Genomic DNA, 53,494 nt, shown 5'->3' with positions numbered 1-53,494 from the left:
CCCAGGTGGTGCTCCATCGCGATCTCGGCGGCGTTCTCGATCTGCCGGTTGGTGCCCCCCATGACGGCCGTCAGACCCCCGGCGGCCATTGCGCACGCCGAGCCCACCTCGGCCTGGCAGCCGCCCTCCGCCCCCGAGATCGACGCATTGGCCTTGAACAGCGACCCCAGCGCGGCGGCGGTGAGCAGATAGCGACGGATGCCGCGCCGCCGGTTCGCGTCGGCCACCTGCTCGTCGTCCCACGAGCCGGACTCCTCGGGCTCGGCGACGTGCCCGTCGTAGCCGAGCAGGGCGCTGCCGACCAGCTCGCCGTAGGGCGTCACGGCATTGCCCGCACCGAGGCCGGAATCGGCGAGGAACCGCCACCAGTACATCGCCACCGCGGGCACGATGCCGGCGGCGCCGTTGGTCGGGGCGGTGACGACGCGACCGCCGGCCGCGTTCTCCTCGTTGACCGCGAGCGCGAACGCCCCCAGCCACTCCCCTGGCAGCTCGCGCCGCCCGTCGGCCTCGGCGGCTTCGAGCTGGGCGCGGATCGACGACGCGCGCCGTTTGACCCCCAGCATCCCGGGCAGCACCCCGTCGGCGTGCAGGCCCGCTTCGACGCAGGCCGCCATGGCGTCCCAGATCGCGTCGAGCCCTGCCGCGACCTCCTCCTCGCCGCGCATCGCGGACTCGTTGAGCCGGGCCGCCTCGGCGATCGTGAGGCCCTGCTCGTCGCACAGGTGCAGCAGCTGCTCGGCGGACGCGAAGTCGAGCGGATACGCGTGCGCCCGCACCTGCGGCGCCTCGCCGTCACGGCGGATGAAGCCGCCGCCCACGGAGTAGTACGTCTCGCGGGCGATCAGTCCGGCGTCCGGCATCGGCTGCGCGTCGGCGACGACCGCGTGCCCGGTCTCGCGGATGCCGCCGGCCGTCGCGAGGGTTCGCAGCGGGCCGTCGTCGGGTGCCGCCCACGCTTCGAGCGTCATGGCGTTGGGGTGGGCCGGCAGGCGGGTGCGCGGGGCGAACACGACGTCCCCGCGGTCGAACAGCACGGGATGGCTGCCCGCCAGGTCGAGGTGCCGGCCGGCGGGCCATCCGGTCCACGCCGCGCGGACGGCATCCGGATCCACCGTCTCGGGCTCGTATCCCTGCAGCCCGGCGACGACTGCGTCGGGGGTGCCGTGGCCGATGCCGGTGGCGCCGAGCGAACCGTAGAGGGTGCAGGTGACACGGCCGACCTGCGCCAGCTCACCGGACTCCCTCAGGCGGACGGCGAAGTCGTGGGCGGCCCGCATGGGTCCGACCGTGTGGGAGCTCGAGGGTCCTACGCCGATGGAGAACAGCTCGAACGCCGAGACGTAGGCGCTCATCTCCACCAGGCTAGCCGCCCCGTGCACGCACTCTGCCCGATGTTATGGATTCGAGAGGGGCAGGATGCCTCGGCCTGCCGAGCCCGGCAGAGCACTGTGCCGCATCCCGCGTGCGTCAGGGGCTGGGGGCGAACGAGATCAGCCCGACCGTGTTGCCCTCGGAGTCCTTCACGAACCCCTGCCACTCGTCGTTTCCGGCCGGACCGAGCGTGTCGTCGTAGTGGGTGAAGATCACATGCGGCTCCGAGATCACCTCGGCTGCGGAGCCGAGCCGTGCGATCGCTGCGGCGACATCGTCCACCCGCAAGTACAGCAGGGCGGAGGGCGCGTTGCGGTCGAGGAGCAGCCGCACGCCGTCGAGGTCGAAGAACAGCAGCCCGGGCGGATCGAATCGCGCTGTCGCGGGTGCGCCGAGGAGGGTCTCGTAGAACGTCGCCGCGCGGTCGAGGTCGTCGGCGCGCTGGGCGACCTGCAGGAGTCTCATGGCCACATTCTGGTGCGCGCGTGCCTCTGGCGCACCTGCCCATCCGTGCGGTAGGCAGAGAGGGCAACGCTTACGAGTCAGGGGGCCGTCGATGCTGTTCGTTCTCTATCTGATCCTGCTGGTCGGGGGAATGGTGCTGCTGGGGATCTCGTTCGCCTCTCCGCTTCCCGCGCTCGTCTTCGTCGCGGGCCTGCTGTGCGTCGTGCTGGCGGTCGCGCTGCCCATCTCGGCCGGGGCCTTCGAGCAGCGCAAATAGGCGGGTCGCCCCTCGGCGCGGCAAACCGGCTAGGCTCGGGAACTTCATCTGTCCCGGCCGAGGAGGTCTGCCGTGTCTGTTGTGGAAGAGCCGATCTGGCTCACGCAGGACGCCCTGCGTCACCTGGAGGAGGAGCTCGACGCGATCGTGCGCGAGGGCGCCGACGACGACCAGGCGCAAGCGCGCGCGATCGAGCTGCGCGGCATCATCCGCCGTGCCCAGGTGGGAGCCCGCCCCGACGACGGCATCGTCGAGCCCGGCATGCGGGTGACCGTCGAGTTCGCGGCCGACGGCTCGCACGACACTTTCCTGCTCGGCTCCCGCGCCCTGCTCGGTGCGGACGGCGACGTCGCGGTGTACTCGCCCGAGTCGCCGCTCGGCCAGGCGATCGCCGGCCTGCTCCCGGGCGACCGCTTCGAGTACCGCGCGCCGAACGGCACCGCCGTCGCCGGCGCGATCGTCGCTGCCGTCCCGCACGCCTGACGCGTGTCGCACGGGCGGCGGACTGATCAGATCGCGGTCGCGAGTTCGCCGTACCCCGCCGCGACGAGGAACGAGAGCACGGCGAGCACGATCGACACCGGCACCATCGTGTAGCGCTCGGGCTTGCTGCGCGAGACCGCGTTCAGGACGATGCCGAGCACGAAGTAGCCGAAGATCACCCACATCGCGATCTCGGAGAACACCCCGCCGAACACGTCGACGGCGCCCACCCGATCCCAGGCGATGAGCACGATCAGCGCGTAGACGAGGATCGACACGGCACTGCCGATGCGCAGCCGCGCCGGCAGCACGCGATGCTGCCCTCCCCATGCGAACCGACCCCACGGCGCACCGCAGACGAGGGCGAGCTGGAAGAGGGCGAGCAGCGCGAGGACGACGGTCAGGGCGAGCGCGAAGGGCACGGCACTCACCGTAGCGGGGTCGGCGCGACTCCGAGCTGGTTCATGAGCTCGAAGCCGGTGTCGGCTCCCGCGTACTCCACGAACCGCCCCTTCGCGACCCGGTACATCGAGAACTCGGCGACGTTGACGTGCCGCCGCGTCGGCGCGATGCCGCGGAACTCCCCGAGGTGCGTGCCGCTCCCCCGCACATGCGCTGCGATGCGGTCGTCCTCGACGATCAGCTGGATGCGGCGCCAGCGCCAGTCCGGGAACCCGCGGAACAGGTCGTCGAGCTCGTCGATCCACGCGTCGACACCGCCCGGCAGGTGCGAGCGGCGCACCGCCGCATCGACGAACGACCGGATCGCGGCGAGGTCGTGACGGTTGCACGCGTCGAGGTAGTCGGCGTACCACGCATGCATCTCCCACGGCTCCACCCCCTCATTATCCGGGCCGGTCCGCAGGACGCCTGCGCAGACGGTGCAGCACGCGGTGAACCGATCATCGACTCTTCGTCGCTGTGACCCGCCACAGTGTCGCAGCTTCATGCGAGAATCTCGCCCGACAGACGGCGGGAGGCAGGGCATGCGGGGCGAGGCGACCGTGCTGCACGCCGACCTCGACGCGTTCTACGCGTCGGTCGAGCAGCGGGATGCCCCGGAGCTGCGCGGCCGGCCCGTCATCGTCGGCGGCGGCGGCGTGGTGCTCGCCGCGAGCTATGAGGCCAAGGCTCGCGGCGTGCGTACGGCGATGGGCGGCCGGCAGGCGCGTGAGCTGTGCCCGGATGCCGTCGTCGTGCCGCCGCGCATGGAGGCGTACTCGTCGGCCAGCAAGGCGGTCTTCGCGATCTTCCGGGACACCACGCCCCTGGTCGAAGGGCTCTCGATCGACGAGGCGTTCCTCGAGGTCGGGGGCCTCAGGCGACTCGTCGGCACCCCGGAGCAGATCGCGGTGCAGCTGCGTCAGCGGGTGCGCGCCGAGGTCGGGCTGGCGATCTCGGTCGGCGTCGCCCGCACCAAGTTCCTCGCCAAGGTCGCCAGCGCGGTGAGCAAGCCCGACGGCCTGCTGGTCGTCGAGCCCGAGCGCGAACAGGAGTTCCTGCTGCCCCTGCCGGTCGAGCGGCTGTGGGGCGTGGGCGCCGTGACCGCCGAGAAGCTCCACCGTCTCGGCATCCACACCGTCGGACAGCTCGCCGAGCTCGAAGCCGCCACCGCCGAGCGACTGCTGGGCAGGGCGGCGGGCGCCCACCTGCACGCCCTCGCGCGCCTGCGCGATCCCCGCCCGGTCGACACCACGCGCCGGCGCGGCTCGATCGGCTCGCAGCGCGCGCTGGGCAATCGTCCGCGCACGCCCGACGAGCTGGAGGTCATCCTCACCCAGATCGTCGACCGGCTCGCCCGTCGCCTGCGCGACGGGGACCGCGTGTGCCGGACGGTGGTGCTGCGCCTGCGGTTCGGCGACTACGCCAAGGCCACCCGTTCCCGTTCGTTCCGCTCGCCGACCGATCGCACCGCGTTGATCCTCGCCGTCGCACAGGGGCTGCTCGCCGCCGCGCAGCCCGAGATCGGCGAGCGCGGCATCACGCTGATCGGCGTCTCGCTGTCGCAGCTCGGTCGGGTCGACAGCGTGCCCCCGGAGCTGCCGATCGACTGGGACGACGGGGTCCGCCTCGACACCGTGCTCGATGCCGTGCGCGACCGCTTCGGCTCGGCGTCCGTCTCGCGTGCCGCACAGCTCGGGCGGGACCCCGGCTGGTCGACGCCGCTGCTGCCCGAGCACGAGTGACGCCGGCGCGGCGATGTCGTGGGCCCCGCCTACCCTGCTCTCATGGCGGAGCGCGTCGAACTCTGGTGGGCCCGGCGCCAGTTCTCCAAGGGCGCCGAGGTGCCGTATCCGGTGGGGAGCTACCGCGAGGCCTGGTCGCCGTTCCCCGCCCTCATCCGCCAGTACCACCCCGAGCTCAACGCCGGCATCGCCCTCACCCAGATCCCGCCGGCGGCGGACGTGCTGCTGCTGTGGCAGTGCGAGGCCGGCCACAAGTTCGCCGCCACGCCCGACGAGCAGCGCCACCGGCCGGGCCGCGAGCGTCGGCGCTCCGCGTGGTGCCCGGAGTGCACCGAGAGCGCCCGGCCCGTGCGCGCACTGCCGATGCGCGATGTCGTGACCCTGCCTGGCTCCCCCGTCCCGGCTGGGCCCACGCGCCCCGAGGCTCCGCTCGACGCGGCAGCGGCGAGTGGAGCGGGCGTGGGAACGATCGCGAACCCGGTCGGGCGAGTGGTGCTGCGGCCTCGCCGCCCTCCGCGCACGGTGCAGCTCTGCCCGAAGACACCGGACGTGCCGGTCGGCGAGGCGTTCCTATCCGCGTGCGCGCCGAAGCCGGCATCCGCCGTCGAGGCGCAGCTGCGTGCGGACCTGTTCGCGCGGATGCCGCTGACGCCGGGACTCAACGCGGTCCGCGTCGCGCGCCCGTTCTTCGATCACCTCGAGGTCTGGCCCGACATCCTGCTCCCCGAGCTGCGGGTGGCGGTCGAGTACGACAGCACCGGCCGGCACGGACTGGAGCACGTCGGCAAGCGGGAGGACGCCGACCGCCGCAAGGATCGCGCGCTGCGTGCCGCGAAGTGGGAGGTCGTCCGGATCCGCACCGGCAGGCTCGCACCGCTCGGACCCCATGACCTGCAGATCTCCGGGTGGAACCGGAAGGCGCTGGAGCGGCTGATCGACACGCTGAGAGAAATCCGGGGTCCGCTGCTCGTCGATCCCTACCTCGCCTGACCGGCCACGCGCGATCGGGGTGGCGACGGCCCCCTTCTGCTCCGTTTCCCCGATCATCGCGAACGCCTCCGGGGATAGTGTCGTATTCGAGCGTCGCCGTTCGTGGATGAGGTGTGGGACCTTCTGGCCACCACACCCCGGGAGTCCACGCCACGGCTCTCGTCCGATGAGAGGAGACGACAATGCCGAAGTATCTGATCGCATTCAACGACGAGTGGGTGCCCGCGCACACCGCCGACGAGCTGCATCGCAAGAGCGAGGCCTCGAAAGCCGTGCTGGAGGAGATGACGGCCGCCGGCGTCTTCCTCTTCGCGGAGGGAGGCATCGACGCCTCGACCGCCGTCTGCAGCGTCGTCAGCAAGGACGGCGAGCCCGTGTTCACCGATGGGCCGTTCGTCGAGACGAAGGAGCACCTCGGCGGATTCACCGCCATCGAAGTACCGGACGACGAAGCCGCCCGGTACTGGGCCGGGCGACTGGCCGTGTCGCTGGACTGGCCTCAGGAGGTCCACCGCTTTCCGTCCGACATGGCGGAGATCGTCGACCGGCACGCGTCCGCGAGTGCGTGAGGTGACCCGGACTCCGCGGGAGTCGTGACGTCGTCGCCCGCCGAGGAGGCCATCGCCCGCGCCCACCGCGAGGAGTGGGCGCGGCTGGTGGCGGGCCTCGCCCGTCGCTTCGGTGACCTCGGCCTCGCCGAGGACGCCGCCGCCGAGGCGTTCGTCGCCGCGGTCGAGCGCTGGCCGCGCGACGGCGTACCGCCCAACCCCGGCGCCTGGCTCACCACGACCGCGACGCGCAAGGCGATCGACCGGCTGCGCCGGGAGTCCCTCCGCGACGTCAAGCACCAAGCGGCCCAGATGCTGTCCGACGACACCCCACCCGAGCCCAGCGGACCGGTCGAGGACGACCGCCTCCGGCTGGTCTTCACCTGCTGCCACCCGGCCCTCGCGATGGAGGCCAGAGTGGCGCTGACTCTGCGTCTGCTCGGCGGGCTCACCGTCGCCGAGATCGCGCGCGCCTTCCTGGTGCCCGAGACCACGATGGCGCAGCGGATCACGCGCGCGAAGGCCAAGATCAAGGCCGCGCACGTGCCCTACCGGGTGCCGGCGGCCGACGACCTCCGGGAACGGCTGGCGGGGGTGCTCGCCGTGATCTACCTGGTCTTCAACGAGGGTTACCTGTCCAGCGCGGGCGCCGGCCTGCTGCGCGCCGACCTCACCGAGGAGGCGATCCGGCTGGGCCGCCTGCTGCACACGCTGCTGCCGGATGAGGGCGAGGCGACCGGCCTGCTCGCCCTGATGCTCCTCATCGACGCCCGGCGCGCCGCGCGGGTGTCCCGCGCCGGCGAGCTGGTGACCCTCGACGAGCAGGATCGCAGCGCTTGGAACCGCGCTCTGATCGCGGAGGGGCATGCCCTGGTGCGCGAGCGGATCGCGGCGGTCGCTGCCGGCGACGGGCAGGCGGGACGCTACCAGCTCCTCGCGGCGATCAACGCGGTGCACACGGATGCGCCGTCGGCGCACGACACCGATTGGTCCCAGATCGTCGCCCTCTATGACCGCCTCGTCAGACTCGACGCATCGCCGATCGTGCGGCTCAACCGGGCGATCGCGGTCGCCGAGGTGGATGGCCCCGACGTGGCGCTCGCCGAGGTCGACCGGCTCGGCAAGGCCCTCGACGGCTACCACGCCTTCCACGCCGCGCGCGCCGATCTGCTGCGGCGAGTGGGACGAAGCAGCGAGGCACGGACCGCGTACGACCGAGCGCTCCAGCTCGCCGGCAACCCTGCGGAGCGGGCGTACCTCACTCGTCGACGCGATCAGCTCGTGTCGTGACCGTCGGAGGCCGGCTGGCCGTGAGCCGCTCTGACACCGGTCTCTGAGCCTGTCGACGGGCGCTTCGACGGGCTCAGCGACCGTCGGCGAGACGCCGCACCCCACGGCGCCGCGCCCGCCGAGTACCGTGGTGCCCGCACGCCACGGACCGAGGGGGTTCCTCATTGGATGAGTCGACGGGCGGACCGGCGGGGATCACGCCGGCCGCGTTCCACCGCGCCCTCGGCGTCTCCGACTGGCGGGTCACCGCGACCGGCCCGCAGGCGGTCTTCACGGCGGGGTCGCTCACGGAGGCTGCGGCGCTCGTGGCCCCGACCGTCGCCGCCGCAGCGCGGTGCGGCATCCATCCCGACATCGATGTGCGCCCCGAGGGCGTGATCGTGCGCGTTCCGTATCGTGACGACGAGGGGATCCCTTCGGCGGCGGCGGAGTTCGCCGCGGCCGTCTCTCGGGCCGCGTCCGAACTGCGGCTGGCCGCCGACCCGTCGCGCATCCAGTCGATCGGCATCTACGTCGCCCAGCATTCACAGGCCGACGTCCGGCCCTTCTTCACCGCGGCGCTGGGCTACGACGACTTCGGCGACACCGACGCCGTGGATCCGCTGCGCAGCGGCCCGCAGCTCGCCTTCAATCCGATCAGCGGCGACTCCGCGGCGCGCGGCCGGACGCACTTCGACGTCTTCGTTCCCGCCGACCAGGCGAAGGCGCGAGTGGATGCCGCACTCGCGGCCGGTGGCCGGCTCGCGGACGATTCGCACGCGCCCGCCTGGTGGTCGCTCGCTTCGCCCGACAACCACGGCGTCGACATCGCGTCGTGGACCGACACCTTCGATTCCTGAGACGGCAGCAGAGCGCTACACCTCCGGGGTGATGTTCTGGTTGATGTGGAACACGTTGCCCGGATCGTAGGCGTGCTTGACGGCGCGCAGCCGCGCATAGTTCGCGCCGAAGTTCGCCGCTGCCTGCGGCTGGTCGTCCTGGGAGAGGAAGTTGATGTAGCCGCCTCCCTGTCCGAACGCCTCGACCGCCCCGAAGTAGTCCCTCACCCACGCGGTGTTCGCTGCGTTCTCGGCAGGGTCGGGCCACATCCCCGCGATCACGATCGCGAAGTTCGCGTCACGGTGCCCGAACGCCGTCGCGTCGGGGGCGACGTCATGGCAGGCGCCGTTGATCGGGTAGAAGTGCACCGTCGAGTTGACCGTGGGGACGAGCGGTCCGTGGGCCATGTGCGCGGCGATCGCCTCCGGCGTGAGCTCGTCCACGAAGGACGCCTTCCAGTAGTGCTGGAGCCCGGGAGGCACAAGAGCGTCGAAGGCACCGTTCAGCGCCGGGTAGGGCATGGGCCCGACCGCTTCCGCCACGGGCGTGGCCACGTCACGGAACCCCTCCACGATCTTCTCGCCCTCCGCGGCGGGGCCGTTGTAGCAGAAGATGACGGCCATGAACGGCTCGCCGGCGCGGTCCTCGGGGACGAACGGCAGCGGCGGCGCGATCTGGAAGGCGGGGAACCCTCCGAACTCGCGGGGAGCCGTCCGTGCGACCTCCTGGAAGTGCGCCAGGATGGCGGGCGCGTCGGCGAGCTCGAAGAAGGTCGGCCCGCCGTAGATCTCAGACACGGGATGCAGCTGGAATCGGAATCTCGTGACGACGCCGAAGTTGCCGCCGCCGCCGCGCAGGGCCCAGAACAGGTCCGGCTCCTCGTCCGCACTCGCCGTGACCACCCTGCCGTCGGCGAGGACGACCTCCGCGGCGAGCAGGTTGTCGCACGAGAGGCCGTAGCCGCGCGCAAGGTAGCCGATCCCGCCGCCGAGCGTGAGCCCGCCGACCCCGGTCGTCGAGATGATCCCTCCCGTCGTCGCGAGTCCGTGCGCCCCCGCCGCCTCGTTGAACATCCCCCAGGTCGCTCCCCCGCCGACCTCTGCGGTGGCCGTGGCCGGATCCACCTGCACCGACGTGAGACCACTGAGGTCGGCGACGACGGCGCCGTCTGCTGTTCCGAATCCGGGCACGCTGTGCCCTCCGCCTCTGATCGCGAGGTCGGTGCCGGATTCCGCGGCGGCGCGCACGACGGCTGCGACGTCCGCGGCGCTCGCGCACCGGACGACCGCTGCCGGCCGTCTGTCGATCATCGCGTTGTAGACGATCCGCGCCTCGTCGTAGCCCGCGTCGCCTTCGGCGACGACAGCATCGGCCAGCGTGCTTCGCAGAGACTCCACGACAGTGGACATGACAGCACTCTCCCTCGGTCGCAACGGGCATGGTGCAACCGCACGGTGCGCACGGAGCGCCAGTGCCGGGTTCCTGACCACGATCCTCGGCTCCACGGGCACCGTCAAGGCGTTCGCCGTTCGGGCGGGAAGAGCACCCCGTCTCGGCAGTTCACGGCGGCTTGCAGGGCCGGTAGACCCGTGCGCCACGGACCAGCTGTCGGCACCCAGAAGGCGGGGGCCACGGGGCATCGTCGCGCGCGGGTTCTTCGCGCGATTCCGGATCACGCCGCCGTCAACGGACCGGTGTTCGGGCGTTCCCAGGTGTGGGGCGTTCCGGTCTGTTCCCATCCCGCGGAGCGCCACTAGTCTGCGGTCATGCCGCTGCTTCGAGCCGTCGTCCTGCCGGCGCTCGGCGCGATCGCCGTGCTCGCCGTGGCCGGGCGCGCGATACGGCTCCTCGGCGGCGACGACCCACCAGAAGACCGGGCGGTGCGTGCGCTCCAGGACGCGTGCGGCCATCGGCCCGCCGACGGCGATATCACCATGCCCACCGGGCTCCGCGAGCCGATGGACCGGATCACCCAGGCGCTCTCGTGGTACTCCGGCGTCCCGCAGACCATCGCGAACGGGGTGATCTGGTGCGGCGTCACCTGGTTCTTGACGCGCGACCGGCGCTCAGCTGTCGCCCCGGCGGCGGCACTCGCCCTCGAGACCGCGTGCTTCGTCGCATCCGCGGCTCTGGTGGGACGGCCACGGCCCGAGGGGGTGTGGCGCCCGGAGCAGCCGCACGCGACGTCGTCGTTCCCCTCGGGGCACACGGCGGCAGCTTTCGCGCTCCACGGCACGCTCGCCGACCTGCTCGATCACCACGGCGCCCGCGGCGCGCGGATCCTCGGCCCTCTCCTGCGGTACGGCATTACCGGAGCGATCGCGTTCTCACGGGTCTACCGCGGCCAACACCACATCTCGGACACCGTCGCAGGTGCCGTGCTGGGACGGTGGAGCACCACAGTAGTGCGGCGGGAGCTGATCCGGTCGTAGGCGGCCGGGAGGCCCCGTCGGATCCCCTCGCGGGTCGTGGAGGTCGCCCGTTCACCGCCAGCCTGCGACCAGTGCTCCTGGACTCGATAGGTTCGGTGCATGGTGCACGCAGTCCTCCAGTACAGCTATGGCGACGACTACTTGGAATCTCGTGAGTTGTACCGAGCTGCGCATCTCGCGCTCGCGTGGGCAGCGGTCGAGCGCGGTGATCTGGTGCTTGGGGGTGCGGTGGGCACGGGCCCGTACGAGGGCCTGATCGTCTTCACGGGCGAGAACGCACTGGAACTGGCTTCCGAATTCGCGTCCGCCGATCCGTATGTCACGTCGGGGCTGGTCACGTCGTGGACAGTCCGCCCGTGGACAACGGTCGTCGGCGTCGACGCAGCAACGCCCGTCCGCCCCTGAGGCCGACGCCCTCGCGGCGGCAGGACGATTCTCGTCCGTCGACCTGGATCCCACGCATCCCCGCACGATAGGGCGGCACAGACCGGTGTTCGCACGCGCTCTGGAACGTGGTCTACGGAGCAGCGATCGGGAGGCGGACGCTCGGAAGACCTGAGGGGCATGTGACGGAATAGTGCGGTGCGCCAAGGATGTTCAGTCAGCATCGGATGACTCACGAGTCGATTGGATCCCAGATGACCAACGTTTCTGACCTGCTTGCGGCCAACCTGCACGAGGTGTTCGGCAACCGGGACGCGGCCGCGAGGAGGGCGGCGATCCAGCGGGTGTACTCCGAGGACGTGACCTTCACCGACCCCGAGGGCACCGTGCGCGGAAGGGCAGCCATCGAGAAGAAGGCGTCTGACCTTCTCGAGGGCGCTCCGGACGACTTCGTCTTCGTGGAAGACGGTGAGCGCTATGTCGGAACCGACATCGGCGCGCTCGCGTGGGCATTCGGTCCCGTCGGCGCGCCGGTGGTCCGCGGAATAGATGTGGTCACCGTCAACGGAGCCACGATCACCAGCGTCCGCACCTTCTTCGCCGAGGCCGCCGATTAGCCGGCCGGGCGAGTCGGGCGTCGGCACGCTGAGCCCACTTGCTTGCGCGCAGCCCCCTCAAGCGCGAGTCGTGTTCCTTGCGACGACCCAGAGGACGCCCGCGACTACGAGAGCCGGGATCAGCAGCACTGCGCAGATGACCGCCAGGTGGAAGCTTCCGATCAACGCGGCGACACCCCCGACCACCACGATTGCTGCGGCAATGATCAAGGCGACAGACCACATCGTCCGTCGCTCATTCGATGAGCGCGTCATGAGCGACACCATAGCGGCAGCAAAGTCGGCACGCTGACCGACCGGCCCACGGGCGGGTTCGGGCCAGGACTCAACCGATCTGAAGCAGCACGGTCAGCACCTGATCAACGATCGCAGTATCGTCCGCGAGGTCGTCTTTGCCGACCACGACGGAGGTGTAGATGCCGTCGACACACTGCTGCCCGGTGACTGCGATCGCGGTCTCCATGTCGGGGTAGTAGGAAACCGATCGTGTGGTGCCGGGCTCCTGCCCCTGAAGTTCGAGGAGGCTGCTGAAGTAGCCGCAAGCTTCCCCGGCCGGGGTGACGGCGCCTGCGGCGATCGCCTCGGAGGAGTCCTCAAGCTGTTTCATGACGGCGGGATCCAGAGTGCCTTCCGGGAGCGCCCTCAGTCCGTCAACGATAGCGGGCAATGAGCCGGCCCATTCCCCTGCGGGCACGCGTGCAACCTGTACACCGAGCTCGGTGATGTCGCCGAACTGGCATGCCGGCAGGTCACTACCCGGCACGGTGACCTCGCTCCCGCTCGGCGCGCTGTCGATCAGCGACTCAAGGGTCGCGCTATCTAGAAGTGTGCACGGCGAGTCGTTGGGCTCGGACGGTGCGACCGAGGGAGTTGCGGTCGCCGTGGTCGAGGTGGATGACTGCGCGGTTGCTCCCAGCTGGGTACAACCGACGAGCAGGACGCTGGTGAGGATGCTCCCTGTGACGAAGGCGGCGAGGCCAGCCCGGATGCGTCGCGGTCGGCGAGGGGACGAGGTCATTGTTGGATCGTAGGAGATCCGCACCGACGGCCCTGACCGCCGACCGTCGCCTGTGGATAGAACCGGTCCGCGACGCACCGCTCGATAGCGGGCCCGCATCCGAACAGCCCCGCCCTTGACAGCCAAAGGCCCCCTAGGACGTTGGGAGAAGATCGATCCTCAGCTGGTCGGGAGAAAGGTCGGCGGGAGAGAGCTTAGTGGCCACGGTGATCACCAGCTCGTTCCAGCCTCGATGTGCTGGATGGATGACCTCGCCGTCCGCATCTCCGATGGAGAGTCGGCCGCTCGGCACATGCAGCCTGCCACGAAACACTTCGCGCCTATCGGCAGTCGGAGCCTCGGCAGCCTGCAGGACCCGCACGACGACTTCGGCCTCCGCCCAATCGACGGTGTCGCCAAACGAATCGATGTCCTGCGCATGGCGCACAAGGGCGACGACGCCATGCTGGTTCGACCAAACGAGCAAGCCCGGCACCGCATCAGGAACCAACGCCCCGGAGTCAGCATCGGCCACGATTACAATCCCCCCGTGAAAGGGTCGCCGGATTGCGGTGGTGACGAGAGGCTGCACATCTGGACGATAGTCGCGAGCGCGACCAGATGCATGCCGCAGAGCGTCAGAGGTGAGGTAACCGTGCCGTCAGCCCAATGAACCACCGGCCATCGAACGCGTGCCACGGATGACGCCAGCTTCGAGGCTCGCGAGTCGACGCTAGGGCTTGGGCCATGAGCACGAGTGCGGCGCAGGCCGCCGCCTTCTTCACGGAACTCGGTGCCGACGGCTCGGTCTGGACAATCGAGGATGACGCCGGCATTCCTGCCCCAGTTGGAGCGACTGGCGACCGCGCCATGCCGTTCTGGTCTCGGGAGAGCAGAGCCCTTGGAGTCATCGCGGCTGCTCCGGCGTATGCAGGTTTTCGCCCCCGACAGATTTCACGCGCTGATTTCGAATCCAGGTGGGTGCCAGGTCTCGCCCAAGACGGACTGCTGATCGGGGTCAACTGGGCCGGAGAGCGGGCTACCGGCTACGAGCTTTCCGTCGACGACTTCCTCGCACGGCTGCACGCCTGAGGGGGCGGTACCGGGCGCAGGCCGCCCAGCAGTTTCGTCCTAAGGAAACGCTCGATCACGAACCGGCTAGCGTTCTGCGCGGATCATCTGGTGACAAGCAATGCGTCGGAGAGCGTTACTCTTCGCCCGACCTGAATCAGTAGCTCGCCGTCAAGGTCAGCGGATCGCATCCACACTCGAAATTCGATCGTTCCGTCGTCTTGCTTTCGCACGGACACTTTCGTTGCTGTTTCTCGCTCAAGCCTCGCACGATCGCCCGCGTCGTCGAACCACCGCACCGCCACAGAGCGGGCACTCTCGTCCCAGGTGAGCGCGACACCACTGCCGTCGGCAGCCCAGGCCGTCGCTGTGACGACCCACGGTTCTTCGTGTCTGTCGACTTCCAGACCAAGCTCGATGAGGTCTTCGACGACGGGGATCTCGAGTGCCTCACTTGCCATGGACCAATCCTTCTCGAACAACCAGCCAAGTTGTCGAGTAGATCACGCCATCGCCGCCCACTCAACCGCGACGGGCGACTCCCCTGGCATCAACCCTGCCAGCCCGCGCGCACTCGTCTCATCTGATGCGACGCCCGGGTCGCTGCCGAGCTCGCCAGAGCTTCGCAACCGGGCGACGCCCGCGAGGGATCTGTGACCGGATGGCAAGCGCGCCGAGCTATATTAGACATATGTCAAATAGCTCGGCGGGTGTGCGACGTTCTCCGGATCAGCGTCGCGCGCAGATCGTCGACGTCGCGGCCGCGCACTTCTCCCGTGATGGGGTTGCCGGAGCGTCGATGACCGCGATTGCCGCGGAAGCCGGGATCACGAGAGCGCTGGTGTATCACTACTTCCCCGGCCGCGAGCGCCTGCTGGAAGCGGTGCTGGAACGTGAGGCGAACCGGGTGCTGGTGGCGACGGCTCCGGATCCGGCGCTCTCGCAGCGCGCGAACGTCGAGCGGGCGCTGGCGGCCTTCTTCGAGCACTTCGCCGCAAGTTCCGGGGCGGTGCGGGAGCTATACACGCCGACCACGCCGGAGCGCACCTCGACCGCGGCGCGGCTCGCGGCGAGCAACCATCAGGTTCAGGTGCAGCGTCTCCTCGCCGCGACCGGCACGGCCGACACCGAGCAATCGCGCCTCGCGATGGGCGCGTGGCTCGCGTTCGTGGAGTACACGGGCCGGCACGCCGCCGATGCCCCCACAACGCCCGTGCAAGCCCACCTCGACTTGTGCGTGAACGCGCTGGAGAGCACACTCGGCCGCCCGCTGCTGACCTGACCGGCGAACCGCCCGCTCGCGGTCGAGCCATCCACCAAGAAGGAGAAGTCTGTGAAGATCGTCGTCCTGGGAGCCACCGGCAATGTCGGCTCCCGCTTCACCACCCAGGCCGTCAAGGCCGGTCACCAGGTCGTGGCATTTGCGCGCACTCCGGAAGCCGTCCAGTCGCAGCCGGGCGTCACGACCGCACAAGGTGCGGCGGAGGATACTGCGGCGCTCACCGCTGCAGCGCGGGGCGCGGACGCGCTGCTGGTGTCGATCACCGGCCCGATGAAAGACGGGGACTTCATGCAGCGCAACCTGCCGAAGATCATCGAGGCCGCGAAGGCTGCCGGTGTCGACCGCGTCGTGCTCGTCTCAGCGTTCGGCGCTGGTGACACCGCGCAGAAGGCATCCGGTTTCGCTCGGTTGATCTACCGCACCGCGCTGCGCAGGTTCTTCGCCGACAAGGCCGCCGCCGACCAGCTCCTGCAAGCCTCGGGTCTGGACTGGACGATCGTCTACCCGATCAACCTCAAGGACGCCCCAGCCCTCCCCGAGACCGCGGTAGAGCCACTGGCCGGTGTCGGCCGCGTCCCTGGCCTGCCGACTCTCCCGTTCGACAACGTCGCCGCCGCGCTGGTCGGTATCATCACAGACCCGACGACCACCCGACAGCGACTGCTCATCACCACACCCAGGGGCTGGAGACCCTCGCGCTGAAATGCCGCCACACGCAAGGCCCGCCTTCGCGCACACCGCGCGGCGGGGCCATTGCGCGCCTCACCCGGAAGGGCATGGCACCGTACGTGCCGGGAGGCGTGTGCCTCGTACCTCCACCGGGCACTGCCCGGATACGGATCTGCTCTGAGGGGTCGGTCAGAGGTCGGCGGTCCCGGAGACGATGACGTCTGCGCGGCCGCCGACCCAGATGCGACCGTCTTCGCTGTTGATATGCACGCGTCCGCGTCGGCCGATGGCGCCACCCTGAGCCGCGAGGTATGGCGCTCCTACTCGTCCGGTGGCGATGAGCCACTCCGCGGCGGCGGCGTTGAGGCTGCCCGTGACGGGGTCCTCGCGGAGCGGCCCGTCGCCGTCCGTGAAGAACGCCCGCACCTCGACAGCCGGGAGCGAGTCGGCTGCGTGCAGTCCGAGAACGCCGATGTCCCAGCGGCCGGGGTGCCCGGAGGCATCCGGACGCAGGCTCAGAACAGTCGCCGCGTCTGCGAGCAGCACACCCACCCAGCCGGGGCCGTTGTCGAGCCACTCGGCATCCACGATCTGCCCCTCGTCGATGCCGAGGATCTCGGTGATCGCCGCGAGCAGGTCGGCATCGACGGCGCCGGAGCGCAGTCGGGGCGGGGCCGCGAAGGCGAGGATGTCACCGTCGAGGCGCACGGGAACGACACCCGCACCGCATTCCTGCATCACCACACCTGGTGTGGCTGGGGTACCACCGGCATCGAGCCACGCGCGCGCCGTTCCCAACGTCGGGTGACCGGCGAAGGGGAGCTCGGTGTTCAGGCTGAAGATCCGCACCCGGTAGTCCGCATCGGGCACGGTCGAAGGAAGCACAAAGGTGCATTCCGACAGATTCGTCCACACCGAGAACCGTCGCATTGCCTCGTCCGTCAGGCCATCCGCGTCGAGCACCACAGCCACGGGATTGCCGTCGTTGGAGCCCAGTCCGAAGACATCGACCTGACGGAAAGCGCGTCGCACAACAGCATCCATCCCCCGATCGTGCCTTCTGCACGTCGACCTGTCGACAGACCACTTGGCAAGCCATGGACCGGCTCCCCGGGCCACCCGCACGCCCGACGACATACGTACGACCGGCCACGCCGACCCTCTGCGCACAGACGGGGTTCGAAAGCGATCCGGGCCGCCCGCAGGCACCACGCGCATGTCCCGCCCGGAGCGGGATCCCCTCGATCACCAGTGCGCGTCCGAGAGCATCTGAATGCCCGAGACACGTCAAGGCCCTCGGCGAGACACCGATCTCCTTGCCAAGGCACCATATGCGCGTCGCCTAGCCACGCCGGGCTGGGGCCCCTACGCTGAGCGCGTGGATTTCGAGTCGGTGTTCACCGCTGTCGCCATCGGGTTCGAGGTGATCGGCGCCGTCGTCATGGTCGCCGGATTCGTCTTCGCGGTCGTGCTCGGCATCCGTTCCCTCCTGCGCGGCGAGGGCGGCCACGCCGCCTACACCGCCCTCCGCACGACCCTCGGCGCGGCGATCCTGCTCGGACTCGAGGTACTCGTTGCCGCGGATCTCGTGCGCACGATCACCTCCAAGCCCTCGCTCGAGGACGCCCTCATCCTCGGGATCATCGTGATCATCCGGACGATCCTCTCGATCTCCATCCAGATCGAGATCGACGGGGTCGCTCCGTGGCGTCGTGCGCTGCTCACGAGCGGCGGTCAGCTGCTCGGTCAGGCAGCGGCGAAGGATCGCGCCGCCTCGGCCCGTGCAGCGGCTTCCCCCGCAGAAGGCGCTGAATAGCCCCGCCCCCTCACCCGGCGTCCCCCGCCCATCGGGCCTCAGCCCGATGTCGTGCCGATGAGAAATCTGATCGGTCCGTCATTCGGGCACCGGCCCGCACGTGGATCGTGCTGCAACTCAGGGCTGCAAGAAGGTCTCCGCCGGCACCTTCGCGGGCAGCGGCGGCCAGACCACGAGGAGGAAGGCGGCGATCGGCCCAAGGAAGAAGGTCAGGAGGAACCAGTACCACGGCGAGCGATTTCGAGTGCGTGCGAACCCACCGGCCAGAATCGCCACCGTCAGCCACATGGCCGACACCATCGTCGAGAGCGCCGCTACTTCCTGCATGGCTGCGACACTAGCGATCGAGCGCGGCCGACGCGCGATCTCACCGGTGAACTCCTGCTGGAAGAGTCCCGGATCGGGCGGCTGCCGCAAATGGATCGGATCAGGCTTCTTCGGTTCGATCCGTCGCGCGCGGTCATCTGCCGATCGTCGAGACGAGAACGCCGTTCTCGGCCGGCCACACACGCCAGACGCTGCCCGTCCCCTCGACCCGCAGCCCGCCGTCACCGACGATCAGGGCCGTGCGCTCGTCGATGCCGAGACCGCCGGTGATGAGTCCTGACTCGACGGCGGCGACCAGCCGTGACAGCATCCCCCGCTGGGCCACGTGGACCTCGATGGTCACGTCGACGAGCCCGATGCCGACCTCGATCTCCACCTCGTCGCCCGGCTCGTCGGGGTCCTCCGGCGAGACGACCACGCCGCCGATGCGTGAGCCGCTTCCGAGCGATCCCTCGGCCGCGATCATCGCTCCCGCCGAGACGCCGAGATAAGGCACTCCGTCGGCGACCAGCCGACGCATCTCGTCGAACACCGGCTCGAGCCCCGCACGCACGGTCTCGACGTTGCCGCCACCCACCGCGATGCCGTCGACATCGGCGATCGCGTCGAGCCCGATCGACTGGCCGTGCTTGCCGGCGGTCAGATGCAGTTCGATGGCGGCTCCCCCGGCGGCCTCGATCAGGAGCTCACCGAGCGCCGCCGCCTTCTCCTCGGCCTCGGGATGCAGCGAGATCACGGCGATCCGCGGCCGCGCACGACCCGCGTCACTCGCACGCCGAATCGCTTCGGCGACGAACGGTGCATGGAGCGGGGCATCCGCGATCGTCGTCGCGCCACCGCCAATGAGATGCACGCTCATGCGGCATCATCCGCCGCTGCGAGGCGGAGCGGTAACCCCGTTTCGCCGACTCGGCGCCCTGGCGGCATCCCGTCGATGTCCGCAGCCTCGTGGTTCGCGTCGCGTGTCATCCCACGAGGTTAACGGCCGCGGATCCGCGGGGCGCACGGGCGGGGCCTGCTCACGCACAGAGCCGCGAGCGATCGAACCCCCGTGCGCGCCCTCACGCGCCACGCACCCCGCCAGAAAACACGAAAACCCGCGGTAATCCGCGGGTTTTCCATGCTTACTGTCTCAACACAGTGTGCGCCCGAAGAGACTCGAACTCCCAACCTTCTGATCCGTAGTCAGATGCTCTATCCATTGAGCTACGGGCGCATGTTGTTTGCTCTCGCGCACAACGTCGTCAAGAATACCTCACGCCCCGGCTCGGCGCGAATCGAGGGCGGATGCCGGCATCCCGGGCGTGTCCGGCGGCCGGTGCGACGCTCACCGACGGTCGAGCTCGCGCAGCTGGCGCTGCAGTGCGACCCGCCGATACGAGGTGTCGATGAGCTCGGCGAGGAGCGTCCAGTCGCCGGCATCCACGTCCACGCGCAGCGCCAGCCAGCCGTAGGCGCCCTCGTACGGCGGGACGAAGGTGTCGCCGCGTTCGAGCAGCACCGGACGCTCCAGCTCGTCGGGGAGGAACAGCACGGCGGGGGCGGGCCCGACCCCGACGATCGCGAACTGCCGTTTGCCGGCCCGGAAGGTGCAGCGGCCGTGCGAGATCGCCTCGACGGCCTCGGGGTACGGCATGCACAGGGCGCGCACCCGCACCGCGAGCGGGTGCTCCGGCGGGAACCACATCGGCTGCGCCGCGGCGTCGTCCACGGGGCGAGCGTACGCCCGCCCTCGGACGCGCGTCAGCCTTCGAGCTCGCTGACGTCGATACCCGACACCCGCGGCGACGGGGTGACGACGCCGGCCGGCGCGTCCGGGTCGACGTCGTCGGCGCGCCGTTTGTGGGCGGCCAGGCGCGGCAGGTCGACGAGGCGGATGGACTGCATACGGGCGGCGCGCATGCGCTCGTAGTCCGGGTCGAGGTCGGCGCGCATGCCCTCGACCTGCAGGCGGCGCTGCAGGTTGGCCTCGACGTCGCCCCACGCCGCGTCGCGCGACTGCTCGATGAGGGTGCGCACGACGTGCGGGTCGTCGGCCATGCGGCGCAGGGCCTGGGCGACGCCGGCGTACTGCCGGCCGCGCTTGCGCAGGTTGCGGGTGTCGCGGTCGCGGTAGTCGTGCGTGCCGTCGGGGTCGGTGAACTTGCCCCACGCCTTCTTGCGCTGGCGCCGGACGAGGTCGGCCGCGGCATCCTGCTCGTCGGCGAGCGCGATCAGCGTCTCGTGCGCGAACGGCGCGAACCGCGTCACCTCGAACGGCTCGTCGTTCGCGATCGTGTCGACGAGGATGCGGTTGCGGATCGAGAGTCGCGCGGCGGCGGACGCGATGGACACCCCTTCGGCGATCGCCTCTGCGGTCTTGCCCATCACACCTCCCGTAAAGAGGCTAGCGTCCGCGGAGGCCTCCGGAGTCAGCGAGAATCGAAGGCGCGATCGTCGACGTGGACGATCCGGAGCGAGAGGCTGCACATGGCGAGACAGCGACCCCTGGAAGTGCGCGGGCGCACGACCGTCATCACGGGAGCCGCGGCAGGCATGGGCGCCGACGTCGCCCGGCAGCTCGCCGCGAAGGGCGCCCACGTGGCGCTCGTCGACCGCAACGCCGAGGGCCTCGCCGCGGTGGTGGCAACGCTCGAGGGGACGGGGCATACGACGCACGCCGTCGACCTCACCGACGACGCGGCGGTGGCCGACGCGGTGGCCGAGGTGGAGGCATCCCATCCGCGCATCCAGGCGCTCATCACATGCGCCGGATCGTCGATGCTCGGCGACATCGGCCAGCTCACGATGGCCGAGATGCGGTGGCTGATGGACGTGAATCTGTGGGGCACGGTGAACATCACCCAGGCGCTGCTGCCGTCGCTGCACCGCGAGCCGGCGGCGCACATCACGCACCTCGTCTCGATCTACGGGCTCGCCGCCCCGGCCGGACGCATCCCGTATGCCATGAGCAAGTTCGCGGTGCGCGGGTTCACCGAGTCGCTCCGGCACGAGCTGGAGCGCACCACCGTCAGCGTCGGAGCGGTGTACCCGGCGGGCGTCAAGACCGGCATCATCCTGCGCGGCCGGTTCGCCGCCGCGATCGACCCCGACGTCGCCCAGCGCGCGGCCGAGGCGCAGGCGGCGATGTACCACACCGAGCCCGAGCACGCCGCGGCGCGCATCGTGGACGCGACGGTCCGGCGCCGCCCCCGCATCATGATCGGGCGAGAGGCGCGGCTCGTCGACGTACTCACGCGCGTGACCCCGACCCACTACTGGGGGCCGATGCGGCGTCCGCTGCGCGACGCGATCGACACTCGCACGCCCGTGCGTTAGCAAACCCGAGCCCTCGGAGCAACCCCCGTGACCCGCGTTCCGACGCTCCGTATCGTCGCCTCCACACCCCACGAGAGGAGCGACCGATGGGATTCATGGACGACGCGAAAGAGACCGCGGAGGCCGTCGGCGAGAAGCTGAAGGACACGTGGGACGACACGACCGACCGTATCGGCGACAAAGTCGACGAGATGAAGGCGGACGCGGACGTCAAGAAGGCCGAGGCGGAACGGGACTCGGTCAAGACGCGCAACGACATCAAGGAGCAGTTGCGCGACGACTGACCCGCTGACGCCGAAGGCGGAGCCGACCGGGGGGCCGGCTCCGCCTTCGTTCGGAGTCGCTGCGGTGCGGCGCGTCAGCCGATCGCGGCGATCCGCCATGAGGCCGTGGTGGATGCCTCCGGCTCCAGCACGATCAGACCGGCGTCGTAGTCGTACGAGGCCGCGTTGAAGGCATCGGGCGCGCATGTCATCGGCTCGACGGCGAGGCCCAGGCGGCTCAGTTCGGGTTCGGGCTTGTCGGCGGTGTGGACCTGGACCCACGGGCACGCGGCATCCCACGCCATCTCGACGCCGGAGCCGGCGGCGTCGGTGAGCCGCACGGTGGCGAAGCCGTCGGCGTCACGGATCAGCCCGGTGTAGGCGTGGTCGATCTCGGCCGCGCCGACGGGCCGTGCGGCGCGGAAGTCGAAGCGCTGCGGGTCGGCGCCGTCGACGGATTCGAGCGCGACGGGGCTCAGGCGGTCGGGGGTGACCGAGAGCACCTCGGCCGCCGGCAGCTCGAGCGTCCAGCCGTCGACGCGACCGTCGCCCGCCACGAGGTACGGGTGCGGACCGGTGCCCCACGGCGCGGGCGCGTCGCTCTCGTTGAGCGCCGTCACCGACTGCGTGAGGCCGTCGGGGCCGAGCGAGAACGTCGTCGTGACGACCACGCGCCACGGGTAGAACGTCGCCGGCTGGATGACGGCGGCCAGGGTCACGTGGTCGGGACCCTTGTCGATCGCCTCGAAGTCGAGCCACGTCGCGAGTCCGTGGAGCGCGTGCGAGCGGGCGGGCTCCGTGAGCGGGAGTTGGAAGTCCTGGCCGCCGAACGCGTACCGGCCGTCGACGACGCGGTTGGGCCACGGCGCGAGGGTCGCGCCACGGTGCGCCGGGCGCACCTCGTCGGCCTCGAACGGCACGACGAGGTCGCGGCCGCGGTACGTGAGCGAGCGGAGCGTCGCACCGACGCTCGCCACGACGGCTTCGTAGTCGCCGGCGCGGAGCGCGTGCTGGGTTCCGGATGCGGGGGGACGTGCCATGAGGGCTCCTTGGGAGGACGAGTGGATGCCGCAGACCAGAGTAGCGGCGAGGTTCGCGCGGCCTCGAACCCGGGCATCCCCGAGGCGGGCGACACCGCCGGGTTCGCGCGGAATCCCCGGCCTCGACGAGACCTGGGAGTCCGCGGAGGCTCAGAGGCCCTGGGCGAGGCGGTAGTACGCCTGGTTCCAGCGCAGTTCGCGCTGGAAGCCGCGCACCGTGGTGTCGTCGTCGATGACGACGAGCTCGGTGGCGGCGATCTCGGCGAAGTCGCGGAACACCTCGATGCCCACCGCGGTCGTCATGACGGTGTGGTGCGCGGCGCCGGCGGCGAGCCAGCAGGCCGCGCTGGTGGCGAAGTCAGGCGCCGGCTTCCACACGGCGCGCCCCACCGGGAGGTTCGGCAGGTCGGGGGCGTCGACGTTCTCGACGACGTTGGCGACCAGGCGGAACCGGTCGCGCATGTCGCTCATCGCGACGACCAGCGCCGGGCCGGGGTCGGCGGTGAAGACGAGACGCACCGGGTCGTCCTTGCCGCCGATGCCCAGTGCGTGCACCTCCAGGCGCGGCTTGGCCGAGGTCAGCGACGGCGAGACCTCGAGCATGTGCGCGCCGAGGATCTTCTCGTCGCCGGCGACGAGGTCGTAGGTGTAGTCCTCCATGAGGCTCGCGCCGCCCGGGAGTCCCTCGCCCATGACGTTCGCGATGCGCACCAGGATCGCGGTCTTCCAGTCGCCCTCGGCGCCGAAGCCATAGCCCTCCGCCATGAGGCGCTGCACGGCGAGACCCGGCAGCTGCTTCAGCGCACCGAGGTCCTCGAACGAGGTCGTGAAGGCGCCGAAGCCGCCCTCCTCCAGGAACGAGCGCAGGCCCAGCTCGATCGCCGCACCGTCGCGCAGCGACTGGTGACGCTCGCCGCCCGGGCGCAGCTCTTCGGCCACGTCGTACTCGGCCAGGTACACCTCGACCAGCGCGTCGACGTCGGCGTCGGTCGCGGCATCCACCGCCTCGACGAGCTCGTTGACGCCCCACGTGTTCACCTGCACGCCGAACCGCAGCTCGGCCTCGGTCTTGTCACCCTCGGTGACCGCGACGTAGCGCATGTTGTCGCCGAAGCGGGCGAGCTTGAGCGAACGGGATGCCGCCCACCCGGCCGCCGCGCGCTGCCAGTCCTCGACCTGCTGCCGCACCGCCGGGTTCGACACGTGGCCGACGACCGTCTTGCGGGCGACGCCGAGGCGGGTCTGGATGTACCCGAACTCGCGGTCGCCGTGCGCGGCCTGGTTGAGGTTCATGAAGTCGAAGTCGATGTCGGCCCACGGCAGCTCGACGTTGGCCTGCGTGTGCAGGTGCAGCAGCGGCTTGCGCAGCGCATCGAGACCCGCGATCCACATCTTCGCGGGGCTGAAGGTGTGCATCCACGCGATGACGCCGATCACCTCGTCGCGGGCGTTGACGTCGAGGGCGAGCCGGCGGATCGCGTCGGAGTCCTTGAGCACCGGCTTCCACACGATCTTGACGGGCAGGCCGTCGAGACCGGCGGCGACCGCCTGGGACTGCTCGGCCACCTGGCGCAGGGTCTCTTCGCCGTACAGCGTCTGGCTGCCGGTGACGAACCAGATCTCGTACGCGTCGAGCGAGGTGGACAGGGGTGTGCGGGTCATTTCGGTTCCTTCTTTAGGGCCGGTCGTTGAGCGAGCGAGGAACGAGCGAGACGAAACGCGGCGAGGCGACCTCGGAGCGTTTCGTCTCGCTTCGCCCGCTCAACGACCGGTGAGAGCGGTGACGGCGGCGGCTTCGACGGCGAGGCCGGCGCGATAGCGGTCGAGGTAGGCGGCGAAGCCGGCGACGTCCGCCGGCTCCGGGTCGGCGACGTCGACAGCGGCGCCGGCGAACACCGTCTGGTCGAGATACTCGGAAAGACGGGATGCCGCACCGCCGGCATCCCCCACCGCCCGCGCGTACGCGGCCAGCACGGCGATCCCCCACGCGCCGCCCTCGCTCGCGGTGTCGCCGACGGCGACGGGCGCGTCCAGCGCCGCGGCGAGGAAGCGCTGCGCGACGCCCGCGGTGCGGAACAGGCCGCCGTGGGCGAACATGCGGTCCAGTCCCACGCCTTCGGCGTCGAGCACACGCATGCCGAGCGCCAGCGTGCCGAAGACGCCGTACAGCTGGGCGCGCGCGAAGCTGCCGAGCGTGAATGCACTGTCGGGCGTGCGGACGAACAGCGGACGCCCCTCGTCGAGGCCCGCGATCGGCTCGCCCGCGAGGTGGTTGTACGCGAGCAGCCCGCCGGCGTCGGCCTCGGCGTCGAGCGCCTCGCGGAACAGCACGTCGAACACGGCGTCGTTGTCGACGGGCACCCCCGCCGCCGCAGCGAACCGGCCGAACAGCCCCGCCCACGCGCCGAGCTCGCTGGCGCCGTTGTTGCAGTGCACCATCGCCACCGCGTCGCCGGACGGCGTCGTGACGAGGTCGAGCTCGTGATGCACGCTCTGCAGCGGGCGCTCGAGCACGACCATCGCGAAGATGCTCGTGCCGGCGCTCACGTTGCCCGTGCGCGGCGCGACGGCGTTCGTGGCGACCATGCCGGTTCCGGCATCCCCCTCAGGAGGGCAGAACGGGATGCCGGCGGCCACATTCCCGCTCGGGTCGAGGAGCGCAGCGCCCTCGGCCGTCAGGGAGCCGGCGGCCTCGCCCGCGACAAGCACGCGCGGCAGCAGTTCGACGAGCGCGGGGACACGGCCGGCGACCGGTCCCTGAGCCTGTCGAAGGGCGTCGTACCGGGCGACGAGATCGGCGTCGTAGTCGCGGTTCGCGGAGTCGATGGGGAACATGCCGGACGCGTCGCCGACGCCCAGCACCTTCTCGCCCGTCAGCCGCCAGTGCACGTACCCGGCGAGGGTCGTGACGAAGCGCACGTCGGGCACATGCGCCTCGGCGTCGACGACGGCCTGGTGCAGGTGGGCGATCGACCAGCGCAGCGGGATGTTGACGCCGAACAGCTCGGTGAGCTCGGTGGCCGCCGGACCGGTGTTGGTGTTGCGCCACGTGCGGAACGGCACGAGCAGCTCGCCGGCCTCGTCGAACGCCAGGTAGCCGTGCATCATCGCCGAGACGCCGATCGCGCCGAACGTCGTCGGGCGCACACCGTGGCGGCGCTCGGCGTCGGCGACCAGGTCGGCGAACGCGGCCTGCAGGCCGGTCCACACATCGTCGAGGGCATACGTCCAGAGCCTCTCGCGGTACTGGTTCTCCCACTCGTGGCCGCCGACCGCGAGCACCGTCGACGGATCGTCGGCGTCGACGAGGCACGCCTTGATGCGCGTCGAGCCGAACTCGATGCCGAGCGCGGTGCGACCGTCGAGGATCGCCCGCCCGGCGGCACGTGCGCTGAGCGAGGAACGAGACGAAGCGTCCACGGTCACTTCTCGCCCTCGCGGCGCTCGTCGGACGATTGCCCGTACACGTTCTGGTACCGGTTGTAGAGGCTGTCGATCGCTTCCTGCGGAATCGCGACGAGCGGGCCGGCCTCGCGCGCATAGTGGACGGTGCGGGCGACGTCCTCGACCATGACGGCGGCCTTGACGGCATCCTTCGCCGAGACGCCGATCGTGAACGGGCCGTGGTTCTGCATCAGCACGGCCCGGCTGCGGTGCCCCGTCAGCGTCTGCACGATGCCGCGGCCGATCGAGTCGTCGCCGATGATCGCGAACGGGCCGACCGGGATCGGCCCGCCGAACTCGTCGGCCATCGCGGTGATGACGCACGGGATCTCCTCGCCCCGTGCCGCCCAGGCCACCGCGAAGGTCGAGTGCGTGTGCACGACTCCCCCGACCTCGGGCATGTGGCGGTACACGTAGGCGTGCGCGGCGGTGTCGCTCGACGGGCTGCGGTCGCTGCCCTCGGAGCCCGGCACGACGTTGCCGTCGAGGTCGCACAGGATCATGTTCCCGGGGGCGAGGTCGTCGTAGCTCACCCCCGACGGCTTGATGACGAACAGGTCGGCGCCGGGCACGCGTCCCGACACGTTGCCGCCGGTCCACACCACGAGGCCGTAGCGCACGAGCTCGCCGTGGAGCTTCGCGACCTCGGCGCGGACCTCGGCGATGGATGCCGCCACCTCGGGGGGGAACGTCGGCGCAGGCGGCGCCGGTTCGGGGCTGGTCACGGGGTCCTCCGTCGGGTCTCGTGGCGCGGCGATCCTTGCCGCAACCTCGCCAATGTTACCGGTAACACTGGCGTGCCGCCACCCTTCGCGCCCGCGCAGAATTCAGGAGATCTGCCACGCGCGCGCTCCGCAGCACCGGATTCCCGGGGTGAATGCGCACGGCTCGACCGGTTCTTCCTGAATCCGGTGCAGCCCGGCCGGACGGGAACGGATGCCGCGGCTCAGCGCGGTGCGGCCGTCGAAGCGCGTGCGACGAGCCGCGGGGCCGCAGCCTCACGAGCGGCGACACCCAGCACCGCGGCCACCGCGCGGTGCGCCTCGCCGGTCAGGTCGAGGCCGACCGTGGTGAGCGAGGGACGGTAGTACGCCGCATCCGGGTTGTCGTCGAAGCCGGTCACACTCACATCACCCGGAACGTCGAGCCCGGCCTCGCGCAGCCCCGCCATGAGCCCGAGCGCCATCTGGTCGTTCGCGACGGCGATCGCGGTCGGCCCGTCCGCCGCGCGCACGGCCGCCGCGACGCGGGGCGCGAGGGCCGCACCGGCCGCCGCCGTCCAGTCGCCCGACCACCGCGGACCGGGCTCGAGTCCCGCGCCGGCGAGAGCCCGCCGGGCGCCGACCTCGCGCGAGCGGGCCTCCAGCCACTCCTGCGGACCGGACACCCGGCCGATCCGCCGGTGCCCGAGGTCCACGAGGTGCGCGACGGCGAGCGCCGCGCCGTCGGCCTGATGGTCCGCGCCCGCGCCGGTGTGCAGCGCCGAGATCGCGATCCCGGGGTGCGCGTCGGTGAGGGACGACAGGGTCGCCGCATGGGGTGCGAGCACGATGAGCCCGTCGACGCCCTGCCCGAGGAGCCGCTCCGCCGCGTCGCGGACGGATGCCTCGTGCGACGCGTCGGCGTACGCCGTGGCGATCCACCGGCCGGCGTCGCGCGCCGCGGCCTCCAGCGCGGCGATGCCGACGGCGGGGCCGTACAGCGTCGCATCCGACGCGATCACCCCGAGGGTCCGCGTCGTACGCGTGCCGAGGGCGCGGGCGGCGTTGTTGACTCGGTAGTCGAGCCGGTCGATCGCGGCCAGCACGCGGTCACGCGTCTCGGGCCGGATGTTCGGGTGCTCGTTGAGGACGCGCGACACCGTCTGGGTCGAGACGCCGGCCTCGCGCGCCACGTCGCGCACCCCGACCCGCGCGCCGGGCGCTCTGCCGCTGTCGTCCATGGCGGCAACCTTAGCCGGACGGAATCATGTGTCCGCGGCCGGTCGGTCATCCGTCACCTGAGCGGGGTGCGGGCGGCCGACACGGCGTCGCACCCTGCACGACCGACCGATCCTCTGCAGGCTCCCGGACCGGACCCGTCGCGAAGTGGCAGGGTGGAGTCATGCGCATCGCCCTCACCGGCTCGTCCGGAAAGCTCGGCACCGTGGTCGCGCGCGAGCTCCGCGTCGCCGGCCACGACGTCATCGGCCTCGACGTGGTGGGGGCCCGCGGGCCCGGCTTCGTCCAGGTCGACCTCACCGACTACGGACAGGTCGTCGACGCCCTGACCGCGGTGAACGACCGCCACGACGGGTTCGACGCGGTCGTGCATCTCGGCGCGATCCCGGCCCCCGGCATCCGCTCCGACGTCGCGACCTTCCACAACAACATGACCGCCACGTTCAACGTGTTCTGGGCCGCGGTGCGGCTCGGCATCCGCCGGATCGTGTACGCGTCGAGCGAGACGGTGCTCGGCCTGCCGTTCGACGTGCCGCCGCCCTACATCCCCGTCGACGAGGAGTACGCGCCGCGCCCCGAGTCGGTCTACTCGCTCGTCAAGACTCTCGAGGAGCGTATGGCGGTGGAGCTCGTCCGCTGGCACCCCGACCTGTCGATCACGGGCCTGCGGTTCTCGAACGTCATGGTGCCGGAGGACTACACGGCCTTCCCGTCGTACGACGACGACGCGACCAAGCGCAAGTGGAACCTGTGGGGGTACATCGACGCCTGCGACGGCGCGCAGGCCGTGGAGCGCGCTCTCGAGGTCGCGCCGCCCGGGTTCGAGACGTACATCATCGCCGCGGCCGACACCGTCATGTCGCGCCCGAACGCCGAGCTCGTCGCCGAGGTGTTCCCCGGCGTGCCGCTGGCCCGCGAGTTCGGCGAGCACGAGACGCTCCTCGCGATCGGCAAGGCGCGGCGTCTGCTCGGCTACGACCCGCAGCACTCGTGGCGGGACCACGTCTCGGGATCATGAGCGAAGACCCGCGCCTCGCCGCCGCCCGGTACCGCGCCGCCCACAGCGGCGAAGACGCCGACACGGAGGGGGATGCCGCGCACGCTGCGCGGGCGTACTCGGCGGCCGATCGCGCGGCGGTCGTCGAGACGGCGATCCAGCAGGCGATCCGCCGCGGCGAGTTCGACGACCTGCCGGGTGCCGGCAAGCCGCTGCCCGGGCTCGGCGACCATCACGACCCCGATTGGTGGATCCGCCGCAAGATCGAGACCGAGCAGCTCACCGGGCTCGGTCCGCCGGCGCTCATGCTCCGCGTCGAGAGCGAGGGGCTGGAGGCGAGCCTCGACCAGCTCACCCGCGAGTCTGAGGTGCGGGACGCGCTCGACGACTTCAACCGCCGCGTCGTCGAGGCCCGTCGTCAGCTGCTCGGAGGCCCGCCGGTGGTCACGCCGACGCGCGACGTCGAGGCGGAGGTGGCGGCGTGGGCGCTGCGCCGCAAGGCCCGCGCCGCGGCCGAGGCGGACGCGACGGCGGACGGCGGGGATGCCGCACCGCGGCGCCGCCGGCGGTGGTGGCGCCGCACGGAGGCGTAGCCGCGGCATCCCGCCCTCCGTGGACGGCGCAGGGACTCACCGCCGCGGGATCGTCGACCCGCGGATCACCAGGCGCACCGGCAGGTGGTGCGTGCCCTGGCCGATGTCGACGCCGTCGATGGCGTCGAACACGCGCTGCGCCGCCTGGCGGCCGAGCTGCTGCAGGTTGGCGTCGATGCTGGTCAGCTGCGGACGCGAGTTGGTCGCCAGCACCTCCCAGTTGTCGTACCCGATGACTGCGAGGTCGTCGGGGACGCTGCGGCCGAGATCCCGGGCCGTGTCGAGCACGCCGCGTGCGATCTGGTCGGACCCGCAGAAGACCGCGTCGACATCGGGGTGGCGCTGCAGCAGCATGGCCGCGGCATCCCGCCCCCAGTGCTCGGTCCACTCCGAGAACATCGGGTCGCCGACGAGCTCGAGTCCGGCCGCGTCGAGCGCCGCGCGGGCGCCGGCGATGCGGTCCTGCGCCGCCGCGTAGGCCGGGTCGCCCGTGATGTGGGCGATGCGGGTGCGGCCGCACGCGATGAGGTGCTCGATCGCCATGCGTCCGCCGACGTAGTTGTCGGGCGTGAGCGAGAGGTCGCGCGGATCGTCGGACGGCGCGTAGGCGTAGACCACAGGCACCGGGATCTCCTGCCCGAGCGACGGGCGCGGGTCGGTCTGGCGCCCGACGACGATGATGCCGTCGACGCGGCGGCTGAGGAGGGCCTTGAGGTGATGCTGCTCCCGGATCGCGTCGCCGCGCGCGTCGCACAGGAACACGTTGACCTGTCCGGCCCCGAACGCGTCTTCGGCGCCCATCAGGATCGGGATCATGAAGCGGCCCTCGAGGTCGCTCGTGAGCAGTCCCACGGTCCCGGTGCGGCCCGCAAGGAGCCCCTTGGCCATGGCGTTCGGGGTGAACGACAGCTCCTCGGCGGCGCGAAGCACGCGCTGCCGCGTCGCCACCGCGACGTCGTCGCGGTCGTTGAGCGCTTTGGACGCCGTCGCGATCGACACTCCCGCGAGCCTGGCCACGTCGCTGAGCGTGGCGGTCCTCGATCCCGTCTCGTTCGCTGCCACCGGCACCCCCTTCGGTGCTTAAACGTTATCGAAGACACTACTTGACGACACGATAACCCGGGCGATAGCTTGCACGAAATGGCTTTCGGAGATTTCGAAAGCCTCTTGCACCCCAACGCAGCGGTGCCGACCCGATCGGCGTCATCCGCTCGAAGAAGAGCCAGAGGAGACAGTTGCATGATCACCAACCGACGTCGTGCCGCGCTGCGTGCGGCCACGGCACTCGTCACGGCGGGCGCCCTCATCGGCGGCCTCGTCGCCTGCTCGGGGGGCGGCGACACCCCGACCCCGAACGAGTCGATCCCGGCCGAGGGCACCGACGACGGCTCGACGCTCACCCTGTGGACGCGGGCACCCCTCGAGAAGCAGGCCAATCTGCTCGTCGACGCCTACAACGCGTCGCACAAGAACCAGGTCGAGCTCACTGTCGTGCCCAATGACGACTACGTCGCGAAGGTCGGCGCGGCCGCCGGCTCCGGCGGGCTGCCCGACCTGTTCGCCGCCGACATCGTCTACGTGCCCAACTGGGTCGAACAGGGACTGTTCCAGGACCTCAGCGCCCAGATCGACGGCCTCGACTACAAGGACCAGATCAACCAGGGCCACCTGTCGGCGGGCACCGACGCCGACGGCAAGGAGCACGTCCTGCCGTTCGTGCTGGACCTGTCGATGCTGTTCTGGAACAAGGAGCTCTTCACCGAGGCGGGGCTCGACCCCGACAAGGCGCCCGCGACGATGGCCGAGTACGCCGATGCCGCGAAGAAGATCCAGGCGCTGGGCAAGGACGGTGTGTACGGCACCGCGACGGGCCTGAACTGCGGTGGATGCCTCGTCTTCACGTGGTTCCCGAGCATCTGGGCATCGGGCGAAGAGGTCCTGAGCGACGACGGGCGCGAGTCGCTGCTCGCGAACGACGCCGCCAAGGAGGTCTATGACACCTGGCGCGACCTGTGGGAGTCGGGCGCCGTGCTGCCGAGCTCGCAGGACGAGGCCGGTCCGACGTGGACCGCGGGCTTCACCGAGGGCAACGTGGGCCTGATGTTCTACCCCGCGACGCTGCTGTCGTCTACGCCGTTCGACGTGGGCGTGGCGGGCATCCCGGGCGTGGACGGCGGCGCCTCGACGTTCGTCGGCGGCGACGGCATCGGCGTCTCGAAGGACTCGAAGAAGGCCGCCCAGGCGTGGAACTTCCTCACGTGGCTGATGTCGGAGGACGCACAGGTCGGCGTGCTGGCGAAGGACAACGACGTGGTCTCGCGCGCCGACTTCGCCGACAACGAGTACGCGTCGAAGGACCCGCGCCTCGTCACCATCAACCAGGTCGCGGCGCAGGGCGACACCCCTGTGGCGCTCAACTTCCAGCAGGCGTTCAACGCACCCGGCAGCCCCTGGCTGACGCTCGTGCGCAATGCCGTGCTCGAAGGAACCGACACGGTCGACGCCGACAACGACGGCATCACCGAGATCCTCGCGCAGTGACCGACGGCGGTGGCCCGGGCGACCGGGCCACCGCCCCCATCCCCCGGAGAACGACAGCCATGACCGCCGAGACGCTGAGTCCGCCGACGAGTCCCCCGACCGTCCCGCCGCCACGACGCCGCAGCCCGCGCGCACGCCGGGATGCGCTGCGCGGGTGGCTGTACGCCTCGCCGACCGCGCTGTTCGTGGTGTTCGTGTTCCTCGTGCCGCTCGCGCTCGTGCTGCAGATGTCGGCCTCGGACTGGCCGCTGCTGTCGGGCAACCAGGGCTGGAACCTCCCCGAGAACTACGTCGACGCCGTCCAGCACCGCCTGTTCTGGGACGCCACCTGGTTCACGCTGAAGTACACCGTCATCACGACCATCCTCCTCATCGGGCTGGGCCTCGGGCTCGCCCTCCTGGTGCAGGAGTCGACACGGTGGAAGTCGATCCTCCGTACGTCGTTCCTCGTGCCGAGCGCACTCGGGCTGGCCTCGGCATCCCTCCTGTTCTACGTGCTGTACTCGCCGTACGCGGGACCCTTCGCCGACCTGATGCAGTCGTGGGGCTTCACGTTCCTCGGCACGCCGGAGGGCGCGCTGTGGTCCACGGTCTTCCTCATCGTGTGGCGCTACGCAGGCTTCTACATGCTGCTCATGCTGGTGGGCCTGCAGGCGATCCCCGACGACGTGTACGAGGCCGCCCGCATCGACGGCGCCTCGACGTGGCAGACGTTCCGCCGCATCACGCTGCCGCTCCTGCGCCCCACCTTCGCCCTCACGGTCGTGCTGTGCGTGACCGGGTCGCTGCTGGCGTTCGAGCAGTTCTACATCCTCACCAAGGGCGGGCCCGACAACAGCACGATGACGATCGTCCAGCTGATCTACAACGTCGCCTTCCAGGGCCAGAACAACCTCGGCATCGCCGCGGCACTGTCGGTCATCGTGCTGCTCGCCCTGATCCTCATCAACATCGCCCAGCTGCGCGCGTTCCGCCGCACCGACGAGGACTGAGACCTCCCGCCATGTCTGTGCAGACCCTTCCCTCCGCGACCCGGCTCATCCGGGTGCAGCCGTCTCGGCGCGGCCGGCGTTCGCCGGCGATGCGTGTCGTGTTCGGCATCCCGTACGCGGTGCTGACCACCGCGCTCGCGATCATGTTCCTGTACCCGCTCATCTGGACGGCCGTGTCGTCGGTCGCCCCGCGCGCGGGCACCAGCCAGCCCGAGGGCTGGGGCTTCGGCAACTACGCCGCCCTCGCGAACTACCAGGCCGGCATCTGGGTGTACCTCGGCAATTCGACGTTCGTGGCGCTGCTCACGGTGCTGCTCACCCTCGTGGTCTCGACCCTCGGCGGGTACGCGTTCGCGCGCTTCAGCTTCCCGGGCAAGAACCTGCTGTTCCTCACGGTGCTCGCGATCCTGATGGTGCCGTACACGACGCTGCTCATCCCGCTGTACGTGATCCTCAACGCGGTCGGGCTCAGCAACTCCCTCGTCGGCGTGGCGATCGTGCTGACGATGTTCCAGTTGCCGTTCTCGATGTTCATGATGCGGATCTCGTTCGAGTCGGTCCCTCGCGAGCTCGACGAGGCGGCGATGGTCGACGGCGCGACGACCTTCGGGGCGCTCCGGCGCGTGCTGCTGCCGGCCGTCAAGCCGGGCCTCATCACGGTCGGCATGTTCGCCTTCCTCGCGGCCTGGAACGACTTCATGGCGCCCCTCATCCTCATCACCGACACGAACCGGATGACGCTGCCGCTGGCTGTTTCCAACCTCCGCGTGCAGGTGCAGGGCGTCATCGACTACGGCGCGACCGAGGCGGGGGTCGTCGTGCTCGCGCTCCCCTGCATATTGCTGTTCCTCGTGCTGCAGCGCCATTACGTCCGCGGATTCATGTCGGGAGCCTTCAAGGGATGACCATGCAGACCACCACCACTCCTCAGGCACCCGTCGCACCGGTGCGCGGGCGGCTTCGCCCTCTCGGCCAGAGCGAGGTGCGCATCACGGGCGGGTTCTGGGGCGACCGGCAGACGGTCAATGGCAGCGCCACGCTCGAGCACATCCAGTCCCGGCTGGAGTCCGAGGGGTGGCTCGGCAACTTCGACCGCGCGGCTGCCGGCACGCTGCCGGCAGGCCGTCGCGGGCGCGAGTTCTCGGACTCCGAGGTGTACAAGTTCCTCGAGGCGCTCTCGTGGGAGATCGGCCGCACGGGCGACCCCGCGCTGGAGGCCCGGCTGCGCACCGTCGTTGCGCGCGTGGCGGCGGCGCAAGAGCCCGACGGGTACCTCAACACGATGTTCGGCCGTCCCGGGCAGGGCGAGCGCTGGTCCGACCTCGAGTGGGGGCACGAGCTGTACTGCCTCGGACACCTGTTCCAGGCCGCTGTGGCGCGCAGCCGCACCCGGCCGGGTGCCGACGACGGGCTGCTCGGGATCGCCGTGCGCGCGGCCGACCTCGTGTGCGAGGTGTTCGGCGCGGACGGGCGCGACGCGATCTGCGGGCACGCCGAGGTCGAGGTGGGGCTGGCCGAGCTCTCCCGCGCGACGGGCGATCCGCGGTACCTCGAGCAGGCGCGCGTGTTCGTCGAGCGTCATGGCCGCGGCACGCTGCGCGACATCGAGTGGGGCCGCAAGTACTTCCAGGACGACGTGCCGGTGCGCGACGCGGGGTCGCTGCGCGGGCACGCCGTGCGCGCCAACTACCTCGCCGCGGGTGCGGCCGACGTCGCCGTCGACACCGGCGACGACGACCTCCTCGGGGCGCTGCGCCGGCAGTGGGAGCACACCGTCGCGCGCCGCACCTACGTCACCGGCGGTCAGGGCTCGCATCACCAGGACGAGGCTTTCGGCGAGGACTGGGAGCTGCCCGCCGACCGCGCCTACTCCGAGACGTGCGCGGGCGTCGGCTCGATCATGTTCGCGTGGCGCCTGCTGCTCGCCGGCGGGGATCCCCGCCAGGCCGATCTCATCGAGCGCACGCTTTACAACGTCGTGGCGACCTCGCCCGCCCCCGACGGGCGCGCGTTCTTCTACGCCAACACGCTGCATCAGCGGGTGCCGGGCGTGCCCGCCGACCCCGACGAGACGTCGCCGCGCGCCTCCTCGTCGCTGCGCGCGCCGTGGTTCGAGGTGTCGTGCTGCCCGCCGAACGTCGCCCGCACGCTGGCGAGCCTCGACGCGTACGTCGCGACCGCCGACGACGACGGCGTGCAGCTGCACCAGTACGCGCCGGCCTCGGTGCGAACGACGCTCGCCGGCGGCCGCGTCGTGGCGTTCGACGTCGAGACGGACTACCCCGCGTCGGGAGCGGTCCGCGTGGTCTCGCGGGCGGATGCCGCCACCGCCGCCCCGTGGACGCTCACGCTGCGCGTGCCCGCGTGGGCGACCGGCGCCCGGGTGCGCGTGCTGCCCGCAAACGGCGCGGCCGCCGAGGAACGCGCCGCGGCGCCCGGCACGGTCGAGGTGCGCCGCGCGTTCGGTCCGGGGGACGTGGTCGAACTCGTCCTCCCGATCGAGCCGCGGCTCACGGCGCCCGACGCGCGCATCGACGCCGTGCGCGGGTGCGTCGTCGTCGAGCGAGGGCCCGAGGTGCTCGCCCTGGAGTCGGTCGACGTCGGCGAGGACGCCGACGTGTCGCGTCTCGCGCTCGCGTCCGGCGCCCAGCCGTCCGAGCGCGACGGCCGGGTGTGGATCGAGGTGGTGACGCGCGGCGACGACGACGCCGGGTGGCCGTACGGCGGGCCGGACGAGGAGCCGCGGGAGGCGGCATCCCGGACCGTCCCTCTCGTGGCGTACCACGAGTGGGCCGAGCGCGGACCCTCGACGATGCGCGTCTGGATCCCCACGGAGACCTGAGCGGGCGCGCTCAGGGGTTCGGGTTCGTCGCCTTGCCGTCGAGCCACAGGACGTTCGTGACGTCGGAGTGGGTGCCGTCGGTGCCGACGTGCTTCTCGCTGATCTGCGGCCCCTTCGTGATGACGTGCACCAGGGCCATGGCGTGCCCGCGGCCGAGGCCGTAGTCCGCGGCGAGCCACTCGACGATGGGCGCGGCCTTGGTCTTCTCGTCGAAGCCCTTCTCGTGCGCCTCGTCGACGAGCTGGCGCGGCGTGCGCCCGGTCTTGGTCTCGATGTTGTCGAGGTATGCCTGGAACGACATTGTTCTTCTCCTGGTTGTCTCGGACGCTGTGTTGTCTCAGTTGCTGTCGCCGGGGATGTCGAGCACTCCAGGAGCATCCTTCCACTCCTGGATGATGCGGTCGGAGGCGTGGATGCCGAGGACCCGCAGTCGGCCGGTGCCGCAGTTCTTGAATCCGTGCCACACGTTCGCGGGTCCGGTGGCGGTGTCGCCGGCGACGGCGTGCAGCACGTCGTCGCCGATCGTGATGCGCGCTTCGCCCTCGAGGATCACCCACGTCTCGGGGTACGGGTGGCGGTGGAGGTCGGGGCCTTCGCCGGGCGCGTTGTCGACGTAGAAGTACGACACGGCCGCGTCGTGCTCGGCACCGATGAAGCGGCGGGTGCGCCCGGTGCCGATGCCGAGCGCGGCGGCCGGGACGATGGCGGGGGTTGCGGTGTTCATGTCTTCAGCCTCGTGGGGCGGCATCCCTCGCCCTATAGTTTCGATGTGGATCGAAAGTACGTCGACTTCCTGCTCGCGCCGGACGACCTCACCGCGATCCGGTTCGGCATCTCGCCGGGCCACGAGCTGTGCCACGCGGTGCGCGCGATCCTGCGGCCCGACGAGTACCCGCTGCAGTGGGGGTGGATGCGCGCGAACCGGGGCGCCATCCCCCGCGAGGACTTCGAGGTGCTCGCGCTGCTGATCCGCGACGAGGGCTACTTCCCCGACTTCCTGACCACCACGCCGACGTGGGAGCTCACGCCGGAGGCCGAGGCGGAGCGCCTGCGCGACATCGACGACGAGCGCTTCGCGGTCGACATGACCAAGGTGCTGGTGCGGTCCGAGGGCGCGCGTCGCACCGCCGTGCAGCACATGCTCGACCAGCCCGACCGCGCCCGCGCGATGATCGCCGACGCCTGGCTGTCGGTGTGGAACACCGCGATCGCCCCCGTGTGGCCGCAGCTGGAGCGCCTCCTGCGCGCCGACATCGCGGTGCGCTCGCGCCGCATCGCCGAGAGCGGCATCGGCGACATGGTCGGAACCCTGCACGACCGCGTCGCGTGGGCGGACGGCGCCGTGCGCGTCACCATGCGCATCTGGAGCGAAGTGGTCGACTGCCACGGCAGCGGGCTCGTCCTGGTGCCGTCGGTGATGGGCACGGCCGGATGCTTCGTGCTCACCGAGCCGCCCGCCCAGCCCACGCTGTTCTACCCGGCGCAAGGGGTCACCGCGACATGGGCGCGCGACGCGGCCGACGTCGCCGGGGCGCTGGGCGCACTGCTCGGACCCGCCCGGGCCCGCATCCTGCTCGAGGCGCACGAGCCGCGCACCACCTCGCAGGTCGCCCGCGACACCGGCCTCGCGATCTCGACCGCGTCGCACCACCTGACGGTGCTCCGCGACGCGGGGCTCGTCGCCAGCACGCGCGACGGGGCGCGTGTGCTGCATCGCCGCAGCCCGCTGGGCGAGGCGATGGTCGGCGCGGTGCGGTAGACCCCTGGATGCCGCCACCCGGCCGCTGCCCAGGCGGCCCCGGTAGACTGGCCGGGCCATCCCCGATGTGCATCTACCTGCCCGCGCCGTCCTGCGCGGGGCAAGGCGGCACGATCAGCCGCCGCCGGCGGCCAGAGAGCCAGGAGCAAGATGCACACCGCCATGTCGCCCACCGACACCCGGGCGTCCCGCACACAGCCGCGTGCCGGACGCGGACCGAGCCTCATCCGCGAGGCCGGCTACGCGTACTTCCCGATCGCGCTGATCGCCCGCCTGCCGTTCGCGATGATGGTCGTCGGCATCCTGACCCTCGTCGTGTCGGCGCGCGGCTCGCTCGCCCTGGGCGGCGCGACGAGCGCCATGACGGGTCTCGGCACCGCGCTCGTCGGCCCGCTGCTCGGCGCCGCGGCCGACCGGTTCGGCCAGCGCCGCGTGCTGCTCATCGCCGGGTCGGCGAACAGCGTGCTGCTCGCGGCGATGGCGTGGCTCGCCTTCGCCCCGGTGGCGGATGCCGCCCTGCTCGGTGCCGCGTTCCTCATCGGCGCGACCATGCCCCAGGTGTCGCCGCTCTCGCGCAGCCGCCTCGTGGGCATCATCGGCCGCGCATACCCGAAGGAGCGCCGCACGCCTGTCGTCAACGGCGCGATGGCGTACGAGTCCGCCGCAGACGAGATCGTCTTCGTCTTCGGTCCGGTGATCGTCGGCCTGCTCGCGACGACGCTGAACCCGGCCGCGCCGGTCATCGGCGCCGCCGTCCTCGCGCTCGTGTTCGTGAGCGCGTTCGCACTCCACCCCACCGCCCGCACCGTCTCGGCGCACGACGACGCCCGCCCGGCGCAGGCACCGGCGCGTGAACTGTTCCGCGCCCGCGTGCTCGCCCCGGCCGCCGGTGCGCTCGGCATGGGCCTCTTCTTCGGGTCGATGCTCACGTCGCTCACGGCGTTCATGGCCGAGCGCGGTGTGCCCGAGCAGGCGGGCCTCGTCTACGGGGCGATGGGCATCGGATCGGCGGCGCTCGCCCTGGGCGTCGCGCTCTTCCCGGCCCGGTTCACGCTGTCCGCGCGCTGGCTGACGTTCGCCGCGATCCTCGTCGCCGGCACGCTCGCGCTGCCCTTCGTCGACAGCGTCGGCGCGATCGCCGTCGCGCTGCTGGTCATCGGCGTCGGCATCGGTCCGACGCTCGTCACGCAGTACAGCCTCGCAGCCGCGTACAGCCCGCAAGGCCGATCGGCCACCGTCATGACGATGCTCGGCTCGGCCGTCGTGGTCGGCCAGTCGGCGGCATCCGCCCTCGTCGGCCTGGTCGCCGAGAGCGCGGGGGCGGGCGCGGCACTCGTCGCGCCGGCGGTCGCCGCCGGGGTCGTGCTGGCCGCGGGTGTCTGGAACCTGCTCGCCACCCGCCGCCTCACCCGCGCGCACTGATCCGCGGGCCGGCGCCGCGGCTCAGACCTCGCGCGTGCTGGCGCGCACGATCAGCTGCGGCACACGAGTGGGCGGCGGTGCCGTCGCCTCCTCGTCCTGCAGCTGCGTGAGCACCGCGGCCATGGCATCGCGGCCGAGGCCCACGAAGTCCTGCCGCACCGTCGTGAGCGGCGGCGAGAAGTGTGCGGCCTCGGGGATGTCGTCGAAGCCGACCACGCTGACGTCGTCGGGCACACGCAGGCCGGCATCGGCCAGCGCGTGCAGCAGGCCGAGCGCCATCTGATCGTTCGCGACGAACACGGCCCCGGGCACGCCGGCGCGCACCAGCTCGGCGCCGATGCGGTAGCCCGCCTCGGGCGACCAGTCGCCGCGCTCGGGCTCGCGCCCGGCGATCCCCGCCTCGGCGAGCCGGTCGCGCCACCCGCGCAGCCGCTCCTCGGCGTCCATCGAGCCGTCGGGCCCGGCGATGTGGGCGATGTCGCGATGCCCGGCCGAGAGCAGGTGCGACACCGCGGTGCGCGCGCCCTGGTACTGGTCGAGGGCTACCCGGATGCCGCGTCCTCGCGACTCCGATGCGATCGACACGAGCGGCACGCCGAGCTCCCACCCGTCGAAGGCGTCGAGGGCCGCCCGCTCGGCGGCGAGCAGCACGATCGCCTCGACGTTCTGGCGGATGAGCATCTCGGTCGCCGAACGCAGGGTCGCCGCCGCCGCGTCGGCCGGGTTCGTCGCGATCACGGCGTAGCCCGCGTCGCGCGCGGACTCGTTGAAGTTCAGGACGACGCTCGACGGCCCGTAGTCGGGCAGCCCCGTCGCGACGAGCCCGATGGTGCGGGAGCGCCGCGTCACGAGGGCACGCGCGGCCTGCGACGGCACGTAGCGCAGCTGCGTGATGGCGTTCTCGACGCGCTCGCGGGTGGCGGGGCGCACGTTGGGCAGGTCGTTGAGCACGCGCGACACGGTCTGGTGCGAGACGCCGGCGAGGCGCGCGACGTCGAAGATCGTCGCGACGCGGTTGCGGTCGCCGTTCGCGCTCACGTGCTCCGCTCGCTCCCCTCGGGAGCGTCGTGTTGCGTCCCGTCCCCCATTATCGCGGGATGCCGCCTGCCGCGGCCGAAGGCCCCGCCCGAGCCGCCCGCCGTCATCGTCGCCGCGCCGTCAGCACGCGCTGCAGCGCGATGAACACGAGGAGCAGCACCCCGATGAAGATCTTCGTCCACCACGACGACAGCGTGCCCTCGAACGAGATGATCGTCTGGATGATGCCGAGCACCAGCACGCCGAGCACCGAGCCGAGCACGAACCCGTACCCGCCCGCGAGCAGCGTGCCGCCGATGACGACAGCGGCGATGGCGTCGAGCTCCGTGCCGATCGCGGTGAGCGGGTAGCCCGACAGCGTGTAGAAGGTGAACAGGACGCCCGACAGTCCCGAGCAGAACCCGCTCACGACGTACACGAGCACCTTGGTGCGGGCGACCGGCAGCCCCATGAGCATGCCGCTCTGCTCGCCGCCGCCGATCGCGTACACGGTGCGCCCGAACCGGGTGCGGTGCAGCATCCACACCGCGATCACGACGACGACAACCGCGATCACGACGCTCCACGTGATCGACATGCCCCCGCCGAGCGGCAGGCGGCTGACCGCCAGTGCGATGAAGGCGGGGTCGCTGATGGCGATCGAGCTCTGGCTGATCACGTAGCAGAGCCCGCGAGCGAGGAACATGGCCGCCAGCGTCGCAATGAACGGCTGCACCTTGAAGTAGTGGATCATCAGCCCGACGAGCAGTCCCAGCACGCTCGTCGCGAGGAGGATCAGCGGGATCACGACGACGGGCGGGAGCCCCGCCTGCAGCAGGCTGGCGGCGATCATCGTCGACAGCGCGACGACCGCGCCGACAGACAGGTCGATGCCGCCGGTCAGGATGACGAACGTCATGCCGACGGCGAGCACGATCAGGTACGCGTTGTCGACGAACAGGTTGAGCAGCACCTGGCCGCTGAGGAACCCGGGGTAGCGGATGCCGCCGATCAGGAACACTGCGACGAACAGCACCGCGGTCACGAGCACGGGCCCGTACTTGGGGCTGGTGAACGCGTCGCGCACGCGCGCGCCGAAGCCGGTGGGCTTTCGTGCCGCGCCGCGGGCGGGGAGGGTCGGCGGGGCCGGAGTGAGAGTCGTCATGCGGATGCCACGCCCTTTCCTGCGCGGACGGCGAGGCTTCGCCGGAACGATGCGAGCGCCTGGTTGGTCGTCGGCGACTGCAGCAGACAGACGACGGTGACCACGGCGGCCTTGAACACCATGGTCGCGATCGGCGGGATGCCGACCGTGTAGACCGTGGTCACGAGCGTCTGGATGACCAGCGCCCCGACGAGCGTGCCGGCGAGCGAGTAGCGGCCTCCCGCGAGGGAGGTGCCGCCGATCACCACGGCGAGGATCGCGTCGAGCTCGATGAACAGCGCGGCGTTGTTGGCGTCGGCGGCCATCGTGTTGGCCGTGAGGATGAGTCCCGCGACCGCGGCGCACACGGCCGAGAACGTGTACACGGCGAACAGCAGGCCGCGCGCCCGGATGCCCGCCTGGCGGGACGCCTCGGGGTTGATGCCGACGGCCTCGATCATCATGCCGAGCGCGGTGCGGCGCGTGAGCGTCGCGGCGAGCGCGAAAACGGCCGCGGCGATGTAGACGGCGATCGGGATGCCGAACCAGAAGCCCGAGCCGAGGGCCTTGAACGGCGGGCTCGTCACGGTGAGGATCTGGCCCTCGGTGATGAGCATCGCGACGCCGCGCCCCGCGGTCATGAGGATGAGGGTGGCGATGATGGGCTGGATGCCGAGCACGGCCACGAGGAAGCCGTTCCACACTCCCAGCACGAGCGAGATGAGCAGGGCCACGACGATCGCGACGGCGACGGTCGCCGGGTTGCCCGGATCGGGCGAGCCGAGCAGGATGCTGCACGCCACTGCGCCCGAGATCGCGGCCACGGCCCCGACCGACAGGTCGATGCCGCGCGTCGCGATGACCAGCGTCATGCCGATCGCGACGATGAGCGTCGGGGCGCCGTTGCGCAGGATGTCGATGAGGCTGCCGTACAGGTTGCCGTCGCGCACGGTGATGGAGAAGAAGCCGGGCACCGCGATCACGTCGATGATCAGCAGCACTGCCAGCATCACGAGCGGCCAGAACAGCCGGCTCGCGGCGAGGCGGGCCAACAGAGCGGTCATGCGGGTTCCTCCGCGGTCGCAGGGGTGGGATCGGGCACGGTGTCGGCGTCGTCGCTGCCGTCGGCGATGAGGGCGAGCAGGCTGTCGACGGTGAGGTCCTCGTTGGCGAGGTCGGCCACCTTGCGGCGGTCGCGCATCACGACCACACGGTGGCTGAGTCGCAGCACCTCTTCGAGCTCCGCCGAGATGTAGACGACGCTCATGCCGTTCTCGGCGAGGCTCACGACGAGCTTCTGGATCTCGGCTTTGGCGCCGATGTCGATGCCGCGCGTCGGCTCGTCGAGGATCAGCAGGCGCGGCGCCACCGCGAGCCAGCGGGCGAGCAGCACCTTCTGCTGGTTGCCGCCCGAGAGGTTGCGCACGACGGCGTCGGCGTCAGCGGGCCGGATGCCGAGAGCCTGGATGTAGCTCTGCGCGAGCTCGTCCTGTCGCTTCTTGGGAATGGGGCGGAACCAGCCGCGATCGGCCTGCAGCGCGAGGATGATGTTGTCGCGCACGGTGAGCTCGTCGACGATGCCCTCCGAACGGCGGTTCTCGCTGGAGAAGGCGATGCGCCGCGACAGCGCCTGTCGCGGGCTGCGCAGCCGCGTCGCGTCGTCGCGGACCGTCAGCGTGCCGCTGTCGACGCGGTCGATGCCGCCCAGAAGGCGGGCGACCTCGGTGCGTCCGGAGCCGAGGAGGCCCGCGAAGCCGACCACCTCGCCCTCGTGGATCGTCACGTCGACGGGACTCACCGCGCCTCGGCGACCGATGCCCCGGGCCTTCAGGAACACGGTCGGGTCGCCGGCATCCGATTCGGATTCGCGGACGCGCTGCTCGAGGTCGTCGAGCGTGGTGATCTCCTTGCCGATCATCTTCTGCACGAGGTCGATGCGCAGGAGCTCGGGGGTCAGGTACTCGCCGACGAGCCGGCCGTTGCGCAGCACCGTGAGGCGGTCCGCGATCTCGTACACCTGGTCGAGGAAGTGCGACACGAACAGGATCGCGACGCCCGCCTCCTTGAGCGAGCGGATGATGCGGAACAGCTCGGCCACCTCGTCGGCGTCGAGGCTCGACGTGGGCTCGTCGAGGATCAGCACGCGCGCGTCGATGTTGATGGCGCGGGCGATGGCGATCAGCTGCTGGATCGCGAGCGAGTGCGCGCCGAGGAGCGACCCGGGGTCGACGTCCAGCCCGAGTCCGGCGAGCACCTCGCGCGCCCGCGCCCGCATGCGGCGCGTGTCGATCGCGCCGAAGCGGCGCGGCTCGCGGCCGAGCATGATGTTCTCGGCCACCGACAGGTTGGGCAGGAGGTTGACCTCCTGGTACACCGTCGAGATGCCGGCGTCCTGTGCCTGCGCGGTCGAGTGGAACCACACCTCCTCGCCGCCGAGCACGATCGTGCCCGAGTCGATCTGATAGACGCCGGTGAGCGCCTTGATGAGGGTCGATTTGCCGGCGCCGTTCTCGCCCATGAGCGAGTGCACCTCGCCCGGGAACATGCGGAACGAGACGGTGTCGAGTGCCTTCACACCGGGGAACGAGATCGAGATGTCGGTCATCTCGACGACGGGCTCGGGGGCGCCGTCGGGGGCGGGCGGGCGCGTGTGGTCGGTCATCCTGGGTTCTCCGTCGAACGGGGACTTCGGCGTGACGAGGGACGGATGCCGCGGCATCCGCCCCTCGTGCGCGCTCAGTACTTGCGGTCGGGCAGGGCCTCGATGGCCTGCTCCTGGGTGAACGTCGTCTCTTCGGTGATGATGCGCGGCTCGACCGTGCCGCCGTCGTTCAGGGTCGTGATGATGTCGACGAGCTGCGCGCCGAGCAGCGGCGAGCACTCGACGATGAAGTTGATCTTGCCATCCGCGAGCGCCTGCATGCCGTCGTGCACGGCGTCGACCGTGACGATCTTGATGTCCTTGCCCGGGACGAGACCTGCGGCCTCGATCGCCTCGATCGCGCCGAGGCCCATGTCGTCGTTGTGGGCGTAGACGAGGTCGATGTCGGGCTGCGACTTGAGCATCGCCTCCATGACCTGCTTGCCGCCGGCACGGGTGAAGTCGCCGGTCTGGCTCGCGACGACCTTGAGGTTCTCGTTCTGACGGATGACGTCGGCGAAGCCCTCGGCACGGTCGATCGCGGGAGCGGCGCCCGTGGTGCCCTCCAGCTGCACGATGTTGACCGGCCCGGTGGCGTCCTTGTACTCGTCGAGCGTCCAGAGTCCGGCCTTCTTGCCCTCCTCGATGAAGTCCGAGCCCAGGAACGACACGTAGAGCGACGTGTCCTTGCTGTCGACGGCACGGTCGGTGAGGATCACCGGGATGCCGGCGGCCTTGGCCTCGTTGAGCACGGCGTCCCAGCCGGTCTCGACGACGGGCGAGAAGGCGATGTAGTCGACGCCCTGCTGGATGTACGACCGGATCGCCTTGATCTGGTTCTCCTGCTTCTGCTGGGCGTCCGAGAACTTGAGTTCGATCCCGGCCTCCTTGAAGGAGTCCTGGATGTCTTTCGTGTTGGCGGTGCGCCAGCCGGACTCCGCGCCGACCTGGGCGAATCCGACGACCAGGTCGCCGACCGCCTTGGGGCCGTCGCCGCCGGCGCTGTCGCCGCCGTCGCCCGAGCTCGCGCAGCCCGCGAGGCCGAGGATCAGCGCAGCGGCTGCGGCGATCGAGAGCAGCTTCTTCATGTGAGTGAACCTCTCTGTTCAGGTGGGGTGCGGCGCGTTCCGCCGTGCACCGGAGGGATGCCGCATCGCTGTGGTTCCGGCGGGCCGACGGTGGCCGCGATTCAGGATGTTAGCGCTCACTGTTAGCGCTCACAAGACCTGAACGCCCGTCATCATGCAACGAACACGTAACGGATGTGAGCGCAAACATTCGGGCGCTCAGATGCCGGGCGGCGATCCGCAGGCCACCGGGTGGAGTGATCGCGCCGGACGCGCGGCGTACTTCAGGGTCCAGACTGGGCCAGGAGCCGGCGGATCTCGGCGTTCGTCGCCTCGGACTGCTCCAGCAGGGCCTGCAGGCGCGCGGCATCGACGCCGGCCACGGCGTCCGCCTTCGCCACGGCGTCGGCGTCGGCGTCCGCAGCAGGATCGGCGGCAGCTCCCGCCCCCTTGGCCACGGCGCCCGCGACGGCTCCGGCGGCGACGCCTCGCGACGCGGCGTCCGCGAGCGTGGCCGCCGCGGCGTCGGCGCCGGCGGCGGCAGCGGAGGTCTCGCCCGCCGCGGGGGCGGCGGCAGCGGAGGTCTCGCCCGCCGCGGGGGCGGCGGCATCCCCCTCGCCGTCGGCGGGAGCGTCGGCCTTCGACGGCCCGAGGAACAGGTTCGCGAGGTAGCCGGTGAACGTGCCGAAGATGCCGACGCCGACGATGATGATCATCGAGCCGAGCAGTCGCCCGAGGTTGGTCACCGGGAAGGTGTCGCCGTAGCCGACGGTGGCGATCGTGACGATCGTGTACCAGAGCGCGTCGGATGCCGTCGTGATGTTGGAGCCTTCGGCGTGCTCCTCGATCGCCAGCATCGTGATGCTGCCGAACTGCAGCACCAGGATGCCCATGAGCAGCAGGGTCATCAGGGCGCTGTTGGCGCGATCCTTGACGAGCGTGCGCACGAGGCTGCGCACACCGAGCTTGCGCAACAGACGATAGACGCGCATCAGGCGGAAGATGCGCAGGATCTTGAACTCGGCGAACGGCAGGCTCGCCAGCAGGTCGGCCCAGCCGAAGTCGCGGAAGAAGTACCTGCTCGCCGACGGCGCCGTGAAGATCCGGTAGATGAAGTCGATCAGGAAGATGACGCTGAACAGGCCGTTCATGACGCTCAGCACGGTCTGCAGCGACGGGTCGCTGCGAAACACGTACACCAGCACGAGGTTCAAGATCGACAGGATCGACAGGACCCCGATGAAGATCTCGTACGCGGTGTTCTTCAGTTCCGAGCGGACCTTCTTCGGCTTCGCGCTCCTGGCCATCGTGCCCGCCCCTCCGACTCGATCACGGGCCGGAGTGCCGCCCGCGGGCACCATTGTGGCGCATCGCGGAGCGGCGCAACGTCAGGCGCGGTCGGCGATGCGCTCCCCCGCCTCGACGCGGACCGCGAGTCGGTTGTTGAGCGGCGGCAGCGGGCACACGTAGTGGTCGCTGAATGCGCACGGCGGCAGATAGGCGCGGTTGAAGTCGACGGTGACGGTGCCGTCGGCCGCGGGCACGTCGATCGGCAGGAACCGGAACCGGTAGGCGTCGACATTGCTGGTGCCGTCGGCGATCACGGCCTCGAGCTCGTCGTCGAGGTCGCCCCACACCGTGAGCTCGACGGCCTCGCCACCCACCTCGAGGGCGATGGTGCCGACAGCCGGCTCTTCACGCTCATAGCCGTCGACGCTCTCGATCACGATCGACTGCCCTTCGGCCGCCGGGTGGAAGACGCCGGCGACGGCCCAGGCGTCGTCCTCAGGGAACGAGAGGATGCCGCGCAGCGAGGTGCGTCCGGGCGCCTCGGGGTCGAACACGCGCAGCGCCGGGGCGCCGCCGCGGTTGATGGCCTTGAGCCGCAGCGCGCCCACGTCGAGGTGCTCGCCGGCCGACAGCGTCACCTCGGACGCCTCCCCCGGAAGACCGGTCCCCACGACGCGGCCGTCCTCGCCGCGCCACAGCCCGGGCGCGCCGTCATAGGCGCGCGGCTCGGCATCCAGCCAGTGCGTGTGGCGCAGCGCCGCGGTGCCGTGCGGGGCCGAGACGACCGCCCAGCGCTGGTCGGTAGCGGAGGGGGCTTCGACGGCAGCGGCGTCGGGGGTGCTCACGGGCGAGGTCATACTCCATCCCAACACGTCTCCCGGGGCGGAATTCCCCAGCGCCGCCTGTCACGTCATGCGGCGTCACGCCCATTACCTTGCACTTCTAGGTAACTTGTACTTCTATGTACCTAGCTGTTCTAGGTGTTCATGAGGGAGACGAGATGAAGATCGGCAAAGACCTGGTCGCTGCGGCGGCGACGCCGATGGTGCTCGGCATCCTCGCCGAAGGCGAGTCGTACGGGTACGCGATCCTGCAGCGCGTGGGCGAGCTGTCGGGCGGTGAACTCGAATGGAGCGACGGCATGCTGTACCCGCTCCTGCACCGGCTGGAGCGGCTGGGCCACGTCGAGTCGTCATGGGGCGCCTCGCCGAGCGGCCGCCCGCGAAAGCACTACCGGCTCAGCCCCGAAGGACGCGCGGCGTTCGCCGAGCAGCGACGCCAGTGGAGCGTCGTCAGCAAGGCGCTGCAGCAGGTGTGGCCTGGGCGCGACGGCGCCGACCGCAAGAACGGCACCGACTTCTTCGGCGCCCCTGCGCTCGGAGGTGCCTGACATGGGCGATGACCTCGACCCGCGCACCGAGGAGCAGATCTCGACCTGGCGCGCCTACGTGTCGCGACGGGAGGCGATCGACGGCCGGGACGTCGACGAGCTCGAGGATCATCTGCGCGGCGAGATCGGCCGGCTGGCGGCATCCGGTCTCGACGCCGACGAGGCGTTCCTCGTGGCCGTGAAGCGACTCGGCGGGCTCGACGACCTCTCGCGCGAGTTCGCCCGCGAGCACTCCGAGCGCCTGTGGAAGCAGCTCATGCTCGCCGACGAGCCGGCCGCCCCGCGCGCCGGCGGACTGGCGCTGGCCGTCGGGCTCGCGATCGGCGCCGCGGTCGCCGTCAAGGTGCCGGCGCTGTTCGGCATCGGCTTCGCGGACCCCGGCGACTTCTACCCGCGCTTCCTGCCGCTGCTGATCCTGCCGTTCGTGGCCGTGTACTTCCTGGTGCGCCGGCGGGCGACGGTCGCGACGGTCGCGGTGGTCGCCGCGCCGTTCGTCGCGGCGGCCGTGCTCATGGCCGTCTACCCGTTTCAGCCCGACGCCGCCACGCTCGTGCTCGCGACGACGCACTGCGCGGTCGCGCTGTGGCTGGTGATCGGCATCGCCTACGTCGACGGACGCGTGCGCTCCAGCCGTGCGCGCATGGACTTCATCCGCTTCACGGGCGAATGGGTCGTGTACCTCGCGCTCATCGCCCTCGGCGGTGGCGTGCTCATCGCTCTCACGATGGGCGTGTTCGCCGCGATCGGCGTGGACGCCGCCGAGTTCACGCAGGAGTGGATGCTGCCGTGCGGCGTCGCCGGAGCCGTCGTGGTCGCGGCCTGGCTCGTCGAGGCCAAGCAGAGCGTCATCGAGAACATCGCCCCGGTCCTGACGAAGCTCTTCACGCCGCTGTTCACGCTGCTGCTGCTGGCCTTCATCGTCGCCGGCATCGTGCAGGGGGTCAGTACCGCCTCGGGCGTCGAGGTGTTCGGGCAGCGCGACCTGCTGATCCTGTTCGACGTCGTGCTCGTGGTGGTCGTCGGACTGCTGCTGTATGCCCAGTCGGCGCGCGATCCGCTCGCCCCGCCGTCGTGGTTCGACCGCATGCAGCTGGTGATGGTCGCCGCGGCGATCGTCGTCGACCTCATGGTGCTGATCGCGATGATCGGCCGCATCGCGGAGTGGGGTGCGAGTCCCAACAAGCTCGCCTCGCTCGGGTTGAACGTCATCCTGCTGGCGAACCTCGCCGGGGCCGCGTGGCTGCAGTTGCGCTTCGCGATGCACCGTGCGCCGCTGGAGCGTCTGGAACGCTGGCAGACGGGATTCCTCCCGGTCTACCTGGCGTGGGCGGCCATCGTGGTCGTCGTGTTCCCGCCCGCCTTCGGGTACGTATGAGGACGGTGGATGCCGCGGCCGCCGGCATCCCCGTCCCTTTCACCATGTCGGCACCAGGCCATAGCCTCGGGACATGCACACGTGGGTGCTGCACGTCGACCTCGACCAGTTCATCGCGGCGGTCGAGATCCTGCGTCGGCCGGAGCTGGCCGGCAAGCCGGTGATCGTGGGCGGCCGGGGCGATCCCACCGAACGCGCGGTCGTATCGACGGCGTCGTACGAGGCGCGCGAGTTCGGCGTCGGGTCGGGCATGCCGCTGCGCATCGCGGCGCGGAAGATCCCGGATGCCGTCATCCTGCCCGTCGACGCGCCGACGTACCTCGCCGCGTCCGAGGAGGTCATGGCGACCCTGCGCGACCAGCCGGGCGCCGTCGTGCAGGTGCTCGGGTGGGACGAGGCATTCGTCGGCGTCGAGACGGACGACCCGGAGGGGTATGCCCGCCGGTTGCAGGCGGACGTGCTGGAGCGGACGCGGCTGCACTGCAGCGTGGGCATCGGCGACACCCTCGTGCGCGCGAAGGTGGCGACGGGCTTCGGCAAGCCGCGCGGTGTCTTCCGGCTCACCGCCGGCAACTGGCTCGACGTGATGGGCGGGCGTCCGGTCGTCGACCTGTGGGGCGTCGGCTCGAAGGTGTCGAAGCGGCTGGGGCTGCTCGGCATCCGCACGGTGTCCGAGCTCGCCGCCGGCGACGAGGACGCGCTGGTGGCCGAGTTCGGGCCCAAGATGGGGCTCTGGTACCGGCAGCTCGGTCGCGGCGACGGCAGCTCCGTCATCGACGACACCCCGTGGGTGGCGCGCGGCCACAGCAAGGAGACGACGTTCCAGACCGACATCGTGGATCCCGCCGACATCGAGCGCGAGGCGAGGCGCCTGCTGGATCAGGTGCTCGCCGAGGTCGCCGCCGACGAGCGGCCCGTCGTCGGGCTCGGGCTCAAGGTGCGCTACGCGCCGTTCCTTACGAAGACGTTCACGAAGAAGGTCGCCTCGACCTTCGACCGCGACACCGTGATCGCACGGGCGATGGAGCTGGTCGCCAAGATCGAACCCGGCCGCCCGATCCGACTGCTCGGCATGCGCGCCGAGATGGCGATGCCCGACGACGCGCGCGACGGCCACACCCCGACCCGCAGCGGCTGGTGACCGACTGTCAGAGGCGAGGTCGATCTCCGGACTCCCGCTCCCTGAACCTGTCGACAGGCCCGGCGATCGATCTCCGGACTCCCGGTCCCTGAGCCTGTCGAAGGGCCGCACCCACCTTTCCGGCGCCTCGACGAAGACACGCCCCGCTCCGGGCTCTGGAGTTCCGCTCCTCCACACAGGTGGACTCGGGGCGCCGCTCCACAGATCGATGGCCGCCGTCTGCGAGCGGTGGTCGTGCACGCGATCGTGAACGTATGGCTTGGACGTACATTCTTCGCTGCCGGGACGGGAGCTACTACACGGGCAGCACGGAGAAGCATCCAGACGTGCGACTCTGGGAGCACAACAACGACGATGAGCTCGCCGCAGCGTTCACACGCAAGCGTCGACCGGTCGAGTTGATCTACGCGGAGGAGTTCGCGCGGGTCGATGAGGCGTTCCGTCGTGAGAAGCAGTTGCAGGGCTGGTCACGCGCCAAGAAGGATGCGCTGATCGAGAGGCGGGGCGCAGACCTTCCTGCTCTGTCTCGGTCTCGACAACGCCGGTAGACCCGGCACCCGAGGCAGGATCCCGTCGCGCAGAGACTGGACGCTTCGACGGGCTCAGCGACCGCAATTGTCCCCTCCACGAGCTCCACGTTTCGACAGGCTCAGCGACCGCACAAGGCCGATCTACGAACTCCACGCTTCGACAAGCTCAGCGACCGGAACGTGGAGTACCCGTCATCGGGCGGTGGTCAGAGGCGTGGGTCGATCGCGACACGGACGTCGGCGCCCGTCGCGGCGTGCTCCAGGGCGGCGTCGAGGTCGGCCAAGGGGTGCGGGCGCCCGACGAGCTGCGCGAACGGGTAGCGGTGGGCGTGCTCCTGCAGGAACGCCACCGCCCCCGCGAGATCGTCGGCGTCGTAGTTGTGCACGCCGCGGACCGTCGTGAGGTTGCGCACGGTGTGTTCGGGGTCGAGCGCGTACGCCGGGCCCGGCGATACGCTGCCGACGAGCACGACGACCCCACCAACGCCGATGCCGTCGAACGCGAACGCCACGGCGCTGGCCGCGCCCGACGCCTCGACCGCGATCGTCACCTCGCGCGCCCGCAGCCGTCGGAGCGCCCGGGCAAGCGCACCGGGCTCGACGGGATCGATCATCGCCGCGGCACCGAACGAGCGTGCCAGGGTGCGCCGCGCGGGGTCGGGGTCGGCGACCACGACGCGGGCCCCCGCTCCTGAGGCGATCGCGGTCGCGGTGAGGCCGATGAGCCCCGCCCCGGTCACGAGCATGACCGCGCCGTCAGGGTCGACGACATCGGCGGCCCGGTCGACCGCCGCCCACGCCGTGGCCGCCGCACACGTGGCCGGCGCGAGCACGGCCGCGGGCAGCGTCTCGCCCACGCGCACGATCGCCGTTCCGGCGCGCAGGTGCACGTGGGTCGCGAACCCGCCTGACAGCTCCCAGCGCGGCGCCACGCGTTCGTGGCCGTACTTGAGCAGCTGCCGGCACTTCTGGTGCAGGCCTCGCGCGCACCGGTCGCAGCGGCCGCACGAGGCCATGATCGACCACACGACGCGGTCGCCCACGGCCAGGCGCACGCCGTCGGTGGCACGCACGTCGTCGAGCACCGCGACGATGCGCCCGACGAACTCGTGACCCAGCACGAGCGGGGTCGGCGCCTTGCGATGACCCGCGACGGTGTGCACGTCGGACCCGCACACGGTGGCGAGTTCGACCTCGACGAGCACGTCGCCCTCCGCGAGCCGAACACCCGGGACGGCGATGGTCTCGTGCCGCCGCCCGTGCCCGAGCCACACCATGGCGGTCGCCGGCGGCGAGAGCGCGACGTCGCGCGCTGCCGTCGCCGGCACGGCGACCGGCAGGGCCACGTCAGGCGTCGATTCCGAACGGCGCGGCCAGTCCCAGCAGCTCGGGCAGCCGCGTGACGTCGTCCACGACGGCATCCGCTCCCGCATCGGCGAGCGCGTCGCGGTCGTGGGCGCCGGTCAGCACGCCCACCACGAGTCCTGCCCCGGCGGCACGTCCCGAGGCGATGTCGCTGGTCGTGTCGCCCACGACGACGACGGATGCCACACCCGACGCCTGCGTGCGCAGCAGCGCCGTCAGCACGAGGTCGGGCGCGGGCCGGCCGCGGCCCGCGTCGACGGGCGACAGGGCGGCGTTCACGAGGGGACGCCAGCCGAGGCCGTCGAGGATGGCGTCGCGGGTCGCGGGGGCGAACCCGGTCGTGAGCACGACCGAGAGCCCGGCCGCGCGCAGCGCCTCGAGGGTCTCGCGCGCACCGGCGATCGGCTCGACGCCCTCCGTCGCGATGAGGTCGGCGTACGCGCGCTCGAACGCGGCGGTCGCCTCCTCGGCGCGCACGACGTCGCCGCCGGCGAGGTGGGTGAACACGTCGATCTTGGACTGGCCCATCGTGCGACGGACGTAGTCGAGGGCGTCGGCCCACGGCATCCGCTCCGCGACGCCGGTCTCGGCGGCGGCGCGCTCGAACGCCCGCTCGACGACGCCGTCGTCGCGCACGGTGGTGCCGGCCATGTCGAGCACGACGAGCTCGACGGGGGCGAGCGGGCGGGAGGAGGCGGGGGCGGCGCTCACGTGGGCGGCGGCGGGGACGGTCATCGGGGGGATCCTTCCGTGGCGGGGGTGGAGGCGGACTCGGCGACGGCGCCGAGGCGGGGGGCGAGGGTGGTCTCGGCAAGGCCGAGTCCCGTGGTCATGCCGATGCCGGTGGTGGCGGCGAGCACGATCACGTCGGGTTCGGGCTCGGCGACGAGGAAGTCGGCGGGGCCGCTGGCGTACACGCCCTGCCACCGCTCTACGACGCGGGGGCGGGCGCCGAACAGCGCCTCGAACTCCTCGAGCAGGAGGTCGGCGGCCGTCTCGGGCTGGAACGGCGGGATGCCGGCGCCCTTGCAGTGCGTGTCGCCGACGATCACCGTGCCATCGGGCAGCTGCGTGTACATCTGGTTGAGGTCGAGCGCGGCCAGATCCGGACGCTCAGCGTGCAGCCGTTCGCGCACGGCGCGGGCGGCGTCGAGCCCCGCGAACCGCCCGTACCGTACGAGCGACCATCCCGTCAGCAGTGGAGCGGGAACGGATGCCGCCTCCGCGCGCACGCGCAGCATGTCGAGGCCGCAGCGCACGACGCCGACGGACTCGGCGAGCTCCGGCAGCAGCTGGTCGAGGTCGTGGTTGACGGCGACGACGACGAGTGCGGCATCCACGGGTCCTCGCGTCGTCTCGACGCGGCCGGTGCGGACG

General features: G+C 71.0%; 59 protein-coding genes and 1 tRNA gene (1 of these 60 cut by a window edge). 28 read left to right on the top strand and 32 right to left on the bottom strand.

Annotated features, from left to right (window positions below; genetic code table 11):
* A protein-coding gene (locus tag ACFWJ8_RS16480; RefSeq protein ID WP_378813552.1) for an L-serine ammonia-lyase, iron-sulfur-dependent, subunit alpha crosses the window boundary here: on the bottom strand, positions 1-1,355 show its 5' portion. 232 nt of this gene lie to the left of the window's left edge; the window shows 1,355 of its 1,587 coding nt (coding positions 1-1,355); it begins with the start codon at positions 1,353-1,355; its stop codon lies beyond the left edge, outside the window.
* A gap of 115 nt (positions 1,356-1,470) precedes the next feature.
* Positions 1,471-1,839 (bottom strand): VOC family protein, encoded by a 369-nt coding sequence (locus ACFWJ8_RS16475; protein ID WP_378813550.1) that lies wholly within the window; start codon positions 1,837-1,839, stop codon positions 1,471-1,473.
* Between the two features lie 91 nt (positions 1,840-1,930).
* On the opposite strand from ACFWJ8_RS16475, the gene ACFWJ8_RS16470 reads away from it, so the two are divergent.
* Together ACFWJ8_RS16470 and ACFWJ8_RS16465 are read left to right on the top strand one after the other, a co-directional pair.
* The gene (locus ACFWJ8_RS16470; protein ID WP_378813548.1) at positions 1,931-2,095 is read left to right on the top strand and encodes a hypothetical protein; all 165 of its coding nucleotides are present in this window, start codon (positions 1,931-1,933) and stop codon (positions 2,093-2,095) included.
* 72 nt (positions 2,096-2,167) lie between these two features.
* Entirely contained in the window at positions 2,168-2,578 is a 411-nt protein-coding gene (locus tag ACFWJ8_RS16465) for a GreA/GreB family elongation factor (RefSeq protein WP_378813547.1), read from the top strand.
* Positions 2,579-2,604: 26 nt separating this feature from the next.
* Here the strand turns inward: ACFWJ8_RS16465 and ACFWJ8_RS16460 are convergent, their stop codons facing one another.
* A complete protein-coding gene (locus ACFWJ8_RS16460) occupies positions 2,605-3,000 on the bottom strand; it encodes a hypothetical protein (protein WP_378813545.1) in 396 nt (131 codons plus the stop codon).
* Positions 3,001-3,005: 5 nt separating this feature from the next.
* Complete coding sequence (locus ACFWJ8_RS16455; protein ID WP_378813543.1) at positions 3,006-3,416, bottom strand: ester cyclase; 411 nt, start codon at positions 3,414-3,416, stop codon at positions 3,006-3,008.
* A 148-nt stretch (positions 3,417-3,564) separates the two neighbouring features.
* Between ACFWJ8_RS16455 and dinB the strand changes: the two genes are divergently transcribed.
* The 5 genes from dinB (at position 3,565) to ACFWJ8_RS16430 (ending at position 8,431) form a co-directional block, all read left to right on the top strand.
* A complete protein-coding gene (gene dinB, locus ACFWJ8_RS16450; protein WP_378813541.1) occupies positions 3,565-4,764 on the top strand; it encodes a DNA polymerase IV in 1,200 nt (399 codons plus the stop codon).
* 42 nt (positions 4,765-4,806) lie between these two features.
* On the top strand, positions 4,807-5,754 hold the full coding sequence (locus ACFWJ8_RS16445; protein ID WP_378813539.1) for a zinc-ribbon domain-containing protein: 948 nt from the start codon (positions 4,807-4,809) through the stop codon (positions 5,752-5,754).
* Between the two features lie 182 nt (positions 5,755-5,936).
* Positions 5,937-6,323 (top strand): YciI family protein, encoded by a 387-nt coding sequence (locus ACFWJ8_RS16440; protein WP_378813537.1) that lies wholly within the window; start codon positions 5,937-5,939, stop codon positions 6,321-6,323.
* Positions 6,324-6,347: 24 nt separating this feature from the next.
* Positions 6,348-7,592: an RNA polymerase sigma factor gene (locus ACFWJ8_RS16435; protein WP_378813535.1), complete on the top strand. Its 1,245-nt coding sequence runs from the start codon at positions 6,348-6,350 to the stop codon at positions 7,590-7,592.
* 164 nt (positions 7,593-7,756) lie between these two features.
* Entirely contained in the window at positions 7,757-8,431 is a 675-nt protein-coding gene (locus tag ACFWJ8_RS16430) for a VOC family protein (RefSeq protein WP_378813533.1), read from the top strand.
* A 15-nt stretch (positions 8,432-8,446) separates the two neighbouring features.
* Here the strand turns inward: ACFWJ8_RS16430 and ACFWJ8_RS16425 are convergent, their stop codons facing one another.
* Positions 8,447-9,820: an FAD-binding oxidoreductase gene (locus tag ACFWJ8_RS16425; RefSeq protein WP_378813531.1), complete on the bottom strand. Its 1,374-nt coding sequence runs from the start codon at positions 9,818-9,820 to the stop codon at positions 8,447-8,449.
* A gap of 357 nt (positions 9,821-10,177) precedes the next feature.
* Here ACFWJ8_RS16425 and ACFWJ8_RS16420 point away from each other — a divergent pair, with 357 nt between their 5' ends.
* From ACFWJ8_RS16420 to ACFWJ8_RS16410, 3 genes are all read left to right on the top strand, one after another.
* Positions 10,178-10,843, top strand: coding sequence for a phosphatase PAP2 family protein (locus tag ACFWJ8_RS16420; RefSeq protein ID WP_378813529.1), 666 nt, complete (start codon positions 10,178-10,180; stop codon positions 10,841-10,843).
* Between the two features lie 102 nt (positions 10,844-10,945).
* Positions 10,946-11,248, top strand: coding sequence for a YciI-like protein (locus ACFWJ8_RS16415; protein WP_378813678.1), 303 nt, complete (start codon positions 10,946-10,948; stop codon positions 11,246-11,248).
* A gap of 233 nt (positions 11,249-11,481) precedes the next feature.
* Complete coding sequence (locus ACFWJ8_RS16410) at positions 11,482-11,844, top strand: nuclear transport factor 2 family protein (protein ID WP_378813527.1); 363 nt, start codon at positions 11,482-11,484, stop codon at positions 11,842-11,844.
* Between the two features lie 325 nt (positions 11,845-12,169).
* On the opposite strand, the gene ACFWJ8_RS16405 is transcribed toward ACFWJ8_RS16410, so the two are convergent.
* Complete coding sequence (locus ACFWJ8_RS16405; RefSeq protein WP_378813525.1) at positions 12,170-12,862, bottom strand: hypothetical protein; 693 nt, start codon at positions 12,860-12,862, stop codon at positions 12,170-12,172.
* A 133-nt stretch (positions 12,863-12,995) separates the two neighbouring features.
* Positions 12,996-13,376: a hypothetical protein gene (locus ACFWJ8_RS16400; protein WP_378813523.1), complete on the bottom strand. Its 381-nt coding sequence runs from the start codon at positions 13,374-13,376 to the stop codon at positions 12,996-12,998.
* Between the two features lie 212 nt (positions 13,377-13,588).
* On the opposite strand from ACFWJ8_RS16400, the gene ACFWJ8_RS16395 reads away from it, so the two are divergent.
* Positions 13,589-13,933: a DUF2750 domain-containing protein gene (locus ACFWJ8_RS16395; RefSeq protein WP_378813522.1), complete on the top strand. Its 345-nt coding sequence runs from the start codon at positions 13,589-13,591 to the stop codon at positions 13,931-13,933.
* A gap of 83 nt (positions 13,934-14,016) precedes the next feature.
* Here ACFWJ8_RS16395 and ACFWJ8_RS16390 read toward each other — a convergent pair whose 3' ends face one another.
* Positions 14,017-14,373 carry a hypothetical protein gene (locus ACFWJ8_RS16390; protein WP_378813520.1) on the bottom strand — a complete coding sequence of 119 codons (357 nt, stop codon included), beginning with the start codon at positions 14,371-14,373 and terminating at the stop codon, positions 14,017-14,019.
* 230 nt (positions 14,374-14,603) lie between these two features.
* On the opposite strand from ACFWJ8_RS16390, the gene ACFWJ8_RS16385 reads away from it, so the two are divergent.
* Together ACFWJ8_RS16385 and ACFWJ8_RS16380 are read left to right on the top strand one after the other, a co-directional pair.
* Positions 14,604-15,194 (top strand): TetR/AcrR family transcriptional regulator, encoded by a 591-nt coding sequence (locus ACFWJ8_RS16385; protein ID WP_378813518.1) that lies wholly within the window; start codon positions 14,604-14,606, stop codon positions 15,192-15,194.
* A gap of 51 nt (positions 15,195-15,245) precedes the next feature.
* A complete protein-coding gene (locus ACFWJ8_RS16380; protein ID WP_378813516.1) occupies positions 15,246-15,896 on the top strand; it encodes an NAD(P)-dependent oxidoreductase in 651 nt (216 codons plus the stop codon).
* 156 nt (positions 15,897-16,052) lie between these two features.
* On the opposite strand, the gene ACFWJ8_RS16375 is transcribed toward ACFWJ8_RS16380, so the two are convergent.
* Positions 16,053-16,895 carry a PhzF family phenazine biosynthesis protein gene (locus ACFWJ8_RS16375; protein WP_378813514.1) on the bottom strand — a complete coding sequence of 281 codons (843 nt, stop codon included), beginning with the start codon at positions 16,893-16,895 and terminating at the stop codon, positions 16,053-16,055.
* 346 nt (positions 16,896-17,241) lie between these two features.
* Here ACFWJ8_RS16375 and ACFWJ8_RS16370 point away from each other — a divergent pair, with 346 nt between their 5' ends.
* Entirely contained in the window at positions 17,242-17,679 is a 438-nt protein-coding gene (locus tag ACFWJ8_RS16370; protein ID WP_378813512.1) for a DUF1622 domain-containing protein, read from the top strand.
* Positions 17,680-17,796: 117 nt separating this feature from the next.
* Here the strand turns inward: ACFWJ8_RS16370 and ACFWJ8_RS16365 are convergent, their stop codons facing one another.
* The 5 genes from ACFWJ8_RS16365 to ACFWJ8_RS16345 form a co-directional block, all read right to left on the bottom strand.
* Positions 17,797-18,006: a hypothetical protein gene (locus ACFWJ8_RS16365; protein ID WP_378813510.1), complete on the bottom strand. Its 210-nt coding sequence runs from the start codon at positions 18,004-18,006 to the stop codon at positions 17,797-17,799.
* A gap of 133 nt (positions 18,007-18,139) precedes the next feature.
* Positions 18,140-18,865, bottom strand: coding sequence for a Type 1 glutamine amidotransferase-like domain-containing protein (locus ACFWJ8_RS16360; RefSeq protein WP_378813508.1), 726 nt, complete (start codon positions 18,863-18,865; stop codon positions 18,140-18,142).
* A 284-nt stretch (positions 18,866-19,149) separates the two neighbouring features.
* A tRNA-Arg gene (locus tag ACFWJ8_RS16355) sits at positions 19,150-19,222 on the bottom strand.
* A 111-nt stretch (positions 19,223-19,333) separates the two neighbouring features.
* The gene (locus ACFWJ8_RS16350) at positions 19,334-19,717 is read right to left on the bottom strand and encodes an MmcQ/YjbR family DNA-binding protein (RefSeq protein WP_378813506.1); all 384 of its coding nucleotides are present in this window, start codon (positions 19,715-19,717) and stop codon (positions 19,334-19,336) included.
* A 32-nt stretch (positions 19,718-19,749) separates the two neighbouring features.
* Complete coding sequence (locus tag ACFWJ8_RS16345; protein WP_378813504.1) at positions 19,750-20,373, bottom strand: asparagine synthase; 624 nt, start codon at positions 20,371-20,373, stop codon at positions 19,750-19,752.
* A gap of 102 nt (positions 20,374-20,475) precedes the next feature.
* Between ACFWJ8_RS16345 and ACFWJ8_RS16340 the strand changes: the two genes are divergently transcribed.
* Both ACFWJ8_RS16340 and ACFWJ8_RS16335 read left to right on the top strand, forming a co-directional pair.
* Positions 20,476-21,324, top strand: coding sequence for an SDR family NAD(P)-dependent oxidoreductase (locus tag ACFWJ8_RS16340; protein WP_378813502.1), 849 nt, complete (start codon positions 20,476-20,478; stop codon positions 21,322-21,324).
* A gap of 86 nt (positions 21,325-21,410) precedes the next feature.
* The gene (locus ACFWJ8_RS16335) at positions 21,411-21,608 is read left to right on the top strand and encodes a hypothetical protein (RefSeq protein ID WP_378813500.1); all 198 of its coding nucleotides are present in this window, start codon (positions 21,411-21,413) and stop codon (positions 21,606-21,608) included.
* A 74-nt stretch (positions 21,609-21,682) separates the two neighbouring features.
* Here the strand turns inward: ACFWJ8_RS16335 and ACFWJ8_RS16330 are convergent, their stop codons facing one another.
* The 5 genes from ACFWJ8_RS16330 to ACFWJ8_RS16310 form a co-directional block, all read right to left on the bottom strand.
* Positions 21,683-22,627, bottom strand: a complete 945-nt coding sequence (locus tag ACFWJ8_RS16330) for an aldose 1-epimerase family protein (protein ID WP_378813498.1) — start codon at positions 22,625-22,627, stop codon at positions 21,683-21,685.
* A gap of 150 nt (positions 22,628-22,777) precedes the next feature.
* Positions 22,778-24,289: an L-arabinose isomerase gene (araA, locus tag ACFWJ8_RS16325; protein ID WP_378813496.1), complete on the bottom strand. Its 1,512-nt coding sequence runs from the start codon at positions 24,287-24,289 to the stop codon at positions 22,778-22,780.
* A gap of 99 nt (positions 24,290-24,388) precedes the next feature.
* Positions 24,389-26,053, bottom strand: coding sequence for a xylulokinase (locus ACFWJ8_RS16320; protein WP_378813494.1), 1,665 nt, complete (start codon positions 26,051-26,053; stop codon positions 24,389-24,391).
* A complete protein-coding gene (locus tag ACFWJ8_RS16315; protein WP_378813676.1) occupies positions 26,050-26,748 on the bottom strand; it encodes an L-ribulose-5-phosphate 4-epimerase in 699 nt (232 codons plus the stop codon). Before ACFWJ8_RS16315 ends, ACFWJ8_RS16320 begins: the two co-directional genes overlap by 4 nt.
* A gap of 269 nt (positions 26,749-27,017) precedes the next feature.
* Positions 27,018-28,013 carry a LacI family DNA-binding transcriptional regulator gene (locus ACFWJ8_RS16310; protein ID WP_378813493.1) on the bottom strand — a complete coding sequence of 332 codons (996 nt, stop codon included), beginning with the start codon at positions 28,011-28,013 and terminating at the stop codon, positions 27,018-27,020.
* 161 nt (positions 28,014-28,174) lie between these two features.
* On the opposite strand from ACFWJ8_RS16310, the gene ACFWJ8_RS16305 reads away from it, so the two are divergent.
* Together ACFWJ8_RS16305 and ACFWJ8_RS16300 are read left to right on the top strand one after the other, a co-directional pair.
* Positions 28,175-29,029 (top strand): NAD-dependent epimerase/dehydratase family protein, encoded by an 855-nt coding sequence (locus ACFWJ8_RS16305; protein ID WP_378813491.1) that lies wholly within the window; start codon positions 28,175-28,177, stop codon positions 29,027-29,029.
* Complete coding sequence (locus tag ACFWJ8_RS16300) at positions 29,026-29,601, top strand: DUF1992 domain-containing protein (protein ID WP_378813489.1); 576 nt, start codon at positions 29,026-29,028, stop codon at positions 29,599-29,601. Before ACFWJ8_RS16305 ends, ACFWJ8_RS16300 begins: the two co-directional genes overlap by 4 nt.
* Before the next feature lie 36 nt (positions 29,602-29,637).
* Here the strand turns inward: ACFWJ8_RS16300 and ACFWJ8_RS16295 are convergent, their stop codons facing one another.
* The gene (locus ACFWJ8_RS16295) at positions 29,638-30,663 is read right to left on the bottom strand and encodes a LacI family DNA-binding transcriptional regulator (protein WP_378813487.1); all 1,026 of its coding nucleotides are present in this window, start codon (positions 30,661-30,663) and stop codon (positions 29,638-29,640) included.
* 177 nt (positions 30,664-30,840) lie between these two features.
* Between ACFWJ8_RS16295 and ACFWJ8_RS16290 the strand changes: the two genes are divergently transcribed.
* Genes ACFWJ8_RS16290 through ACFWJ8_RS16275 form a run of 4 tightly spaced genes read left to right on the top strand, consistent with a single transcriptional unit; the run spans position 30,841 to position 35,976 of the window.
* Positions 30,841-32,142: an ABC transporter substrate-binding protein gene (locus ACFWJ8_RS16290; protein ID WP_378813485.1), complete on the top strand. Its 1,302-nt coding sequence runs from the start codon at positions 30,841-30,843 to the stop codon at positions 32,140-32,142.
* Between the two features lie 59 nt (positions 32,143-32,201).
* On the top strand, positions 32,202-33,134 hold the full coding sequence (locus ACFWJ8_RS16285) for a carbohydrate ABC transporter permease (protein WP_378813483.1): 933 nt from the start codon (positions 32,202-32,204) through the stop codon (positions 33,132-33,134).
* 11 nt (positions 33,135-33,145) lie between these two features.
* A complete protein-coding gene (locus tag ACFWJ8_RS16280; protein ID WP_378813481.1) occupies positions 33,146-34,039 on the top strand; it encodes a carbohydrate ABC transporter permease in 894 nt (297 codons plus the stop codon).
* Complete coding sequence (locus tag ACFWJ8_RS16275; RefSeq protein ID WP_378813479.1) at positions 34,036-35,976, top strand: glycoside hydrolase family 127 protein; 1,941 nt, start codon at positions 34,036-34,038, stop codon at positions 35,974-35,976. The genes ACFWJ8_RS16280 and ACFWJ8_RS16275 overlap by 4 nt, the downstream gene beginning before the upstream one ends.
* Positions 35,977-35,986: 10 nt before the next feature.
* Here ACFWJ8_RS16275 and ACFWJ8_RS16270 read toward each other — a convergent pair whose 3' ends face one another.
* Positions 35,987-36,277, bottom strand: coding sequence for a DUF4287 domain-containing protein (locus ACFWJ8_RS16270; RefSeq protein ID WP_378813477.1), 291 nt, complete (start codon positions 36,275-36,277; stop codon positions 35,987-35,989).
* A gap of 36 nt (positions 36,278-36,313) precedes the next feature.
* On the bottom strand, positions 36,314-36,700 hold the full coding sequence (locus ACFWJ8_RS16265; RefSeq protein WP_378813476.1) for a cupin domain-containing protein: 387 nt from the start codon (positions 36,698-36,700) through the stop codon (positions 36,314-36,316).
* A gap of 45 nt (positions 36,701-36,745) precedes the next feature.
* Between ACFWJ8_RS16265 and ACFWJ8_RS16260 the strand changes: the two genes are divergently transcribed.
* Positions 36,746-37,735 carry a DUF5937 family protein gene (locus ACFWJ8_RS16260; RefSeq protein WP_378813474.1) on the top strand — a complete coding sequence of 330 codons (990 nt, stop codon included), beginning with the start codon at positions 36,746-36,748 and terminating at the stop codon, positions 37,733-37,735.
* A 150-nt stretch (positions 37,736-37,885) separates the two neighbouring features.
* Positions 37,886-39,157: an MFS transporter gene (locus ACFWJ8_RS16255; protein ID WP_378813472.1), complete on the top strand. Its 1,272-nt coding sequence runs from the start codon at positions 37,886-37,888 to the stop codon at positions 39,155-39,157.
* Between the two features lie 21 nt (positions 39,158-39,178).
* Here ACFWJ8_RS16255 and ACFWJ8_RS16250 read toward each other — a convergent pair whose 3' ends face one another.
* The 7 genes from ACFWJ8_RS16250 to ACFWJ8_RS16220 all read right to left on the bottom strand — a co-directional run bounded on the left by ACFWJ8_RS16250 (position 39,179) and on the right by ACFWJ8_RS16220 (position 47,173).
* Positions 39,179-40,195 (bottom strand): LacI family DNA-binding transcriptional regulator, encoded by a 1,017-nt coding sequence (locus ACFWJ8_RS16250; protein WP_378813470.1) that lies wholly within the window; start codon positions 40,193-40,195, stop codon positions 39,179-39,181.
* Positions 40,196-40,298: 103 nt separating this feature from the next.
* Positions 40,299-41,339 carry a galactofuranose ABC transporter, permease protein YjfF gene (gene yjfF, locus ACFWJ8_RS16245; protein WP_378813468.1) on the bottom strand — a complete coding sequence of 347 codons (1,041 nt, stop codon included), beginning with the start codon at positions 41,337-41,339 and terminating at the stop codon, positions 40,299-40,301.
* Positions 41,336-42,382: an ABC transporter permease gene (locus tag ACFWJ8_RS16240; protein WP_378813466.1), complete on the bottom strand. Its 1,047-nt coding sequence runs from the start codon at positions 42,380-42,382 to the stop codon at positions 41,336-41,338. Before ACFWJ8_RS16240 ends, yjfF begins: the two co-directional genes overlap by 4 nt.
* The gene (locus ACFWJ8_RS16235) at positions 42,379-43,980 is read right to left on the bottom strand and encodes a sugar ABC transporter ATP-binding protein (RefSeq protein WP_378813464.1); all 1,602 of its coding nucleotides are present in this window, start codon (positions 43,978-43,980) and stop codon (positions 42,379-42,381) included. The genes ACFWJ8_RS16240 and ACFWJ8_RS16235 overlap by 4 nt, the downstream gene beginning before the upstream one ends.
* Before the next feature lie 74 nt (positions 43,981-44,054).
* Positions 44,055-45,047, bottom strand: a complete 993-nt coding sequence (locus ACFWJ8_RS16230) for an ABC transporter substrate-binding protein (protein ID WP_378813462.1) — start codon at positions 45,045-45,047, stop codon at positions 44,055-44,057.
* 263 nt (positions 45,048-45,310) lie between these two features.
* A complete protein-coding gene (locus tag ACFWJ8_RS16225) occupies positions 45,311-46,333 on the bottom strand; it encodes an ion transporter (protein WP_378813460.1) in 1,023 nt (340 codons plus the stop codon).
* A gap of 81 nt (positions 46,334-46,414) precedes the next feature.
* The gene (locus ACFWJ8_RS16220) at positions 46,415-47,173 is read right to left on the bottom strand and encodes a DUF1684 domain-containing protein (protein WP_378813458.1); all 759 of its coding nucleotides are present in this window, start codon (positions 47,171-47,173) and stop codon (positions 46,415-46,417) included.
* 143 nt (positions 47,174-47,316) lie between these two features.
* On the opposite strand from ACFWJ8_RS16220, the gene ACFWJ8_RS16215 reads away from it, so the two are divergent.
* From ACFWJ8_RS16215 to ACFWJ8_RS16200, 4 genes are all read left to right on the top strand, one after another.
* Positions 47,317-47,706 (top strand): PadR family transcriptional regulator, encoded by a 390-nt coding sequence (locus ACFWJ8_RS16215; protein ID WP_378813456.1) that lies wholly within the window; start codon positions 47,317-47,319, stop codon positions 47,704-47,706.
* A gap of 1 nt (position 47,707) precedes the next feature.
* On the top strand, positions 47,708-49,081 hold the full coding sequence (locus tag ACFWJ8_RS16210; RefSeq protein ID WP_378813454.1) for a permease prefix domain 1-containing protein: 1,374 nt from the start codon (positions 47,708-47,710) through the stop codon (positions 49,079-49,081).
* Between the two features lie 73 nt (positions 49,082-49,154).
* Positions 49,155-50,222, top strand: coding sequence for a DNA polymerase IV (locus ACFWJ8_RS16205; protein WP_378813452.1), 1,068 nt, complete (start codon positions 49,155-49,157; stop codon positions 50,220-50,222).
* Between the two features lie 254 nt (positions 50,223-50,476).
* Entirely contained in the window at positions 50,477-50,770 is a 294-nt protein-coding gene (locus tag ACFWJ8_RS16200) for a GIY-YIG nuclease family protein (protein ID WP_378813450.1), read from the top strand.
* A gap of 188 nt (positions 50,771-50,958) precedes the next feature.
* Here the strand turns inward: ACFWJ8_RS16200 and ACFWJ8_RS16195 are convergent, their stop codons facing one another.
* The 3 genes from ACFWJ8_RS16195 to ACFWJ8_RS16185 all read right to left on the bottom strand — a co-directional run.
* Positions 50,959-52,098, bottom strand: coding sequence for an alcohol dehydrogenase catalytic domain-containing protein (locus ACFWJ8_RS16195; RefSeq protein ID WP_378813448.1), 1,140 nt, complete (start codon positions 52,096-52,098; stop codon positions 50,959-50,961).
* 1 nt (position 52,099) lies between these two features.
* A complete protein-coding gene (locus ACFWJ8_RS16190; protein ID WP_378813446.1) occupies positions 52,100-52,852 on the bottom strand; it encodes an HAD-IA family hydrolase in 753 nt (250 codons plus the stop codon).
* The coding region (locus ACFWJ8_RS16185; protein ID WP_378813444.1) for an FAD-dependent oxidoreductase at positions 52,849-53,494 on the bottom strand (646 nt) is incomplete at its 5' end. The genes ACFWJ8_RS16190 and ACFWJ8_RS16185, both read right to left, overlap by 4 nt.

Source organism: Microbacterium sp. NPDC058389 (genome assembly GCF_042722305.1).
Classification (GTDB): Bacteria; Actinomycetota; Actinomycetes; order Actinomycetales; family Microbacteriaceae; genus Microbacterium.
The sequence above is the reverse complement of the archived record's forward strand: the minus strand, read 5'-3'. Positions and strand labels throughout refer to the sequence as shown.

What these genes read in the sequence shown, in the direction of transcription:
- ACFWJ8_RS16475 (WP_378813550.1), bottom strand. Translation starts at nt 1,839, where the DNA reads ATGAGACTCCTGCAGGTCGCCCAGCGCGCCGACGACCTCGACCGCGCG.
- ACFWJ8_RS16470 (WP_378813548.1), top strand. Translation starts at nt 1,931, where the DNA reads ATGCTGTTCGTTCTCTATCTGATCCTGCTGGTCGGGGGAATGGTGCTG.
- dinB (WP_378813541.1), top strand. Translation starts at nt 3,565, where the DNA reads ATGCGGGGCGAGGCGACCGTGCTGCACGCCGACCTCGACGCGTTCTAC.
- ACFWJ8_RS16445 (WP_378813539.1), top strand. Translation starts at nt 4,807, where the DNA reads ATGGCGGAGCGCGTCGAACTCTGGTGGGCCCGGCGCCAGTTCTCCAAG.
- ACFWJ8_RS16440 (WP_378813537.1), top strand. Translation starts at nt 5,937, where the DNA reads ATGCCGAAGTATCTGATCGCATTCAACGACGAGTGGGTGCCCGCGCAC.
- ACFWJ8_RS16425 (WP_378813531.1), bottom strand. Translation starts at nt 9,820, where the DNA reads ATGTCCACTGTCGTGGAGTCTCTGCGAAGCACGCTGGCCGATGCTGTC.
- ACFWJ8_RS16420 (WP_378813529.1), top strand. Translation starts at nt 10,178, where the DNA reads ATGCCGCTGCTTCGAGCCGTCGTCCTGCCGGCGCTCGGCGCGATCGCC.
- ACFWJ8_RS16410 (WP_378813527.1), top strand. Translation starts at nt 11,482, where the DNA reads ATGACCAACGTTTCTGACCTGCTTGCGGCCAACCTGCACGAGGTGTTC.
- ACFWJ8_RS16405 (WP_378813525.1), bottom strand. Translation starts at nt 12,862, where the DNA reads ATGACCTCGTCCCCTCGCCGACCGCGACGCATCCGGGCTGGCCTCGCC.
- ACFWJ8_RS16395 (WP_378813522.1), top strand. Translation starts at nt 13,589, where the DNA reads ATGAGCACGAGTGCGGCGCAGGCCGCCGCCTTCTTCACGGAACTCGGT.
- ACFWJ8_RS16390 (WP_378813520.1), bottom strand. Translation starts at nt 14,373, where the DNA reads ATGGCAAGTGAGGCACTCGAGATCCCCGTCGTCGAAGACCTCATCGAG.
- ACFWJ8_RS16385 (WP_378813518.1), top strand. Translation starts at nt 14,604, where the DNA reads ATGTCAAATAGCTCGGCGGGTGTGCGACGTTCTCCGGATCAGCGTCGC.
- ACFWJ8_RS16365 (WP_378813510.1), bottom strand. Translation starts at nt 18,006, where the DNA reads ATGCAGGAAGTAGCGGCGCTCTCGACGATGGTGTCGGCCATGTGGCTG.
- ACFWJ8_RS16360 (WP_378813508.1), bottom strand. Translation starts at nt 18,865, where the DNA reads ATGAGCGTGCATCTCATTGGCGGTGGCGCGACGACGATCGCGGATGCC.
- ACFWJ8_RS16345 (WP_378813504.1), bottom strand. Translation starts at nt 20,373, where the DNA reads ATGGGCAAGACCGCAGAGGCGATCGCCGAAGGGGTGTCCATCGCGTCC.
- ACFWJ8_RS16340 (WP_378813502.1), top strand. Translation starts at nt 20,476, where the DNA reads ATGGCGAGACAGCGACCCCTGGAAGTGCGCGGGCGCACGACCGTCATC.
- ACFWJ8_RS16335 (WP_378813500.1), top strand. Translation starts at nt 21,411, where the DNA reads ATGGGATTCATGGACGACGCGAAAGAGACCGCGGAGGCCGTCGGCGAG.
- ACFWJ8_RS16330 (WP_378813498.1), bottom strand. Translation starts at nt 22,627, where the DNA reads ATGGCACGTCCCCCCGCATCCGGAACCCAGCACGCGCTCCGCGCCGGC.
- araA (WP_378813496.1), bottom strand. Translation starts at nt 24,289, where the DNA reads ATGACCCGCACACCCCTGTCCACCTCGCTCGACGCGTACGAGATCTGG.
- ACFWJ8_RS16310 (WP_378813493.1), bottom strand. Translation starts at nt 28,013, where the DNA reads ATGGACGACAGCGGCAGAGCGCCCGGCGCGCGGGTCGGGGTGCGCGAC.
- ACFWJ8_RS16305 (WP_378813491.1), top strand. Translation starts at nt 28,175, where the DNA reads ATGCGCATCGCCCTCACCGGCTCGTCCGGAAAGCTCGGCACCGTGGTC.
- ACFWJ8_RS16300 (WP_378813489.1), top strand. Translation starts at nt 29,026, where the DNA reads ATGAGCGAAGACCCGCGCCTCGCCGCCGCCCGGTACCGCGCCGCCCAC.
- ACFWJ8_RS16290 (WP_378813485.1), top strand. Translation starts at nt 30,841, where the DNA reads ATGATCACCAACCGACGTCGTGCCGCGCTGCGTGCGGCCACGGCACTC.
- ACFWJ8_RS16285 (WP_378813483.1), top strand. Translation starts at nt 32,202, where the DNA reads ATGACCGCCGAGACGCTGAGTCCGCCGACGAGTCCCCCGACCGTCCCG.
- ACFWJ8_RS16280 (WP_378813481.1), top strand. Translation starts at nt 33,146, where the DNA reads ATGTCTGTGCAGACCCTTCCCTCCGCGACCCGGCTCATCCGGGTGCAG.
- ACFWJ8_RS16275 (WP_378813479.1), top strand. Translation starts at nt 34,036, where the DNA reads ATGACCATGCAGACCACCACCACTCCTCAGGCACCCGTCGCACCGGTG.
- ACFWJ8_RS16270 (WP_378813477.1), bottom strand. Translation starts at nt 36,277, where the DNA reads ATGTCGTTCCAGGCATACCTCGACAACATCGAGACCAAGACCGGGCGC.
- ACFWJ8_RS16265 (WP_378813476.1), bottom strand. Translation starts at nt 36,700, where the DNA reads ATGAACACCGCAACCCCCGCCATCGTCCCGGCCGCCGCGCTCGGCATC.
- ACFWJ8_RS16255 (WP_378813472.1), top strand. Translation starts at nt 37,886, where the DNA reads ATGCACACCGCCATGTCGCCCACCGACACCCGGGCGTCCCGCACACAG.
- yjfF (WP_378813468.1), bottom strand. Translation starts at nt 41,339, where the DNA reads ATGACGACTCTCACTCCGGCCCCGCCGACCCTCCCCGCCCGCGGCGCG.
- ACFWJ8_RS16240 (WP_378813466.1), bottom strand. Translation starts at nt 42,382, where the DNA reads ATGACCGCTCTGTTGGCCCGCCTCGCCGCGAGCCGGCTGTTCTGGCCG.
- ACFWJ8_RS16235 (WP_378813464.1), bottom strand. Translation starts at nt 43,980, where the DNA reads ATGACCGACCACACGCGCCCGCCCGCCCCCGACGGCGCCCCCGAGCCC.
- ACFWJ8_RS16230 (WP_378813462.1), bottom strand. Translation starts at nt 45,047, where the DNA reads ATGAAGAAGCTGCTCTCGATCGCCGCAGCCGCTGCGCTGATCCTCGGC.
- ACFWJ8_RS16225 (WP_378813460.1), bottom strand. Translation starts at nt 46,333, where the DNA reads ATGGCCAGGAGCGCGAAGCCGAAGAAGGTCCGCTCGGAACTGAAGAAC.
- ACFWJ8_RS16220 (WP_378813458.1), bottom strand. Translation starts at nt 47,173, where the DNA reads ATGACCTCGCCCGTGAGCACCCCCGACGCCGCTGCCGTCGAAGCCCCC.
- ACFWJ8_RS16215 (WP_378813456.1), top strand. Translation starts at nt 47,317, where the DNA reads ATGAAGATCGGCAAAGACCTGGTCGCTGCGGCGGCGACGCCGATGGTG.
- ACFWJ8_RS16210 (WP_378813454.1), top strand. Translation starts at nt 47,708, where the DNA reads ATGGGCGATGACCTCGACCCGCGCACCGAGGAGCAGATCTCGACCTGG.
- ACFWJ8_RS16205 (WP_378813452.1), top strand. Translation starts at nt 49,155, where the DNA reads ATGCACACGTGGGTGCTGCACGTCGACCTCGACCAGTTCATCGCGGCG.
- ACFWJ8_RS16200 (WP_378813450.1), top strand. Translation starts at nt 50,477, where the DNA reads ATGGCTTGGACGTACATTCTTCGCTGCCGGGACGGGAGCTACTACACG.
- ACFWJ8_RS16190 (WP_378813446.1), bottom strand. Translation starts at nt 52,852, where the DNA reads ATGACCGTCCCCGCCGCCGCCCACGTGAGCGCCGCCCCCGCCTCCTCC.